This is a genomic window from Streptomyces sp. NPDC059875, assembly GCF_042731085.1.
GTDB lineage: Bacteria > Actinomycetota > Actinomycetes > Streptomycetales > Streptomycetaceae > Streptomyces.
Window position 1 is genome coordinate 1 of record NZ_JBHWJZ010000036.1, and the last position, 57,671, is coordinate 57,671.

General features: G+C 71.2%; 44 protein-coding genes, 2 tRNA genes and 1 pseudogene. 8 read left to right on the forward strand and 39 right to left on the reverse strand.

Features of this window, described 5'->3' with window-relative positions; genetic code table 11:
* Positions 1-142: 142 nt before the first annotated feature.
* The gene (locus ACFV9D_RS32135; RefSeq protein WP_385154102.1) at positions 143-625 is read left to right on the forward strand and encodes a pyridoxamine 5'-phosphate oxidase; all 483 of its coding nucleotides are present in this window, start codon (positions 143-145) and stop codon (positions 623-625) included.
* Here ACFV9D_RS32135 and ACFV9D_RS32140 read toward each other — a convergent pair.
* The 5 genes from ACFV9D_RS32140 to leuS form a co-directional block, all read right to left on the reverse strand.
* Positions 540-3,077, reverse strand: coding sequence for a ComEC/Rec2 family competence protein (locus ACFV9D_RS32140; RefSeq protein WP_385154105.1), 2,538 nt, complete (start codon positions 3,075-3,077; stop codon positions 540-542). The genes ACFV9D_RS32135 and ACFV9D_RS32140 overlap by 86 nt on opposite strands.
* On the reverse strand, positions 3,074-3,808 hold the full coding sequence (locus ACFV9D_RS32145; protein ID WP_385154108.1) for a helix-hairpin-helix domain-containing protein: 735 nt from the start codon (positions 3,806-3,808) through the stop codon (positions 3,074-3,076). The genes ACFV9D_RS32140 and ACFV9D_RS32145 overlap by 4 nt, the downstream gene beginning before the upstream one ends.
* A gap of 441 nt (positions 3,809-4,249) precedes the next feature.
* Positions 4,250-5,095 (reverse strand): DegV family protein, encoded by an 846-nt coding sequence (locus tag ACFV9D_RS32150; protein ID WP_385154111.1) that lies wholly within the window; start codon positions 5,093-5,095, stop codon positions 4,250-4,252.
* A gap of 81 nt (positions 5,096-5,176) precedes the next feature.
* A complete protein-coding gene (locus ACFV9D_RS32155; protein WP_385154114.1) occupies positions 5,177-5,968 on the reverse strand; it encodes a hypothetical protein in 792 nt (263 codons plus the stop codon).
* Positions 5,969-6,104: 136 nt separating this feature from the next.
* On the reverse strand, positions 6,105-8,972 hold the full coding sequence (gene leuS / locus ACFV9D_RS32160) for a leucine--tRNA ligase (protein WP_385154117.1): 2,868 nt from the start codon (positions 8,970-8,972) through the stop codon (positions 6,105-6,107).
* A gap of 440 nt (positions 8,973-9,412) precedes the next feature.
* On the opposite strand from leuS, the gene ACFV9D_RS32165 reads away from it, so the two are divergent.
* Positions 9,413-10,609 carry a hypothetical protein gene (locus ACFV9D_RS32165; protein WP_385154120.1) on the forward strand — a complete coding sequence of 399 codons (1,197 nt, stop codon included), beginning with the start codon at positions 9,413-9,415 and terminating at the stop codon, positions 10,607-10,609.
* On the forward strand, positions 10,606-12,186 hold the full coding sequence (locus ACFV9D_RS32170; protein ID WP_385154123.1) for an NADH-ubiquinone oxidoreductase-F iron-sulfur binding region domain-containing protein: 1,581 nt from the start codon (positions 10,606-10,608) through the stop codon (positions 12,184-12,186). Before ACFV9D_RS32165 ends, ACFV9D_RS32170 begins: the two co-directional genes overlap by 4 nt.
* 65 nt (positions 12,187-12,251) lie before the next feature.
* On the opposite strand, the gene ACFV9D_RS32175 is transcribed toward ACFV9D_RS32170, so the two are convergent.
* Positions 12,252-12,324: transfer RNA gene (locus tag ACFV9D_RS32175), tRNA-Ala, on the reverse strand.
* A 120-nt stretch (positions 12,325-12,444) separates the two neighbouring features.
* Here ACFV9D_RS32175 and ACFV9D_RS32180 point away from each other — a divergent pair.
* Entirely contained in the window at positions 12,445-13,671 is a 1,227-nt protein-coding gene (locus tag ACFV9D_RS32180; protein ID WP_385154125.1) for a glycosyltransferase 87 family protein, read from the forward strand.
* Here ACFV9D_RS32180 and ACFV9D_RS32185 read toward each other — a convergent pair.
* The 3 genes from ACFV9D_RS32185 to ACFV9D_RS32195 all read right to left on the reverse strand — a co-directional run bounded on the left by ACFV9D_RS32185 (position 13,650) and on the right by ACFV9D_RS32195 (position 15,582).
* Positions 13,650-13,883 (reverse strand): hypothetical protein, encoded by a 234-nt coding sequence (locus ACFV9D_RS32185; protein ID WP_137989347.1) that lies wholly within the window; start codon positions 13,881-13,883, stop codon positions 13,650-13,652. The genes ACFV9D_RS32180 and ACFV9D_RS32185 overlap by 22 nt on opposite strands.
* Before the next feature lie 3 nt (positions 13,884-13,886).
* Positions 13,887-14,078 carry a hypothetical protein gene (locus ACFV9D_RS32190; RefSeq protein ID WP_385154129.1) on the reverse strand — a complete coding sequence of 64 codons (192 nt, stop codon included), beginning with the start codon at positions 14,076-14,078 and terminating at the stop codon, positions 13,887-13,889.
* A 70-nt stretch (positions 14,079-14,148) separates the two neighbouring features.
* The gene (locus tag ACFV9D_RS32195) at positions 14,149-15,582 is read right to left on the reverse strand and encodes an MFS transporter (RefSeq protein WP_385154132.1); all 1,434 of its coding nucleotides are present in this window, start codon (positions 15,580-15,582) and stop codon (positions 14,149-14,151) included.
* Positions 15,583-15,684: 102 nt separating this feature from the next.
* Here ACFV9D_RS32195 and ACFV9D_RS32200 point away from each other — a divergent pair, with 102 nt between their 5' ends.
* Complete coding sequence (locus ACFV9D_RS32200; protein WP_385154135.1) at positions 15,685-16,551, forward strand: helix-turn-helix transcriptional regulator; 867 nt, start codon at positions 15,685-15,687, stop codon at positions 16,549-16,551.
* 48 nt (positions 16,552-16,599) lie between these two features.
* On the opposite strand, the gene ACFV9D_RS32205 is transcribed toward ACFV9D_RS32200, so the two are convergent.
* From ACFV9D_RS32205 to ACFV9D_RS32230, 6 genes are all read right to left on the reverse strand, one after another.
* Positions 16,600-16,672 (reverse strand) — tRNA-Ala (locus ACFV9D_RS32205).
* A gap of 85 nt (positions 16,673-16,757) precedes the next feature.
* Complete coding sequence (locus ACFV9D_RS32210; protein WP_385154227.1) at positions 16,758-17,411, reverse strand: histidine phosphatase family protein; 654 nt, start codon at positions 17,409-17,411, stop codon at positions 16,758-16,760.
* Positions 17,408-17,878, reverse strand: a complete 471-nt coding sequence (rsfS, locus tag ACFV9D_RS32215) for a ribosome silencing factor (RefSeq protein WP_385154138.1) — start codon at positions 17,876-17,878, stop codon at positions 17,408-17,410. Before rsfS ends, ACFV9D_RS32210 begins: the two co-directional genes overlap by 4 nt.
* Before the next feature lie 50 nt (positions 17,879-17,928).
* Positions 17,929-19,629 (reverse strand): LCP family protein, encoded by a 1,701-nt coding sequence (locus tag ACFV9D_RS32220; protein WP_385154141.1) that lies wholly within the window; start codon positions 19,627-19,629, stop codon positions 17,929-17,931.
* Between the two features lie 19 nt (positions 19,630-19,648).
* Positions 19,649-20,269, reverse strand: a complete 621-nt coding sequence (gene nadD, locus ACFV9D_RS32225) for a nicotinate-nucleotide adenylyltransferase (protein ID WP_329120643.1) — start codon at positions 20,267-20,269, stop codon at positions 19,649-19,651.
* A gap of 52 nt (positions 20,270-20,321) precedes the next feature.
* Positions 20,322-20,486 carry a hypothetical protein gene (locus ACFV9D_RS32230; protein ID WP_329120641.1) on the reverse strand — a complete coding sequence of 55 codons (165 nt, stop codon included), beginning with the start codon at positions 20,484-20,486 and terminating at the stop codon, positions 20,322-20,324.
* A 226-nt stretch (positions 20,487-20,712) separates the two neighbouring features.
* On the opposite strand from ACFV9D_RS32230, the gene ACFV9D_RS32235 reads away from it, so the two are divergent.
* Positions 20,713-21,819 carry a M48 family metallopeptidase gene (locus tag ACFV9D_RS32235; protein ID WP_385154144.1) on the forward strand — a complete coding sequence of 369 codons (1,107 nt, stop codon included), beginning with the start codon at positions 20,713-20,715 and terminating at the stop codon, positions 21,817-21,819.
* Here the strand turns inward: ACFV9D_RS32235 and ACFV9D_RS32240 are convergent.
* The 8 genes from ACFV9D_RS32240 to ACFV9D_RS32275 all read right to left on the reverse strand — a co-directional run bounded on the left by ACFV9D_RS32240 (position 21,804) and on the right by ACFV9D_RS32275 (position 31,029).
* The gene (locus ACFV9D_RS32240; protein ID WP_385154147.1) at positions 21,804-22,883 is read right to left on the reverse strand and encodes a hypothetical protein; all 1,080 of its coding nucleotides are present in this window, start codon (positions 22,881-22,883) and stop codon (positions 21,804-21,806) included. The genes ACFV9D_RS32235 and ACFV9D_RS32240 overlap by 16 nt on opposite strands.
* 98 nt (positions 22,884-22,981) lie before the next feature.
* The gene (locus tag ACFV9D_RS32245; RefSeq protein WP_385154149.1) at positions 22,982-23,587 is read right to left on the reverse strand and encodes a hypothetical protein; all 606 of its coding nucleotides are present in this window, start codon (positions 23,585-23,587) and stop codon (positions 22,982-22,984) included.
* 112 nt (positions 23,588-23,699) lie between these two features.
* Positions 23,700-24,983 (reverse strand): glutamate-5-semialdehyde dehydrogenase, encoded by a 1,284-nt coding sequence (locus tag ACFV9D_RS32250; RefSeq protein ID WP_385154152.1) that lies wholly within the window; start codon positions 24,981-24,983, stop codon positions 23,700-23,702.
* Between the two features lie 112 nt (positions 24,984-25,095).
* Positions 25,096-25,575, reverse strand: coding sequence for a hypothetical protein (locus ACFV9D_RS32255; RefSeq protein ID WP_385154155.1), 480 nt, complete (start codon positions 25,573-25,575; stop codon positions 25,096-25,098).
* Positions 25,576-25,846: 271 nt separating this feature from the next.
* A complete protein-coding gene (gene proB / locus ACFV9D_RS32260) occupies positions 25,847-26,974 on the reverse strand; it encodes a glutamate 5-kinase (protein WP_385154158.1) in 1,128 nt (375 codons plus the stop codon).
* Between the two features lie 122 nt (positions 26,975-27,096).
* Entirely contained in the window at positions 27,097-27,534 is a 438-nt protein-coding gene (locus ACFV9D_RS32265; protein WP_385154161.1) for a GtrA family protein, read from the reverse strand.
* Positions 27,535-27,541: 7 nt separating this feature from the next.
* A complete protein-coding gene (locus tag ACFV9D_RS32270) occupies positions 27,542-28,555 on the reverse strand; it encodes a glycosyltransferase family 2 protein (RefSeq protein ID WP_385154164.1) in 1,014 nt (337 codons plus the stop codon).
* Entirely contained in the window at positions 28,552-31,029 is a 2,478-nt protein-coding gene (locus ACFV9D_RS32275) for a YfhO family protein (protein ID WP_385154167.1), read from the reverse strand. The genes ACFV9D_RS32270 and ACFV9D_RS32275 overlap by 4 nt, the downstream gene beginning before the upstream one ends.
* Positions 31,030-31,499: 470 nt before the next feature.
* Between ACFV9D_RS32275 and ACFV9D_RS32280 the strand changes: the two genes are divergently transcribed.
* Positions 31,500-34,343, forward strand: coding sequence for a CDP-glycerol glycerophosphotransferase family protein (locus ACFV9D_RS32280; protein ID WP_385154170.1), 2,844 nt, complete (start codon positions 31,500-31,502; stop codon positions 34,341-34,343).
* Entirely contained in the window at positions 34,343-35,533 is a 1,191-nt protein-coding gene (locus ACFV9D_RS32285) for a glycosyltransferase (RefSeq protein ID WP_385154173.1), read from the forward strand. The genes ACFV9D_RS32280 and ACFV9D_RS32285 overlap by 1 nt, the downstream gene beginning before the upstream one ends.
* Before the next feature lie 90 nt (positions 35,534-35,623).
* Here the strand turns inward: ACFV9D_RS32285 and galE are convergent, their stop codons facing one another.
* From galE to ndk, 16 genes and pseudogenes are all read right to left on the reverse strand, one after another.
* Entirely contained in the window at positions 35,624-36,610 is a 987-nt protein-coding gene (gene galE, locus ACFV9D_RS32290; protein ID WP_385154176.1) for a UDP-glucose 4-epimerase GalE, read from the reverse strand.
* Between the two features lie 20 nt (positions 36,611-36,630).
* Positions 36,631-38,256, reverse strand: coding sequence for a glycosyltransferase family 2 protein (locus tag ACFV9D_RS32295; RefSeq protein ID WP_385154179.1), 1,626 nt, complete (start codon positions 38,254-38,256; stop codon positions 36,631-36,633).
* A gap of 302 nt (positions 38,257-38,558) precedes the next feature.
* Complete coding sequence (obgE, locus tag ACFV9D_RS32300; protein WP_385154182.1) at positions 38,559-39,998, reverse strand: GTPase ObgE; 1,440 nt, start codon at positions 39,996-39,998, stop codon at positions 38,559-38,561.
* A 115-nt stretch (positions 39,999-40,113) separates the two neighbouring features.
* Positions 40,114-40,368 (reverse strand): 50S ribosomal protein L27, encoded by a 255-nt coding sequence (gene rpmA / locus ACFV9D_RS32305; protein ID WP_003990207.1) that lies wholly within the window; start codon positions 40,366-40,368, stop codon positions 40,114-40,116.
* A 14-nt stretch (positions 40,369-40,382) separates the two neighbouring features.
* A complete protein-coding gene (gene rplU / locus ACFV9D_RS32310; protein WP_114036861.1) occupies positions 40,383-40,703 on the reverse strand; it encodes a 50S ribosomal protein L21 in 321 nt (106 codons plus the stop codon).
* 1,230 nt (positions 40,704-41,933) lie between these two features.
* Positions 41,934-44,660, reverse strand: a pseudogene (locus tag ACFV9D_RS32315) (Rne/Rng family ribonuclease); the annotation flags it as partial.
* A 234-nt stretch (positions 44,661-44,894) separates the two neighbouring features.
* A complete protein-coding gene (locus ACFV9D_RS32320) occupies positions 44,895-45,686 on the reverse strand; it encodes a TIGR03936 family radical SAM-associated protein (RefSeq protein WP_385154187.1) in 792 nt (263 codons plus the stop codon).
* A 123-nt stretch (positions 45,687-45,809) separates the two neighbouring features.
* Positions 45,810-47,003 (reverse strand): hypothetical protein, encoded by a 1,194-nt coding sequence (locus tag ACFV9D_RS32325; protein ID WP_385154230.1) that lies wholly within the window; start codon positions 47,001-47,003, stop codon positions 45,810-45,812.
* A gap of 94 nt (positions 47,004-47,097) precedes the next feature.
* Positions 47,098-49,026, reverse strand: coding sequence for a TIGR03960 family B12-binding radical SAM protein (locus ACFV9D_RS32330; RefSeq protein WP_385154190.1), 1,929 nt, complete (start codon positions 49,024-49,026; stop codon positions 47,098-47,100).
* 50 nt (positions 49,027-49,076) lie between these two features.
* Positions 49,077-50,594, reverse strand: a complete 1,518-nt coding sequence (locus ACFV9D_RS32335) for a CHAD domain-containing protein (protein WP_385154193.1) — start codon at positions 50,592-50,594, stop codon at positions 49,077-49,079.
* 42 nt (positions 50,595-50,636) lie between these two features.
* Complete coding sequence (rodA, locus tag ACFV9D_RS32340; protein ID WP_385154196.1) at positions 50,637-51,833, reverse strand: rod shape-determining protein RodA; 1,197 nt, start codon at positions 51,831-51,833, stop codon at positions 50,637-50,639.
* Positions 51,834-51,837: 4 nt separating this feature from the next.
* Complete coding sequence (gene mrdA, locus ACFV9D_RS32345; RefSeq protein ID WP_385154199.1) at positions 51,838-54,027, reverse strand: penicillin-binding protein 2; 2,190 nt, start codon at positions 54,025-54,027, stop codon at positions 51,838-51,840.
* 32 nt (positions 54,028-54,059) lie between these two features.
* Positions 54,060-54,725 carry a rod shape-determining protein MreD gene (mreD, locus tag ACFV9D_RS32350; protein ID WP_385154202.1) on the reverse strand — a complete coding sequence of 222 codons (666 nt, stop codon included), beginning with the start codon at positions 54,723-54,725 and terminating at the stop codon, positions 54,060-54,062.
* Positions 54,726-54,728: 3 nt separating this feature from the next.
* Positions 54,729-55,754 (reverse strand): rod shape-determining protein MreC, encoded by a 1,026-nt coding sequence (gene mreC, locus ACFV9D_RS32355; protein WP_385154205.1) that lies wholly within the window; start codon positions 55,752-55,754, stop codon positions 54,729-54,731.
* Positions 55,755-55,889: 135 nt separating this feature from the next.
* Positions 55,890-56,909, reverse strand: coding sequence for a rod shape-determining protein (locus ACFV9D_RS32360; RefSeq protein ID WP_017239313.1), 1,020 nt, complete (start codon positions 56,907-56,909; stop codon positions 55,890-55,892).
* A gap of 281 nt (positions 56,910-57,190) precedes the next feature.
* Positions 57,191-57,604, reverse strand: coding sequence for a nucleoside-diphosphate kinase (gene ndk / locus ACFV9D_RS32365; protein ID WP_385154208.1), 414 nt, complete (start codon positions 57,602-57,604; stop codon positions 57,191-57,193).
* Positions 57,605-57,671: the final 67 nt, after the last annotated feature.

The window sequence follows — 57,671 nt, forward strand, 5'->3', positions numbered from 1 at the left end:
AACGGAGCGATCAACGCCCACGACTCATCCGTCAGTTCATGTCGACGCACCACGAATAGAGCAACGAGCCGACGACTTTACGGACATGGCCTAGGCCCGTTGCCCGAGGCGCCGCCCGAACCACCCCAGTACCGTGCGGGCCATGAGTGATCATGAACTGCCCCCGCCCCGCCCCCGTACCCAGCGCAAGCAGGACGTCCTCACCCGGCTCCAGCAGGACGAGGACCTCTGGGTGGCGACCGCGGCCGGCTCCGACGAACCGTGTCTGGTGCCGCTGTCCTTCGTCTGGGACGTCCAGGACGGCCACATGGAACGCGGGACACTGCTGCTGTGCACGAAGCGGACCAACCCCACGGCTCGCAATCTCACCCCGAAGGGCGAGGTCCGGCTGAGCCTCGGCCACACCCGTGACGTGGTGCTGATCGACGGCACGGCCGAGAAGGTGGAGGGCGCCGACCTGCCGACGGCCTCCGCCGACGCCTTCACGGCCAAGCTGGCCTGGGATCCGCGCGATCGGCCCGCCTGGGTCTACCTCCGGATCACCCCCAGGTCGGTGAGGGCGTGGCGCGAGGAGAACGAACTGGCCGAGCGGCTGCTGATGCGCGACGGCGAGTGGCTGATCTGACCACCGACCCCGACGTCACGGCCAGAAGGTCACGGCCGACGCCGGTCACGGCGATCGCTCCGTCCCGGTCCGTCCGGAGCACCTGCGCTCCCCCGGCCCGCAGCGCATCCACCGTCCGGGGTGACGGGTGACCGTACGGGTTGCCGCGCCCCGTCGACACCAGCGCCAGTCGCGGCCGGACCGCCCGTATCAGCCCGGGGTCCTGGTGCGCGGAGCCGTGGTGGGCGACCTTGAGGACATCCACCGGCGCCAGTGCGGGGTACGCCCTCAACAGGCCCTGCTGGGCGGGCGGTTCGAGGTCCCCGAGGAGGAGCAGACTCAGCCCCGCCGCGGTCCGCACGAGCAGCGTGACACTGGCGTCGTTCGATTCGGACGCCTCCGGCTCCACCGCACCGGGAGCTCCACGCGGCCACAACACCTGCCACTCCAGCGGCCCGAGACGTCGCCGCTCCCCGGGACCGGCCCGGACCACCGGAACCCCGGCCGCCGCCGCGATCCTCCGCACGAACTCGGCCTGCCCCTGCGGCTCTTCGAGCCCCGTCGTCTGGATCGCTCCCACCGACCGCCCGCGCAACACCCCGGGCAGGCCCGCAACGTGGTCCGCGTGGAAGTGCGTGAGCACCACGAGCGGGATCCGCCGGACCCCGAGGTCGTGGAGGCACCGGTCCACCAGCGCCGGATCGGGCCCGGCGTCCACGACCACGGCCGCGTCCCCGCCGGCCGCGAGCACCGCCGCGTCGCCCTGCCCGACCTGGCACATCGCGAACACCCACCCCGGCGGCGGCCATCCGGTGACCAGCCGGGCCAGCGGCGGCGGCCTGACCACAGCACAGAGCAGCAGCACGGCGCAGCCCACGGCGATCCGCCGCCGGTACGGCAACCTCCACGCCCCCAGCACCACCACGCCGGAGAAACCGGCCAGCATCAGCCCGCCCCGCCAGCCGCCCGGCCAGTCCGTCTCCGCGCCCGGCAGCGCCGCTCCGGTGCGGGCCACCCCGGCGATCCACCCGGCGGGCCAGGCGGCGATCTCCGCGACCAGCTCGGCGGCCGGCAACCAGACCGGGGCGAGGGCGAGCGCGGCGAAGCCGAGGACTGTGGCCGGGGCGACGGCCAACTCCGCCAGCAGGTTGCAGGGGATCGCGACCAGACTCACCCGGGCGGCGAAGACCGCCACGACGGGCGCGCACACCGCCTGCGCCGCCAGAGCCGCGGCCAGCGCCTCCGCGAGCCTGCCCGGCACCCTGCGCCGCCGCAGCGCCTCGCTCCACCGCGGTGCGACGGTGAGCAGCGCCCCGGTGGCCAGGACCGAGAGGAGGAAGCCGTAACTCCGCGCCAACCACGGGTCGTAGAGCACGAGCATCAGCACCGCCGCGGCCAGGGCGGGGATCAGCGATCTGCGGCGCCCGGTGCCGATGGCGAGCAGGGCGACCAGACCACAGGCCGCGGCCCGCAGCACGCTCGGATCCGGTCGGCAGACGATGACGAAGGCGAGTGTGAGCCCGCCTCCGATCAGGGCGGTGGACCGCAGCGGGATGCCCAGCCGGGGGGCGAGCCCGCCGCGCTCGCTCCGCATGGCGGCTCCCGGTCGGCCGACGAGCAGCAGCAACACGACTGTGAGGTTGGAACCGGACACGGCCAGGAGGTGCGTGAGGTCGGTCGCCTCGAAGGCGTCACTCAGCTCCGGCTCGATCCGTGAGGTGTCTCCGACGACCAGTCCGGGCAGCAGCGCCCGGGCGTCCGGTTCGAGGTCCTCCGTGGCGCGCCGCAGCCCCGCCCGCAACTCCCCGGCCGTGCGCTGCACGGTGCTCGCGGGCCCCGTGATCCGTGGCGGCCCGACCCCCTCGACCCGTAGTACCGCCGCGAACCTGTCTCCCGTACGCATCGGGGGCGCGAGCCGCCCCGTCACCCGCAGCCCGGTCGAGGGCAGCAGCCGCAGCCACTCCCGCTGGGCGTCACCCGCCGGCACGATCACCAGGACCGGTGTCCTGGTCCGGTGGACCGCTCCTCCGGGCGCCTCGATCCGGGTCGCCTCCCCGTTCAGGACGACGGAGACGGGTGCCGTCCGGTCGCCTCGGATCCGGGGCCGGGTCAGTCGCGGATCGGAGGTGACCGTCACCTCCGCACCCACCCGGGCGTACTCCCCCGCGAGGCCCGGTACCGGCCCGCGCCTCAGGTCCGCCGCATGGAGCCCGCCCGATGCGGCACCGGCCGCGGCGCAGAGCAGCACCGCCGCCACCGCGGCGGCTCTCAGCCGCCGGCCGGGCCGCCCTCGAACCGCGGCCGGCAGGGTCGCCGCCCCTGCCAGGCAGGCGAGCACTCCGACGACCACCCACCACCCCGTCGCGCCCACCGCCAGCGCGGCGGCTCCCCAGGCCGCCAACGCCGGTGGCACGAGCCGGAGGTCAGCGGGGCCTTCCTCGCGCCCTCCGCAGGGCGCGGGGGACGCACTCACGGCCGGACCAGCGGAGCGAGTTCGGCGAACCGCCGCTCACCGATCCCGTTGACCTCGCGCAGCTCCCCGACGGACCGGAACCCGCCGTGCTCCAGGCGGTGGTCGACGATGTGCTGGGCGAGCACGGGCCCGACCCCGGGCAGCGTGTCCAGCTGCTCCACGGTCGCCGAGTTCAGGCTCAGCGGCCCCGCCCGGACACCGGCCGTGGCCCCGGCCCCCGTACCCCCACCCGCACCGTTCGGCGCCGGCGGCAGACCGACCACGACCTGTTCGCCGTCCATGAGAACGCGGGCCCGGTTGAGTCCGGTGACATCCGTGCCCGGCCTGACCCCTCCGGCCGCGCGCAGGGCGTCGGCGACCCTCGATCCGGCAGGCAGGGTCAGCACCCCGGGCCGTCGCACCTTGCCGCTCACGTCGACCACGACCGCCGGCGGTGGCGAACCTGCCGTCGGCTCCGCGGACGCCGCCGAAGACGCCCCGCTCTCCGGCAGCGGCGCCGCACGCACGATCTCCGGCGCACGGACGGCTTCCGGCCGTCCCGCCCAGAAGTACCGGCCGGCGAAGCCCGCGGCCACGACCAGGACCACGGCCAGCGCGGCCAGCGTCCTCGGTTCGAGGCCGCACCTGGACTGCACCCACACCGGCAGCCGATCACTCAGCGCGAGCCTCAGCCGTTCCCACCGCCCGGGCCCCGCATGCTCCTCCCGCTCCTCCGTCCGGGGTGGGGCCACGATCTCCGACGCGCCCCACTCCGCGGTCGGCTCGCGTACGGCGGGCGCCGCCGCGGAAGGGAAGAGCGCCTCCCCTCGACGTCGTACGGCGGCGTGGCTCGCCGCGACCGCGTGTCTCCCCCGCGCCCGCCCTCGTGCCCGTGCGGGAGGCGAACCCCGCCCGCCGACGCGGGTCCGCCCGTCCGAGCCGGGCGTGCGGCCCGGCCCGCTGGTCGCACCCGCCCTCCTCACCGAGGGCGCGGCCGCGGTCGTCGTCGCGCTACGACTCGCGTCACGTGTGCGGGTGCCTGTGCGTGTGGTGGTTCCTGCTGCGGTATCCGTGTGAAGAGCCATGGACAGGACGGTAGGCACATCTGTCCGAACCTGCTGAAACGGCTCAAATTCCGTGGACAGACGCCCAGTTGTGGATAAACCCGTCACTCACACGAGGGATCCCGCTCGTCAGCGGGGCGAGATGACCACGGCCAACAGCCCGGGGCCCGTGTGCGCTCCGATCACCGCGCCCACCTCGCTGACCTGCAACTCCTCGACGCCCGCGACCCGTTCCCGCAAGCGGTCGGCCAGTACTGCGGCCCGTTCGGGCGCGGCGAGATGGTGCACCGCGATGTCCACCGGCCCGGAACCCGCCCGTTCCACGGCGATCTCCTCGAGGCGGGCGATCGCCTTCGACGCCGTCCGCACCTTCTCGCGCAGCTCGATCCGCCCTCCGTCGAGCTGGAGCAGCGGCTTCACCGCGAGAGCGGAGCCGAGCAGCGCCTGTGCGGCTCCGATCCGCCCGCCCCTGCGGAGGTAGTCCAGCGTGTCGACGTAGAAGAACGCGGAGGTCCCGGCGGCCCGCTTCTCCGCGGCGGCGACCGCCTCGTCGAGGGAGCCTCCCGCGTCCACGGCCTCGGCCGCAGCGAGCGCGCAGAAGCCGAGCGCCATCCCCACCATCCGGGTGTCGACCACCCGGACCGGCACGGGGGCGTCCTTGGCCGCCAGCACGGCGGCGTCGTACGTACCGGAGAGCTCGGCGGAGAGATGGAGCGAGACGACGCCCCGCGCACCGGCCTGGGCGGCCGCGCGATAGGTCGCCGCGAAGACGTCGGGGCTCGGCCGCGAGGTGGTCACCGGCCGCCGCTTCTGGAGCGCCTGGGCCAGCGAGCGGGCCGAGACCTCGCTCCCCTCATCGAGGGCCTGGTCACCGATGACGACGGTGAGCGGTACCGCGGTGATGCTGTGCCGCTCCATCGCCTGGGGTGGCAGGTAGGCCGTGGAATCGGTGACGATCGCGACATGCCGGGACATGAGCGGGAGGTTACCCGCCGGGGCCGCCGCATGGCAGCCCGGCCCTCGCTCGGTGATCATCCGCGGGGCGGATCCGCGGCGTCAGTTGGTGGTCTCGGGCCGCGCCGACTTCTCCCACGGATAGGCGGCCTGGCGCGGATCGCGCGCCGTGATCGCCGGCGGCGGCTGCTGTCCCTGGGCGTCGGCGGCCTGCGTGCCCGGGCGCGGGCGGGCTTCCGCTTCCGCCGCGTCCGCCTCCGCGGGCCACACCTGGCCCCGCTCGGCGCCCGGCGCGGCGGCGCCCGCGTCCGGCCACGAGAAGTCGTCCGACGCGGGGTCCTGGTTGTCAGGCGTCGACCAGTGCCGCAGTGCACCCGCCTCCATGTCGATCTGCGCGCTCAGCGAGGTCAGGTCGTCCTCGGCGAACTTCCGCGCCCGGTCCCTGGCCGCCCAGCGGAGCGAGTCCGCGGACTGCGTGATCTGCTCCGTACGCCTGCGGAGGTCGGACAGCTGTCCGGCCACCCTCGACCGGTCCGGCTCCCGCTCCAGCCGCTTGAGGTCCTCGTCCAGCTCCTGGCCGTGGCCGCTCAGACGGCGGAAGAGGTCGAGGGACTCCTTCAGCGAAGCGTCCTCGGCGACACCCGCACTCAGGGCGTCCTGCGTCGCACGCATCGAGGTGCGCAGCGAGAGCCGCAGCTGCGCCAGTTCACCGGCGACCCCGCCCTGCCCGTAGCTCTTGGCGCGCAGCGTGGTGTCCTCGACCGTGCGCCGGGCCTGGGTGATCGTGCGGTCGACGCCGCGCTTGGCGGCCTTGACCACCTTCACGGTCGCGTAGACCCCAAGCGCCACGAAGGCGAAGAAGAGCAGCGCCATGATCACAATCGCGGCTTCCATGTGCGCCCCTCCGGCGTGGGTCGAGTTCCCTCGGTTGTCGTTCTTCCACGGTAAACGGAACGGGCAGGCCGAGGGTTCCATCGGAACCCCCAACCTGCCCGTAGGGGAAAGCCCCCATGCCCGGTTGCCGGAACCGTCAGGCGACGATGTTGACCAGCTTCGGGGCGCGCACGATCACCTTGCGGATCTCCGCGCCGCCCAGCGCCGCGACCACGTTCGCGTCGCCCAGCGCCAGCGCCTCCAGCTCCGCGTCCGTGATGGACGGGGAGACCTCCAGGCGCGCCTTGACCTTGCCCTTGATCTGCACGACGCAGGTCACGGTCTCGTCCACGACGTACGCCGGGTCGGCGACCGGGAAGTCCTGGTGGACGACCGAGTCGGTGTGGCCCAGCTTGCGCCACAGCTCCTCGGCGATGTGCGGGGCCAGCGGGGCGACCAGCAGCACCAGCCGCTCGGCGACCGAGCGGGAGACCGCGCCGCCCACCTTGGTCAGGTGGTTGTTCAGCTCGGTCACCTTGGCGATGGCGGTGTTGAAGCGCATGGCCGCCATGTCCTGCGAGACACCGTCGATCGCCTTGTGCAGGGCGCGCAGCGCGTCCTCGTCGGGCTCGGTGTCCACGACCGTGACCTCGCCCGTCGACTCGTCGACGATGTTGCGCCACAGCCGCTGCAGCAGCCGGTACTGGCCGACCACCGCGCGCGTGTCCCACGGGCGGGAGACGTCCAGCGGGCCCATGGCCATTTCGTACAGGCGCAGGGTGTCGGCACCGAACTCGGCGCAGATCTCGTCCGGGGTGACCGCGTTCTTCAGGGACTTGCCCATCTTGCCCAGGACGCGGCTGACCTTCTCGCCCTGGTACCAGTAGCCGCCGTCGCGCTCTTCGACCTCGGCCGCCGGCACGGCGATGCCGCGCGCGTCGCGGTAGACGAACGCCTGGATCATGCCCTGGTTGTACAGCTTGTGGAACGGCTCGGCCGAGGAGACGTGACCCAGGTCGAACAGCACCTTGGACCAGAACCGCGCGTACAGCAGGTGCAGTACGGCGTGCTCGGCACCGCCCACGTACAGGTCGACGCCGCCGGTCGGCATGCCCTCGCGCGGACCCATCCAGTACTGCTCGATCGCCGGGTCGACCAGCTTCTCGGAGTTGTTCGGGTCCAGGTAGCGCAGCTCGTACCAGCAGGAACCGGCCCAGTTGGGCATGGTGTTGGTCTCGCGGCGGTACTTCTTGGGGCCGTCGCCCAGGTCCAGGGTGACGTTGACCCAGTCCTCGTTGCGGGACAGCGGCGTCTCGGGCTGGGTGTCGGCGTCGTCCGCGTCGAAGGTGCGCGGCGAGTAGTCGTCGACCTCCGGCAGCTCCAGCGGCAGCATCGACTCGGGCAGCGCGTGCGCGACACCCTCCTCGTCGTAGACGATCGGGAAGGGCTCGCCCCAGTAGCGCTGACGGCTGAACAGCCAGTCGCGCAGCCGGAAGTTGACGGTGCCCTCGCCGATGCCGCGGTCGGCCAGCCAGGAGGTGATCTTCTCCTTGGCCTCGACGACGCCCAGGCCGTCCAGGGAGATCTCGTCGTTGGCCGAGTTGATCAGCTTCGCCTCGTACGAGCCGAAGGCGTTGTCCCACGTCGACGTGTCCGTGCCCCGGCCGTCGGTCGGCTCGACGATGCAGCGGATCGGCAGCTCGAAGGCGCGCGCGAACTCGAAGTCGCGCTGGTCGCCGCACGGTACTGCCATGATCGCGCCGGTGCCGTAGCCCATCAGGACGTAGTCGGCGATGAAGACCGGGACCTGCTCGCCGCTGACCGGGTTGGTCGCGTACGCGCCGGTGAAGACGCCGGTCTTGTCCTTGGCCTCGGCCTGCCGCTCGACGTCGGACTTGGAGGCGGCCTGCTTGCGGTACGCGGCGACGGCGTTGGCCGGGGTCGCGTGACCGCCGGTCCACACGTCGTGGGTGCCCGCGGGCCACGCGTCCGGGACGATCTTCTCGACCAGGTCGTGCTCCGGGGCCAGCACCATGTAGGTGGCACCGAACAGGGTGTCCTGGCGGGTGGTGAAGACGGTGATCGCGCCGGCCTCGCCGACCTGGAAGTCGACGCGGGCGCCCTCGGAGCGGCCGATCCAGTTCCGCTGCTGCAGCTTGATGGCCTCGGGCCAGTCCAGCGCGTCCAGGTCGTCCAGCAGGCGGTCCGCGTAGGCGGTGATGCGCATGTTCCACTGGCGCAGCTTGGCCTTGAAGACGGGGAAGTTGCCGCGCTCGGAACGGCCGTCGGAGGTGACCTCCTCGTTGGCCAGGACGGTGCCCAGGCCGGGGCACCAGTTGACCGGCGCGTCGGAGGCGTAGGCCAGGCGGTACTCGCCCAGGACGTCGGCGCGCTCCGCGGCGGTCAGCTCGGACCACGCGCGCGTGGAGCCGGGAACCTCACGGGTGCCGCTCTCGAACTGCTCGACCAGCTCGGCGATCGGGCGGGCCTTCTTGGCCTCGTCGTCGTACCAGGAGTTGTAGATCTGCAGGAAGATCCACTGGGTCCACTTGTAGTACTCCGGGTCGATCGTGGCGAACGACCGGCGCTTGTCGTGGCCCAGGCCCAGCCGGCGCAGCTGGACCTTCATGTTCTCCATGTTGGCCTCGGTGGACACGCGCGGGTGCGTGCCCGTCTGCACGGCGTACTGCTCAGCCGGCAGGCCGAACGCGTCGAAGCCCAGGGTGTGCAGCACGTTGTGGCCGGTCATGCGCTGGTGACGGGCGAAGACATCCGTGGCGATGTAGCCCAGCGGGTGGCCGACGTGCAGGCCCGCGCCCGAGGGGTACGGGAACATGTCCATGATGAACTTCTTGGGCCGGGCGGCGATCGCCGGATCGCCCGCCAGGTCACCCGTGGGGTTCGGCGCCTCGTAGGTGCCCTCGGCGTCCCAGAAGTCCTGCCAGCGTGCCTCGATGTCGGCGGCCATGGCCGCCGTATAACGATGCGGGGCCGCCGTCTCGGCAGCCGAATTCATCTCGCTCATGATCCTTGAAGCTCCATCGATCGTCTCTGCCCACTGCCCGCGAACTGCACTGCCACGAAATGAAAAATCCCCTCGCACAGGAGGGGACGCCGCGCCGATTCCGACCGGATCTGTCATCCGTCGGGACTGATCAGCGCGGCTCGCTAAGCAGAAGGCGTACGGCACGCATGGCGCCAGGGTACCGCAGGGCCCGAGCGGGCCGCACCGACGTTCCGCCCCGTGGCCCACGCCCCCGGACGGGTGCCCACCGCCGGCGCGTCACGGTTCCGGAGCCGCCCGAGGCGCCCGGGTTACTCCGCGTATCGCCCCTATCCGGGGCAACCCCAGAGTCAGTTACCGAGCGCAGCCCTTGTAAACGTGCAAACCACCTACCGGCTGGTATGGAGCGACTTAGCATGCGGCAACGGGACCGCTTATCCGCACCATTCGGAGTCGCCCCCATGAACCCTCATCGCAAGATCCGCTCTTCTCCCGTCCTGCGAACCGGTATGAGCCGGCCGGTTCAGGGCGGGCTTTCGGTCGCGGCGCTGGTGATCATTCCGCTGCTCGCCATCGGCGGCAGCGACGGTTTCCGAGCCGCGCTCGACTTCACCAGCGGCGTCCTGTCGCTGGTGTCCCTCACGGCCTCGGTCGCCTGGGGCCTGATCGCCACCGACCGACTGCTCCTCTCCCCCCGCCACCGGCTGCTCGCCCAGGGAATCCACCGCGCCACCGCGGTCGCCTCCCTCGGTTTCCTGCTGCTGCACGGCACCGTCAAGGTGTCCCTCGGCCATGTCGAGCCGATCGGCGCCCTGATCCCCTTCGGCCTCGGCATCACGGGTACGTCGGCCCTTATCGGCTTCGGCTCGCTCGCCGGTCTGCTGATGGTCGTCGCCGCCTCGACGGGCGCTCTGCGGAGCACTCTGGCGGGCCGGAGCCGGTTCGCCGCCCGCTGGCGACCCCTGCACATGCTGGCGTACCCCGCCTGGTGCTTCGCCCTGGTCCACGGGCTGTACGCGGGCCGGCCCGCCGCCACCTGGGTCGTCGTCATGTACTGCCTGGCACTGACCGCCGTCGCCTCGGCGGTCTCGCTCCGGCTGCTGCCCGCCGCGAACCAGCGGGCGCTCGCCGACCGGTTCGTCGGGCTCCTGGCATCCCTGGAAGGCCGTACCCGGCCCGAGGAACCCGACCCGGCCGACCCGGCCGAGGACACCGCCGCCGAGGACGAAGGTGGCGGCCACGAGCCCCCCACCGTGTCCGCCGAGTGGCTGGACCGGACCACAGGCCGCCCCTCCCTGCCTCCCCCCGTACCCGCCCCGCTCTCGCCCCCCGTACCGAGCAGCCGGCTGTACGAGTCCCCTCCCCCGCTGTACGAGACGGCTCCCCCGGCCACGACCGCCGGCCCCGGCTCCTCCGCGGGCTTCTCGGCCGCCTACCGCGCGGTGTCCCGCGCCGCTCCGGCGCCCGACCCCGCCCCGTACACCTCCGGCGGCGCACCGCTCGCCGAACGCATCCCCATGACAGAGGAGCTCCCCGTCGTCCCCGACCCCTCCCTCCGCCCCGGCTTCTGGCCCACGCCCTCGCCGCCGATGCCGACCTACTCCAGCCCGCCGCCCGCGGGTGAACCCTGGACCGCACCCGCAGGAGACCGCCCGTGAACGCCCCGCTCCCCGACGTCCCCGAGGTCCGCGTGGTCGGTCTGCCGCAGCTCACCCAGGGGTTCGACCTGGTCGAGCGGCTCGGTCTGGCGATGCATCTGAAGGTGCACGGGCCGCTGGATCCGATGAGCGGCGAGCCGCTCGCCCAGCTCGCGGACGAGATATCCCTCCACGGGCGCGGTGGCGCCGGTTTTCCCTTCGGCCGCAAGCTGAGGGCCGTCGCCCAGGCGGCGATCCGCCGTGGGGTGCGCCCCGTGGTGGTGGTGAACGGCAGTGAGGGCGAGCCCGCCTGCCGAAAGGACACGGTGCTGCTCAACCGGGCCCCGCACCTCATCCTGGACGGGGCCCTGCTGGCTGCCGAGGCACTCGGTGCCCGCACGCTGATCGTGGCCGTCACCCGTAACTCCACGGAGATCTCCATCCGGTCGGCACTCGCCGAACGGGGCCTCTCCGACCGCCGTGGACAGGCGCTACGCGCGCGTGTCGTCCGGACCCCCGAACGGATGGTCTCCGGGGAGGCCTCGGCGGTGATCCGCGCGATCGGCGGCGGCCCCGCGCTGCCACCCGGCCGCCGGGAGCGCGCGGCGGAGTCAGGGGTGGGCGGTGCGCCCACACTGCTCTCCAACGCCGAGACGTTCGCGCAGCTGGCCGTCGCCGCCCGGGTCGGACCGCGCCGCTACGGCCACAGCGGTCTGGACTCGGAGCCCGGCACGGTCCTGCTGACCATCTCCGGGGCGGTCGCGCGCCCCATGGTGGTCGAGGTGCCGACGGGCGTCCCGCTGCGGTACGTGCTCCAGCTGGCCGGGGCCCCGCCGCTGCCCCAGGGCGTCCTCACAGGCGGGTACCACGGCAACTGGATCGACTCGACGGCCGTCGACAACGCCGTCGTCTCGCGGGCCTCCCTGGCCGCCGTCGGCGGCGCCCTGGGCGCCGGGGCGATCCTGCCGATCGGCCCCGAGACATGTCCGCTCGGCGAGTCGCTGCGGGTCGCGAACTGGCTCGCCGCGGAGACCGCGGGCCAGTGCGGGCCGTGCCGGCTCGGTCTGCCGGCGGCGGCCGGTGGGCTCTCGGACGTGCTGAACGGCGGAGGTCCGGCGGCGCTGGAGGCGCTGCGGGAGGTCACCCAGGCGGTGAAGGGCCGCGGTGCGTGCAAGCACCCGGACGGCTCGGCCCGCTTCTTCGCCTCGACGCTCTCGGCCTTCACGGACGATCTGGCCGCCCATGTCCTCGGCGGCGGCTGCGGCCGCCCGACCGTCGGGGTGCTCCCGCTCCCCGCCGCCGGCTACCAGGACGCGGAGGAGTCGATCCCGAGCGGCGAGAAGCTGGCCGTGGACTGGACGCTGTGCCAGGGGCACGGGCTCTGCGCGGACATCGTCCCGGAGCTGATCAGGCTGGGTCCGGACGGCTACCCGGCGCTCGCCGACGCCTCCGTGCCGATGCATCTGCAGGGGCGGGCGCAGCGCGCCGTACGACGCTGCCCCGCGCTGGCGCTCCGGATCGAGCAGCCGGAGCGGGAGCGGCCGGCCCTGCCGCCGGGCGGCGCGGGCCGTAAGGCACTGGGCAGCGGGAGGGGTTGACACCCGGGATCCCGTACACGAAGAAGCGGATCATCCGATTCGGATGATCCGCTTCTTCTTTACTGTGGAGCTAAGGAGAATTGAACTCCTGACCTCCTGCATGCCATGCAGGCGCTCTACCAACTGAGCTATAGCCCCTTGCTGTCCGCCCCGTTCCGGGTTTCCCCCGCGGCGACAGACAGAACATTAACCGGCTCCCCGGGGGATCACCAAATCGTTTACCTGGCGGCCCATGAGCGACGGGTAGGGTCCCCGTCTGTGACCGTGTCCGTGCTTGATCGAACCCGTGCCCGCCAGTGGCCCCTCGCCACTGCCGCGGCAGCCTGTCTCGTCTCGTTCATAGCCTTCTGGGTGGCGCAACGGGTCGCCCACGTGAACATGCTCGACGTGATGGTCTACCGGGCGGAGGGGGAGACCGTCCGGGCCGGCGGCGACCTCTACGCGATGCGCGCCACCTCGGCGAACCTCGCCATGACGTATCCGCCCTTCGCGGGGCTGCTGTTCGTCCCGCTGACGTTCGTCGGCGTTCCGCTGATGCGGACGCTGGCGACCGCCGGGAACCTGCTCCTCGTGGTCGCGCTGGTCCAGCTCTCCCTGCAGCTCGTCCGCCCCTCCCTGTCCCGCGAGCGACTCTGGCAGGCCACGTTCCTGGTGGCGGCGGTCGTGGTCTGGTGCGAGCCGGTGTGGACGACGCTGCGGTACGGGCAGATCAATCTGCTCGTCGCGGTGGCGGTGCTGTGGGACTTCACACGTCGCGAAGGCAACCGCTGGGCGGGCCTGGGCATCGGTCTGGCGACTGCGGTGAAGCTCACACCCGGCCTGTTCGTCGTCCTCCTCCTGGCCGCCGGCCTGCTCCTGTGGCGCCGCGAGAAGGGCTGGAACCAGTGGCTGCGCACGGCGGCCACGGCGACCGCGGTCTTCCTCGGGGCGACCCTGCTGAGCGCCCTGATCCTGCCCCAGGACTCCAAGCGCTTCTGGACCGGGACGCTCTTCGAGACCGGCCGGGTCGGCTTCGCGGAGGAGACCGCCAACCAGTCGCTGCGCGGGGTGCTGGCGCGGCTGATGCACACCGACGACCCGGGCATGTGGTGGGCGGTGGTCGCGGCCGTGCTCGGTGGAGCGGCCATGGTGCTCGCGGCGCGGGCCGCGCTGCGCGGGGACAAGGCCCTGGCCGTGATCGTCTGTGCCGTGACGGCGCTGATGATCAGCCCGATCTCCTGGTCCCACCACTGGGTGTGGTGCGTCCCGCTGCTCGTCCTGCTCGTGGACCGTCGCGACCGCGTACGGCCGGGGTGGACGGTGGCCGCGGTCGCGCTGGCGTTCGCCTCGTTCGCGCTGTGGTGGGTGCCGCACGACCCGGGGCGCCCCGAACTGGACCAGAACCCCGGTCAGATGCTGCTCTCGGCGGTCTATCCGCTGACCGCGACCGCGTTGTTCCTGGGGTACGGCCTCAGCCGGTGGCGTCAGGCCGTGGCGAAGGAGTAGAAGCGCTTGAGGGTGCAGTGCTCGTCGAGCAGCCGCCCGTAGATCGGCTCCCCCTCGAGCTCGCGGTAGGTCTCGATGGGGTCGCCCTTTATGATCAGCGCCCGCGCGCACTCCTCGCACCAGTACTGGTACTCGGTGTTGACCGGGTCCATGTCCCGGACAATGGGCGTACCGCTGCCGCACCAGTCGCACTTCCGCCTGTGTGCACCCATCAATCAGCTCCAGCTGTGGCCGCAGGACGTGCACACAAAGGACACTCCGCCGTTGTCGCCGAGCACTTGGGCGACGTGGGAGGAACCGCACGAGGGACAGCCGAGGCGGGCTCCTGCCCCACGGACAGCGGCGCGGTCCTCGGCGGGCTCGGCGACGGCATCGGTCTCGGCACCCTCGGCACCGCTCGCGGCCATCGCACACTCCCTCCCGTCCGCAGCTCGTCCCCCTCCGGCCGTCCGATTCTGCCATGGCCCCGCAAGGGGGTCAGCGCGCTCGGCGGACCAGGGCGGCCGACGCGCCCAAGATCGAAGCGGCGCCCAGCGCGAGGGCGCACGCCCAGAGCGCATCGGCGGAGGCATGCGCCCCCGGCGTATGCAGGCGACCGAGGAAGAGTGTGCCGAAGCTCGCGACACCGATCAGCTGGCCGAGCTGGGTGACGGTGGCCAGCAGACCGCTGGCGTCGGCGGCGTCCTCGGGTCGTACGCGGGCCAGGGCGCCGGTCAGGGCCGGGCTGAAGGCCAGCGCGAGCCCCCCGCCCATGGCGGCGAGTGCCGGGTAGAGCCCCCAGCCGCCCGTGTCGCCGCCCCTGAGGAGGCCGCCCATGGCCACCGCGGCGATCGCGGCCAGCAGGAAGCCGCCGGGGATCAGGAAGCGCTGCCCCCGGGCCGGCCAGCGACGCCAGGTCAGTCCGATCGCTCCGAAGACCGCGGCGGCCGGCGCGAAGGTCAGCCCGGCGCGCAGTGCGCTCTGTCCGAGTCCTCCCTGCAGATGCAGGGTGATGGTGAAGAGGAATCCGGCGTTGACGGCCATCGCGACGCCGATCTCGAACGCGGCCCGTCCGATGCCGGGGATCCGCAGGACACGCGGGGCGATGAGCGGAGCACCGCCCCGGCGGGCGAGCCGGGACTCGTACGCGCCGAAGGCGGCGAAGACCGCGACGGCGCCCACGAGCGAGATCCAGGCCCACACCGGCCAGTCCTGCTCCTGCCCGAGGACCAGGGGGACGGTGAGGAGCGAGACGGCGGCGGCGAGCAGGACGAGTCCGGGCAGGTCGAGGGGGCGCGCGCGTTCGGGCTCGGTGCGTGCGTCGCGCGGCAGCACCCGGGCGCCCAGGGCCAGCAGGACCAGGCCGATGGGCACGTTGACGAGGAAGATCGGCCGCCAGCCGCTGCCGAACAGGTCCGCGCTGACGAGGACGCCGCCGACGACCTGTCCGGCGGCGGCGCCGGTGGCGAGCACCGCGGAGTACGCGCCGAGTGCGCGGACGCGGCCCTCTCCGGTGAAGTTCCGCTGGATGAGGCTCAGCACCTGAGGGATCATCAGGGCGGCCCCGGCGCCCTGGACGAGGCGAAAGGCGATCAGCTGGCCCGTGTCCGCGGCCAGTCCGCAGGCGAGCGAGGCCGCCGTGAAGACGGCGAGTCCGCCGAGGTACGTCCGCCGGTGACCGAGCCGGTCGCCGAGGCGTGCGCCGGTGATCAGCAGGACCGCGTAGGCGATGGTGTATCCGGCGATGACGAGCTGAAGTCCCGCCCCGGAGGCGGACAGTTCGGTGCGGATGGTGGGAGCGGCGACGTTGACGATGAAGACGTCGAGCAGTGCCATGAACTGGGCCGCGAGCACCACCCCGAGCAGCAGCCGGGGCCGGTTGTCGGTGCCACCGTTTTTACTGAGTACGGGACGTGTTGTGGTCGTCGTCATGCAACGCAGCCTGACGACGGTTCGATACGGGTAACGAGAGCCCGCTGATGCTGGTACTGACACCACCTGGCAACGGCGGCACGGGGACTCGACCATGGGGGTGTGACGACCTTGGCAGCACCGACACAGCAGCGCCGCCGACCGGAACTGGCAGCGTTCCTGCGCAGCCGCCGCGCCCGGGTGACTCCGGAGGACGTGGGCATGCCGCCCGGCCTGCGCCGCCGTACACCCGGCCTGCGCCGCGAGGAGGTCGCCCAGCTCTCCGGCGTCGGCGTCACCTGGTACACCTGGCTGGAGCAGGGCCGCCCGATCAACGCCTCCGCCCAGGTGCTCGACGCCGTCGCCCGCACGCTCCGGCTCGACCGGCCCGAGCGGGAGCACCTGTACCACCTGGCGGAGGTGCCGTTCACGCCGGAGCGGGGCGCCAAGGCCGCCGAGACGGTCAGCCCCGAGATCCAGGGGATCCTGGACGCCCTGGTCCCGCATCCGGCGGTGGTCTACAACAGCCGGTACGACGTGCTGGCGACCAACTCGATGTACCGGACGCTGTTCTCCGCTCCCGAGAGCACGTCCCTCGGCGTCCGCAACGTGCTGTGGACGCTCTTCACGATCGCCGACAACGACTGCCCGGTCGTCAACAAGGAGCGGGAGCTTCCGCTGATGGTCGCGCAGATGCGCGGCGCGTACGGCCGGCACGTGGGCGAGCCTGCCTGGGAGTCGTTCGTGCGCAGGCTCTCGGCGGCCAGCCCCGAGTTCGCCCGCCTGTGGCGGAGCGGCGATGTCGTCCCGCCGGGAAGCCAGGTCAAGACCTTCCGTCACGACACCGTCGGGGAGCTTCGGATGACGTCGGTGTCGCTCTCCATCAACGGGATGCCGGAGTGTCGCATCGTGGCCTACACCCCGACCGACGAGGAGAGCCGTCGCGCGATCGCGACACTGCGGGCCGAGGCGGTGGACGACTGGCGGTGACGGAAACGACGAATCCCGCCCCCTGATGGGGACGGGATTCGGTGACTGTGGAGCTAAGGAGAATTGAACTCCTGACCTCCTGCATGCCATGCAGGCGCTCTACCAACTGAGCTATAGCCCCTCGTGTTCTCTGCGCTCCGCGCTGCGAACAAGAAGAACTTTAGCCTGTGACCTGCCGGAAAGTGAAATCCGGGTCCGCGGGCGACTCAGTCGTCGTCGCCGAGGACCGGTTCCGGCAGCGTGCCGGCGTTGTGCTCCAGGAGCCGCCAGCCCCGGGCGCCCTCACCCAGGACGGACCAGCAGCAGTTCGAGAGCCCGCCGAGGCTCTCCCAGTGATGCGCCTCCATGCCGAGCAGCCGGCCGATGGTGGTGCGGATCGTGCCGCCGTGGCTCACGACGACGAGCGTGCCGTCCTCGGGCAGCTTGTCGGCGTGCTCGAGGACCACCGGAGCAGCCCGGTCGGCGACCTCGGTCTCCAGTTCGCCGCCGCCCCGGCGCACGGGCTCACCGCGCTTCCAGGCGGCGTATTGCTCGCCGTAGCGCGCCACGATCTCGTCGTGGGTCAGCCCCTGCCACTCCCCCGCGTACGTCTCGCGCAGGGCGGAGTCGTACGCGACGGGGTGACCGGTGAGCACGGCGAGCTCGCCGGCGGTGGCCGCCGCCCGCTTCAGGTCGGAGGCGATGATCGCGTCCGGCTTCAGCGAGGCGAGCAGCCGGGCGGACCGGCGGGCCTGGGCCACGCCGGTCTCGGTCAGCTCGATGTCCGTGGAGCCCTGGAAACGGCGCTCCAGGTTCCACGAGGTCTGGCCGTGGCGCCACAGGACGATACGGCGGCCGCTGCCGCCCTTGGTGGCGCTCAGCTCAGGTCACCGCCCGCCTCGTCGGCGGCACCCGTCAGCGCGGCGTGCTCGGCGGCCTTGCCGCGGGTCTTCAGGGCGTCCTCGGGCAGCGGCAGCTCGGGGCAGTCCTTCCAGAGCCGCTCCAGGGCGTAGAAGACCCGCTCCTCGCTGTGCTGGACGTGGACGACGATGTCGACGTAGTCCAGGAGGATCCAGCGGGCGTCGCGGTCGCCCTCACGGCGCACCGGCTTGGCGCCGAGCTCCTTGTTGAGCCGCTCCTCGATCTCGTCGACGATCGACTTGACCTGGCGGTCGTTGGGTGCGGAGGCGAGCAGGAAGGCGTCGGTGATCGACAGCACATCGCTGACGTCGTACGCAATGATGTCGTGCGCGAGCCGGTCGGCCGCCGCCTGGGCGGCGGCGTTGACGAGCTCGATGGAGCGATCCGTGGCGGTCACAAGCAGGCTTTCGTCGGCGGTCAGAGACATATCAAGGGTCTCACGTACCGCCGACCGCCCCGTAAACCATTACGAGCAGGTCACTGCTTGCTCCCGGGGATCTTGTAATCCTCGCCCAGGACCACCGTGACATCGCCGTTTCCGGCGGCCTTGCCCTTCTTGACCGCCTTCTCCGGCAGACCCAGGGTCTTCGCCACCTCAGCGGCGGCCGCCTTCCGGGCGTCGTCACCGTAGAGGACCTGCGAGGTCTCCTCGGTGTCCGCCTTGGCACCGCCCACGAAGGCGAAGCCTCCGTTGATCAGGACGACCCTGGCGGCCTCGGTCGCGTCCTTGCCGGTGGCGTCCCGGATCGAGACCCGAATGGCGCTGCCCTGGTCGGGCGCGCTGACCTTGCCGCCGAGGATGTCCTTGACCACACTGTCGGCCCCGGACTGCCCCAGCGAGCCGTCCTGCTCCACCGGGAGCAGCGCCGTCTTGTAGTCGCCGCCCTTGGCGTGCTCGGCCAGCTTGGCGAGCGAGGCCCCGAGGTCCTTCTCCGGCAGCGACGGGTCGAGGATCTGGGCGAGGGTCTCGACCGTGACCGTGGCGGCCTTGGGGTCGTCCGACATCTTGCGCAGCACCCCGTAGAGGACCTGTCCGAAGCGCTGGAGCTGCTTGGCCTCGGCCTCGCCGGGCCCTCGGTACGTCGCGTAGGCGACGGCCGCTCGACCGTTGAGGGTCTGGTTCTCGCCCTTGGTGACGAGCGGGGCCTCGCCCTTCTTGTCGCCGGGCACAGCGGTGTCGGTCGTGATGTCGATGTTGCTGACCAGCTCGACCAGGTTCTCCAGGTACGGGGTGTCGAGCCGCCAGGTGCCGGTGATGTCCGTACCGAGGAGGTTGCCGATGGCCTCGCGGGTGCCGCTGGAGCCGTCGTCCTCGACGGACTTGGCGAGGGTGGTCGCCGAGCCCTCGTCGTTGGCGACGGAGAGTGCGTTGGGGAGCAGGACGGTGGTGCCCTGCTTGGTGGTGGTGTTGTCCACGAGCAGGGCGGTGCTGGTGCCGCCGCCCTTGGTGTCGTGGAGATGGACGACGATCGTGTCCCGCTTCTGGGGTCCGGTCGCGGTGTTCTGCTTCTGCTCCTCGCCGGACACGCCGGGGAGCTTGCCCGCGGACCAGAGATAGCCGACACCGCCGACGGCGGCGAGGACGAGGGCCACGACCAGGGCGACGACCCGGTTGCGGCCGCGCCGCCTGGCCTCCTCGCGCCGCTCGGAGCGGCTCTCGGTGAACTTCAGCCAGTCGATGACGTCTTCGGAGTCCTCGTCGGGCTCCTCGATGAACGAGAACTGCTCGGTGCGGTAGGCCCGGTCGTCGCCGCGGTCGTCGCCGCGGTCGTCCGGCGCGGGGCGCTGACCGGGCACACCGGCGGGAGCGGCCACCGCGGCGGGCGGCGGTGCGGCGGGCGCGGGTTCCCCTTGCACGGCCCACTGCTGCCCGGTGTCGTACGAGGCGTACGGGTCGTAGCCGCGCTGCTGCCCGTACGGGTCGTACTGAGGCTGCTGGGGCTGCGGGGGCTGTTGCGCCTGCCGGGGCTGGACCGGCTGTCCGTAGGCGTCGTAGCCGTACCCCTGCTGCTGGACGGGCTGCTGCGGCGGCTGCTGGGCCTGCTGCTGCCGGCCGTACGGGTCGTAGGACTGCTGTGCCTGCGGTGGGACCTGCTGGTACACCGGCTGCCCGTACTCGTCGTAGCCGATGATCTGCGGCTGCGGGTAGTACGGGTCGTACGGGTTCTGATCGTTCACCGGTGCCCCTCTCCGAGGCTCACTCGCCGCGGTACAACTGGCGCTTGTCGATGTAGCGCACCACGCCGTCCGGCACCAAATACCAGACCGGGTCGCCCTGCGCGACCCTCGCCCGGCAGTCGGTGGAGGAGATCGCGAGCGCGGGAACCTCGACGAGCGAGACCCCGCCCTTGGGCAGTCCGTCGTCCGTGAGGTCGTGGCCCGGCCGGGTGACGCCGATGAAGTGGGCGAGCGAGAAGAGCTCCTCGGCATCGCGCCACGTGAGGATCTGCGACAGCGCGTCGGCCCCGGTGATGAAGAAGAGGTCCGAGTCGCTGTTGAGGGAGCGCAGGTCCCGCAGGGTGTCGATGGTGTACGTCGCACCGCCGCGGTCGATGTCGATGCGGCTGACCGAGAACTGCGGGTTGGACGCGGTGGCGATGACCGTCATCAGATAGCGGTCCTCGGCCGCCGAGACGGCCTTGTGGCTCTTCTGCCAGGGCTGCCCGGTCGGAACGAACACCACCTCGTCGAGGTGGAACAGGGCGGCCACCTCGCTGGCGGCCACCAGGTGTCCGTGGTGGATCGGGTCGAACGTTCCGCCCATCACGCCGAGTCGGCGCTTGCCGCGGCCGCCAGTAGGCACTTCCTGCTCTCCCATGCGTGCAGAGCCTACTGGCACGGCTTCGAACGTCCGATCCGCGGTCGCCGGCTCAGCGGTCGCGGTTGAAGCGGGTGGTGATCCACAGCAGCAGAAGCAGCGCACCGAGCGCGCCGAAACCGGTGAGGTACGGGTTGAGGCTGTCGTGGTTGCCACCGTGCTCGGCGGCACCCTCGGCGAGCGAGACCAGGTTGGCGGCGGTGCTGTGGAGGCTCATCGTCAGCAGGACCTATCGATCGGGGATGGGAGCGGAGACTTCGCGCACATCGTATGCGGGCCGTCCGGGCACGCTCACGCCGACTCAGTCGTTGTCATGGCGGTCGTACTCCGCGGTTGTCCGCTGTGCCCGAGTTATCCACAGGCTCCGGCGCTCGGTGGCCCCAGCGCCTAGGCTGGGATTCGTCAGGGGGACGAGCAAGGACTCGTACGAACAGGGGGCATCCATGACCGAGAAGACCGACAACGGAAACGAGAACGTGCCGAGCAGGCAGCGCAAGCGCTTCCCCGGCATCTCCTCGCGGGCCTACGAGCATCCGGCCGACCGCTCGGCGCTCGTCGCCCTGCGCAAGCTCACCGGCTTCGACACGGTCTTCAAGGCGCTGAGCGGGCTGCTGCCCGAGCGCAGCCTTCGACTGCTGTTCCTCTCCGACTCCGTGCGGGTGAGCGAGGCGCAGTTCTCGCATCTCAACGACATGCTGAGGGACGCGTGTTACATCCTGGACCTGGAGAAGGTCCCGCCGATGTACGTCACCCAGGACCCGAAGCCGAACGCGATGTGCATCGGCCTTGACGAGCCGATCATCGTGGTCACCACCGGGCTGGTGGAGCTGCTCGACGAGGAGGAGATGCGGGCGGTCGTCGGCCACGAGGTGGGTCACGCCCTCTCCGGTCACTCCGTGTACCGCACGATCCTGCTGTTCCTCACCAGCCTGGCGGTCAAGATCGCCTGGATCCCGCTCGGGAACGTGGCGATCATGGCGATCGTGACGGCGCTGCGGGAGTGGTTCCGCAAGTCCGAGCTCTCGGCGGACCGGGCGGGGCTCCTCGTCGGTCAGGACCTCCAGGCCTCGATGCGCGGTCTGATGAAGATCGCCGGCGGCAACCACCTGCACGAGATGAACGTGGACGCGTTCCTCGCCCAGGCCGACGAGTACGAGAAGGGCGGCGACCTGCGCGACTCCGTCCTGAAGATCCTCAACGTGCTGCCGCGCACGCACCCCTTCACCGCGGTCCGCGCGGCCGAGCTGAAGAAGTGGTCCGAGACCCGCGACTACCAGCGGATCATGGACGGGCACTACCCGCGGCGGTCGGAGGACAAGGACACCTCCGTGACCGACTCGTTCCGGGAATCGGCCGGGCATTACGCCGAATCGGTGCGCACCAGCAAGGATCCGCTGATGAAGCTGGTCGGCGACATAGCCGGTGGCGCGGGCGATCTGGCGGGCGACCTGGGCGGGAAGCTGCGCAGCCGGTTCGGCGGCGGCCAGAACGGCAGCACGGGCAGCACCAGCAGCGATGGCGCCGGCGGCAGCGGTCAGAGCGAGGGCTGAGCGTTCGGGGCCAGGGTCCCGCAGAGCGAGGAGACGGCGGGCCGGCCCGTGGCGTACGGGTCGGTGACGGCCGGGTCGCCGGAGGAGGTCGTCCGCTCGCCCGCCAGGAGTGGGTGGAGAGTGCCGCTGGTGTCGGCTCCGCATGCCTGCGGGCCCGCCTGGACGGTGCTGGTCACCAGTTCCGCGCGGTGCATGCGCAGGTCCTCACGGTCGAAGCGGAAGTGCATCTCGCGGTGGACCGTGTACAGGGATGCCTGCCCCACCGGGCCGGTGCCCGAGGTGGCGGGGCGCAGGGCGTAGGTGAACGTGTGGTCCGCGGTGACCTCCAGCATGTCCGTGCCCGTCTCGGCGAAGCGGAGGGTGCCCTGGACGCGGACCATGGGGTCGGCGAGGGCGACCTTGGCCGGGTCGAACCGCACCAGCCAGCCGGACACCGCGTGGCGGCCGTCGTCGAGCGAGGACTCGACGCTCCGGTCGAACTGCGCCAGCTGGTCGGGGTCGAGCAGCAGCCGGGCGGGACGGACGGTCACGCCGGCCAGCACGTCGGGCTCCAGGGAGGAGGCGACGAGGTAGTCCTTGGCGATGGTCAGGGCGGTCACCACCTGGCTCTCCGAGAAGTGGGTGGTGCGTCCGGCGACCGGGAGGTTGATACCGGCGGCTCCGGTGCGGTACTCGGCCGCGGGACTGCGGGCGAACAGCTGGGCGGGCTGACCGCCCGCGACGGGGCCCTGTGGGGCCAGCGGGACCAGGGTGATCCGCAGCTGTTCGGCGCGCTGGTCCATCGGGGGCTGGTAGGGGTTGCGCACGCCGAGATAGATGGCCGTTCCGAAGGCGAGGAGGATCAGCAGCACCAGCAGGACGGCCTGGCGGGAGCCGCTTCTGGCCTCCCAGGTGGAGCGGGAGCGCACGGCCTGGGAATGCTCACCCATCCGCTCCTCGGCGGAGAACTCCTGGAGCCGGGCAGCACGGACGAACGACTCGTCGAAGACGACGGATCGGTACTCGTCCTCACCACCGCCGGGGTCGGGTGCCGGCCCCTCAGGCGGGTCGCCACGCCCTGCCATACCTTCAGAGTAGGTCCGCGGAAGCCCTGGTAAACGCCCAGGTACACGACAAGTTCGGAAGATTTCCGACGGATGGCTCTCCCCGGGGTCCGGCGGGCTCAGGGAGTGCGGGGAACGGCGGAGACGGGGGGCGCCGAGTACTCGGCGGAGGCCGAGGGGGCGGTGACCGCGGGAGGGACGGCGCGCGGCTTGTCGATGCCGGTGGTGGCGGGGGCCGGGACCTGGTCCTGGCGGTTGGCGGAGGCACCGCGGTAGACCGCGGTGAAGGCGAGGGCGACCATGCCGACGCCCATCACGAGGGCGAGCACCCAGGCGACCGGGCGGTGCCAGCGGGCGCTGCCCCGGTAGGGGCGCAGGGCACCGCCGTGGCGTCCGTACGGTCCGGAGTCGTCGTCGGGGTCGTAAGGGTCGTACCCGTCGGCGTACGGGCTGCTGAAGGGGTCCGAGGGGTCGTAGCCGTCCTCGTGGAGCTCGTCCTCGCCCGCTCCCCCGCCGGCCCTGGCGCGGGCGGCCTCCGCCTCGGCGCGGGCCTGTGCGGCCGCCAGGAGACGCTCCACGGCGGTGGGCTCATGGACCTCGGCTGCCCGTACGAAGTCCTCGTCGAACACCACGGTGGCGAAGTCCTCGTCCGCGCCCCCGCGGTTGTCAGAGTTCTCAGGGTCCCCGCCGTCCGGGAACGGCCTGCCCCCCACGTCGTCCGGCACCGTTTCAGAGTAGACCTGGGAGGTGGTTTTGGGCAGGGAGAGTGCGAACTATCCCTGCCCGTCCGGGGCCCCCGGGCCCCGCGGGAGCGGAGCCGAACGGGGGAATCGGGGGTTACCGCGTGTGACCGTCGCCGGTGACGATGTACTTCGTGGAGGTCAGCTCCGGCAGGCCCATGGGCCCGCGTGCGTGGAGTTTCTGCGTCGAGATGCCGATCTCGGCGCCGAAGCCGAACTGGCCGCCGTCGGTGAAACGGGTGGACGCGTTGACGGCGACCGTCGTGGAGTCGACCAGCTGGGTGAAGCGGCGGGCGGCGGCCTGCGAGGTGGTCACGATGGCCTCGGTGTGGCCGGAGGACCAGAGCCGGATGTGCTCGACGGCCTTGTCGAGCGAGTCGACGACGGCAGCGGCGATGTCGTAGGAGAGGTACTCGGTCTCCCAGTCCTCCGGGGTCGCGGGGACGACGGTGGCCTTGGAGCCCTCGGCGTGGGCGAGGATCCGCTCGTCGGCGTGGACGGTGACGCCGGCGTCGGCGAGGGCGGCGAGCGCCCGGGGCAGGAAGGCCTCGGCGATGTCCTTGTGGACGAGGAGGGTCTCGGCGGCGTTGCAGACGCTGGGCCGCTGGGCCTTGGAGTTGATCAGGATGTCGACGGCCATGTCCAGATCGGCCTGGGCGTCGACGTAGACGTGGCAGTTGCCGGTGCCGGTCTCGATGACGGGGACGGTGGACTCCTCGACGACCGTACGGATGAGGGAGGCACCGCCGCGCGGGATGAGGACGTCGACGAGGCCGCGGGCGCGCATCAGTTCCCGTACCGACTCGCGGGACTCGCCGGGGACGAGCTGGATCGCATCCGCGGGCAGGCCCGCGCCGCCGACGGCGTCGCGCAGGACCTTGACCAGGGCGGTGTTGGAGGCGTAGGCGGAGGACGAGCCGCGCAGCAGGACGGCGTTGCCGGACTTGAGGCAGAGGGCGGCCGCGTCCACGGTCACGTTCGGCCGGGCCTCGTAGATGATGCCGACGACGCCGAGCGGGACGCGGACCTGGCGCAGGTCGATGCCGTTCGGGAGGGTCGAGCCGCGGACGACCTCGCCGACCGGGTCGGGCAGGGCGGCCACGTCACGGACGTCGGCGGCGATGGCCCTCACCCGCTCCGGGGTGAGGGTGAGCCGGTCGATGATCGACTCGCTGGTGCCGGCCTCGCGGGCGCGGGCGACGTCCTCGGCGTTGGCCTCGACGATCTCGGCGGCACGGACCTCCAGCGCGTCCGCGATGGCGAGCAGGGCGTCGTCCTTCGCCGCGCGCGGAAGTGGCGCGATTTCGGCGGCGGCCCCGCGGGCCTGGTAGGCGGCCCGGGTGACCGGAGACAGGTTGTCGAGGGGCGTGAGCGAGGTCATGTCCGCAGGGTACTGGCACCCCTGCGGACATCCCGCACGTATCCCGTACGTATCCCGCACTGCGAGACGCCACCGAGACGCCATGAGACGCCCCCGGGGGACGAGGCGCCCGTCAGTACGGGTGGACCCCCACCGGGGCGGCCGGCGGCGGGCCGTAGCCCTCGGCGATGCGCTGGTGGTAGGTCTCGCGGTCGATGACCTCGAGGCCGACGATCTCCCAGGGCGGCAGCTTGGCCGTCTGCCGGTGCTCGCCCCACAGCCGCAGCGCGACGGCCGCGGCATCGTGCAGGTCACGGGCCTCTTCCCAGTAGCGGATCTCCGCGTGATCATTGGCGTAGCGACTGGTCAGCAGGAAGGGATGGTCGTGGGCCAGTTGCTCCAGGGCGCGCCTGACCTCCTTCAGTGGGGCCTCGGCCCCCGAGACGCTGAGGGTGATGTGCCAGAGCTTCGAGGCGACCACCGTCCGCTCCTCACCGCGTGCCTCAGCTGTCTCGGTGTCCTGTCCCTCGTCGAAGTCGGCTCCGGCCTCGACACTGGTCAGGGCGCGTTCGGCTGTCCCGCGGGGCGGTGCCCCTGGGCGCGCTCGTCTCACCGGCGGCCTCCTGTTTGATGCGTGTGGTGCTGTACCCCGCCTTGTCTTGCCCCCGAGACAAAGTTGACCAGCCCGAGGCGGTACGTGGGGCGGTTTTGGTAAAGGTCTCTACCGGATGGCCGGAGTTTCAGCCGTTTCCCCACACCCGGGCGCATCCCTCGACCGCCACCCCGGCAGCCACCCCCGGCGCCACCCCGCCGCCACCCCTCGGGGCAGGCCCGGACGAGAGACCCGAGCGCCGACCCCGGCCGACCCCGGACGACGAGCCGGGTCAGCCCCGGACGACGACCAGGTCGTCGCGGTGGACGACCTCCCGCTCGTACTCCGGGCCCAGCTCCTTGGCGAGCTCGGGCGTGGAACGGCCGAGCATTCGGGGGAGCTCCTTGGCGTCGAAGTTGACGAGACCGCGGGCGACGGCCCGGCCGTCGGTGTCGCGGAGCTCGACCGGGTCGCCCGCCACGAACTCCCCCTCGACGGCGGCGATTCCGGCCGCGAGGAGCGACTTCTTGCCCTGGACGACGGCCCGCACCGCGCCCTCGTCCAGGGTCAGGTGGCCCTGCGGGGTGGAGGCGTGGGCGAGCCACAGCAGCCGGTCGGCGGAGCGCCGGCCGGTGCGGTGGAAGTACGTGCCGGTGTCGCGGCCGGTCAGGGCGTCGGCGGCGCGGCTGGCGGAGGTGAGGACCACGGGGATGCCCGCGGCGGCGGCGATCCGGGAGGCCTCGACCTTGGTGACCATGCCGCCGGTGCCGACTCCCGCCTTGCCCGCGGAGCCGATCTCGACATGGGCGATGTCCTCGGGGCCGGCCACTTCGGCGATCCGCGAGGTGCCGGGCTTGGCGGGGTCCCCGTCGTAGAGCCCGTCGACGTCCGAGAGCAGCACCAGCAGGTCGGCGCGGACGAGATGGGCGACGAGGGCGGCGAGCCGGTCGTTGTCGCCGAAGCGGATCTCGTCGGTGGCGACGGTGTCGTTCTCGTTGACGACCGGCAGGGCGCCCATGGCGAGGAGCTGGTCGAGGGTCCGGTAGGCGTTGCGGTAGTGCGCGCGCCGACTGGTGTCGTCGGTGGTGAGCAGCACCTGTCCGACGCGTACGCCGTACCGCGCGAAGGAGGCGGTGTAGCGGGCGACCAGGAGGCCTTGGCCGACGCTGGCGGCGGCCTGCTGGCGGGCGAGGTCCTTGGGGCGGCGGGTGAGGCCGAGCGGGGCGAGGCCGGCGGCGATGGCACCGGAGGAGACGAGCACGATCTCCTTCTCGCCGCCGCTGCGGACCTTGGCGAGGACGTCGACGAGGGCGTCGACCCGGTCGGCGTCGAGGCCGCCGGACGCGGTGGTCAGTGAGGACGAGCCGACCTTGACGACGATCCTGCGGGCTTCCGTCACGTACTGCCTTGCCACTGTCACCTGTACCGCCGTCACCTGCGTCGCCTCACTCGGATGTCACGCGCAATCTACGCGAGCCGGGACGGCCGCCGCCCGCCCATTTCGGTGGATGAAACGGGCGGGCGGCGCCGAGGCGTGTTCCGTCAGCGGGTGGCGACGGTGTCCGACGCGACTTCGGTGTCGTCGGCGGGGCCGGTCTCCGCCGTCCTGCCGCCGGGCACGAGGATCTTCCGCGACAGCAGGTAGGTGAAGGGGATGGCCACGACCGCCGCGACCAGCGGGGCGATCCGGTCGTCCATCCCGGCCCAGGTCACCAGGGCGTAGAGGCCGACGCTCTGCACCAGGTAGTTGGTGACGTTGGTGAGCGGGAAGAGCGCGAACTTCTTCCAGGTCGGCCGGGTGCGGTAGGTGAAGTAGGTGTTGAGGAAGAACGAGCCGATCATGCTGAGCACGAAGGCGATGGAGTAGGCGGCGAAGTACGGCATCCACGGGTGCAGGAGCAGGTAGCAGCCGTAGAACGTGCCGGTGTTGATCCCGCCCACGACACCGAAGCGGACGATCTGTCCGAGCTGACCGCGCATCAGGGCGTCACATCTCCCGTTCGGTGGCCACGACGCGGGCGCGGCCGTCGCTGCGGCCGGCGGCGTAGGCGCTGCCGGCGATCGGGCGGGTCGCCTGGGAGCGGTGGGTCTCCCTCACCAGGAAGTGCGGTCGGCGCTTGGTCTCGTAGTAGATGCGGCCGATGTACTCGCCGATCAGGCCCAGCATGACCATCTGGACGCCGCCGAGTCCGACGATGATCGCCACGAGGGTCACGTAACCGGGGGCGCTGACGCCCTGGGTGATCGCGGCCACCGTGATCCAGACGGCGTACAGCGCGGCCACCCCGACCAGCGTGAGACCGAGCCAGATCGCGATGCGCAGCGGCCGGTTGTTGAAGGAGATCAGCCCGTCCATGCCGTAGTTGAGCAGGGAGCCGAACTTCCACTTCGTCTCGCCCGCCTCGCGCGCGGCGTTCTGGTAGTCGAAGGTGACCGTGTCGAAGCCGATCCAGGAGAAGAGTCCCTTGGAGAAGCGGTTGTATTCGGGCAGCGACAGCAGCGCGTCGACGGCCGGGCGGGAGAGCATACGGAAGTCTCCCACGCCGTCGGTGAGTTCGACGTCCACCCATTTGTTGACCGCGCGGTAGTAGAGCCTGCTCAGGGCGGAGCGGACCTTTTTGTCGCCTTCGCGGGTGCGCCGGGCGATGATCTGGTCGTGGCCCCGCTCGTAGAGGTCGAGCATCCGCGCGATGAGCTCCGGCGGGTGCTGGAGATCCGCGTCCATGATCACGACGGCGTCGCCGGTGGCCTCGCGCAGCCCGGCGAGCATCGCGGCCTCCTTGCCGAAGTTCCGGCTGAAGGAGACGTAGCGGGTCTCCTTCCCGAACTCGGCGGCGATGGCGCGCAGCCGGAGGGCCGTGCCGTCCTCGCTGCCGTCGTCGACGTAGCAGAGCTCGTACTCGACGGGCAGGGCGGCGAGGACCTCACGGATCCGGGCGTCGAACCGGTCGATCACCGCTTCTTCGTTGAAGCAGGGGACAACGACGGAGATCTTGGTCATGAGCGTCGGCTCCTGGGCGATGAGCGAGCAGTACGAGTGCGAAGGGTGTGGCCCACGGCCACGACGAGGAGCAGTGCCACGGCGGCGCCGCTCGCCGCGAGGCCGGGCCTCAGCCCGGGGGTGCGGAAGGAACAGGACAGCCGCGAGGCGCCGTCTCCCAGCTCCACGGCCATCAGCCCGCCGAGCGTCCGGGGCGGGCGCGGCTCGCCGCCGTCGACCGAGCAGCGCCAGCCGGCGCCGGCCGGCACGGAGACGACCGCGGTGCCCTTGGTTCCGGGCGCGAACGTGGCGCTGATGCTGTGGCCGGCGGCTTCGATCCGGTCGGGTCCGGTGTCGCGCAGATGGCGCACGGTGCGGTCCAGCGCGGCCCGGTCGAGGCAGCCGACGGGGCTCTTCGGGATGAACTGACCGCGGGTCGAGTGGATCTTGACCGTGATCCTGCCGTCGGCGGGGACGGTCCCGAGGCGGATCAGCGGGTTGCTGGTCATCGTGTCCCTGCCGGTCGCCTTGACGGTCGTGCCGAGCGCCTGGACCCGTCCGCCCAGCCAGGGCGCGTACAGGTAGGCCTCCGTGCCCGCGGTGCAGGTCGCGGTGAACGTCGCGCCGGCGCCGCGCGGACGGTCCGCCTTCAGCGGCCACCCGCGGCCCGGGACGAACGCGGTGTCCGCACCGCCCGGCGCTATGGCTCCGGCACGGACGAACGCGGGCACCTCGTAGAGCTTCGCGCCCAGCACCCGCTCCTGGCGGGCGAAGACGGAGGCGTCGCCGGTGGCCCCGTCGAGGGGCGTGCCCGGGGGACGCAGCGTGACGACGGGCGGGGCGGCGGCGGAGCGCTGGACGAACCTGGCCGGTCCGCGCTTCCGGTCGAGGTAGCTGCTCACACCCATGATCGCGCGGCCGGCCGGGTCCTCGAAGCTGAGCGTGTGGCGTCCCTGGATGTACCAGCCGGCACCGAGCCGTTGCAGGGCGTCGGCGGTCGTCGCGGGCAGATAGCTGCTGTAGTACGAGCCGCCCTGACCGGCGAGCAGCATGGGGTCGTTGTTGGCGAACTCGTGCGGGCCGGGGTCGGTACGGCTCATGGGCCACGCGTCCGCGGCCTTCAGCTGGTCGTACGCGGCCAGGGACCGGCTGTCGTACGTGCGCTTGGGCTGCCACCAGGCCATGGAGTCGCGGAGCCGCGTCGTGGTCAGGACGGCGCACGTCGCGGAGAGGAAGACGGTTCCGGCCAGGGCGACGGTCAGCCCCTGCCGTACCCGGCGGTCGTCCCGGTAGCGGTGCAGCGCGAGGAGCAGGGCGAGGAAGACCAGTCCGCCGGCGGCGAGGAGCCAGGGTCCGCGGGTCATGTACGTGGTGGTGCTCACGCAGGCGGTCAGGACCAGGACCACGGCGGCGCCGCGGAGCAGCTCGGCGGGGCGGGGCCGGCGGGCGAGCGCCAGCCAGGCGACGCAGACGAGTACGGCGGTGAGGGCGATCGCGGCGCGGTAGGGGCTGCCATTGGGTATGGCCAGTCCGTGCCAGAGCAGGATCGTGGGCCGCCAGACCAGCGAGGCGCCCATGACCGCGATCAGGCCCAGCCACATGATCCGCTCCTTGCGCGGCGCCCGGCCGATGAACGGGTACGTGGCGATCAGGAGCAGTGCGAGCATGCCGACGGAGATGTGAGGTGCCCGGCCGATCAGCCCGCCGGGGATGAGGTGCGCCAGGTACTCGGTGAGGGCCGGCGGTCCCTTGTAGGTGGCGTCGGGCGCGGGCTGGGCCAGCTTGCTCGCCTTGAGGCTCACCGTGAGCACGGGGGCGGCCAGCAGTACTCCGGTGACGGTCATGGAGGCGGCGCGCGCGAGGACGCGGAGGCGCTCCGCGACGGGCCGCCCGTCCAGCAGCACGCGTACCAGCAGGACGAGCCCCATGCCGAGGGTGGCCATGGCCGCGGTGTAGAAGTTGCCCGCCCAGCAGGCGGTCACGAGCAGCGCGCCCAGCACCCAGCGCCGGCGGTTCAGGCACCAGTCGTAGGCGATGCCCAGGACCGGGAAGGCGACCAGGCCCCACATCCACATGGGGTCGGAGAAGCCGTCCGTGACCATCCAGGCGCTCAGTCCGAAGCCGACGGAGAGCAGGGCGCGCAGCCAGGGGCTGCCGGCGTGGATCCGGCCCAGGAAAACGGTCATCAGCCCGGCGGCGAGTCCGACGCTGAGGAGGGTGACAAGGAACACGGGGAACTCGACGCTGCCTCGGGGGAAGACCCCGACCAGCCACGAGAACGGGTTCATCAAGTACGTGAAGAAGTCCGCAAGAAACGGTGTGCCGTAACCGCTTGCCCAGTTGAAGAAGAGGTCGCCGCTGGTGTCGCCGTGCATCAGGTCGCGGAGGCGGGCATGGAACGGCACGAACTGGTTGCCGAGGTCGTTCACCGCGCGGGACCGGCCACCGAAGGGATAGGTGCCCTGCACGGCCATGGCCAGGCAGTACGCGCCCATGGACGCCAGCGCGGCGAACCAGGGAGCGGCGAGCCGCGATCTTCGGTTCCGGCGGGGTTCCCGGGTGCCCGGTGATGGCGATGTCGCAGGTGAGGTGGGGTCCGCGGCACCCCGCCGAGGGGAGACCGTGCCAGGTGAGGGATTCAGCATGGGGGCCGTCCATGGGTCTCGCATTCCTGAAGGCCCCCCGCCCCCTGAATGTCCCACCTGGTTCGCATTTGTACCGTCCGTAACCCTCTGTCAGGAAATGGTTGCACAAATAAGCTAAGGCCTCATCTGCACGCATCTGCTAGACGGGAACGGAGCCGAATGGGTTGCCCCTTAAAATCGACGAATCCGATCGGGGAGAGTCACCGATCGCACAGGCCCGGGCTCCCGGCCCGGACGCCTCCCAGAGCATCGGACCGTCGGAAAGTGAACGCGAGGTACCGTTGAGGCAGCCTGCGCAAGACAAGTGGATCGAGGTGCCAGTGCCTGACGTCTCAGTGATCGTCATCGCCTACAACGACGCAGAGCGTCTTCCTACGGCCGTGCGATCGGTGTTGGACCAGACACTGCAGAGCGTCGAAGTCGTGATCGTCGACGACTGCAGCAAGGACCGCACCTTCGAAGTCGCCCAGGAACTGGCAGCCGCCCACCCGGAGCAGGTCCGGGCCTACCAGCTGCCCGAGAACAGCGGCGCGGGCGGTGAGCCCCGTAACGTCGGCATCGGCCACGCGCGGGGCCGGTACGTCATGTTCCTCGACAGCGACGACGTCCTGGAGCTCAACGCCTGCCGCAACATGGTCTCGGCCGCCGAGGAGACGCAGGCCGACCTGGTGTCCGGCCTCTGCGTACGCCTCACCAAGGACACGCGCACCGAGAAGCGCAACGAGTGGTACCCGTGGCTCTACTCGACGACGCGCACCCTGGACTCGGTCGCCGAGCTCCCCGACCTGTTCGTCTGGGACACGCTCTCCACGAACAAGTGCTACCGCCGCGACTTCCTCGTCGACAACGCGCTCCGCTTCCCCAAGGGGATGTTCTACGAGGACCTGATGTTCATCGCCGAGGCCTACCTCGCCGCGAAGAAGATCACCCTCATCCCGAACCAGGTCTACTTCTGGCACGTCTACGAGCAGGCCAAGGTGAAGTCGGTCACCAACAGCCGGCACGACATGCGGAACTACCAGCACCGGCTGGAGATCCACCGCCGCATCGACGCGCTCCTCGACCAGCACGGCATGGAGGAGATGCGGACGGCCAAGGACGTCAAGTTCCTCAAGCACGACCTCGTCCTCCATCTGCGTGATCTTCCGTTCCGGGACGAGGCGTACCGCCGCGAGTTCGCCGAGCTCTCCCTCGCGTACCTCGAGGGACTGGACCGCGAGGCGTACGGCAAGGCCGCCAAGATCCAGGCGATCTGCGCGTACCTCCTGGAGAAGGGCGACTGGGACAACCTGCTGCCCGCCGTGGACACCCTGATCCACCGCAACAAGCTCTCCTCGCCGCTCGTCGAGCGCGACGGTCGTATCTACTGGTGCGCCGAGCACCTCGACGACGAGCGCGGCCGCGAGGTGCTGGACGTCACAGAGCTCGGTTACCACCAGAAGCCGATCAACCAGCTGTTCCTGCGCAACGAGCTCACCGAGTACACGGAGTCCGACGGCACCGCTCGGCTCGCCGGCCGGATCACCAACCCGCTGGAGATCGTCAAGCCCGGAGACACGCTCACGGCGGAGCTGGAGTTCCAGGCCCGTCGTCGCAGCCTGCAGACGTTCGTCTTCCCCGTCACGACCCTGCGTCACGACGGCGAGACCATCCACTGGGCGACCCAGGCCGACATCAGCGCCAAGCTGCGCCCCCTCGGCATCATCGACTCGGTGTGGGACGTCCGCGTCAACCTCACGGTGAACGGGGTACGCACCCAGACCCGCCTCACCGTCGAGCAGAACGACCTGGGCGGCGGCGCGCTCCCCGTGAAGCCGCGACTGACGCGCCTGGTGGGCGACCGCATAGAGCCCCACCCCACCGCCAAGGGACACCTCGCCTTCCACCTGTCCGCCAAGGGCGACAGCGACCGGATCGAGGAGCTGCTCCAGCGCGGTCTGCAGGGCAAGCCCGGGCAGCTCGTCAAGTCCGGGTACCGCCGCGCCAAGGAGCTGCGCAAGACGCTCACCTCCGGTGAGACCAAGCTGCGGCTCTACCACGAGGTCTACAGCCGGATGCCCGTCAAGAAGCGGACGGTCGTCTTCGAGAGCCAGCTGGGCAAGCAGTACAGCGACAGCCCGCGCGCGATCTACGAAGAGATGCGCAGGCAGGGCCTGGACTTCCAGGCCGTCTGGTCGTACGCGGGGAGCCCGAAGGACTTCCCCAAGGACGCCCAGCTGGTACGCCGCTGGTCGCTGCCGTATCTGAAGGCCCTGGCCCGCGCCGAGTTCTGGGTGGACAACCAGAGCTATCCGCTGCGTCTGGCCAAGCGTCCCGAGACGACGTACATCCAGACCTGGCACGGCTCCGCGCTCAAGAAGATGGGCTTCGACCAGCCCAACCTCAAGGCGAAGACCCGCCAGCAGCAGGCGGCCCAGCAGACCCACCTCGACCGCTTCGACCACTTCCTGGTGCGTTCGGAGCACGACGTGCGGACGCTGGCCAAGGCCTTCCGGCTGAAGGACCGGACGCTGCTGCGGGCCGGTTACCCGCGCAACGACGTGCTGGTCCAGGCCAGGCAGCGGGAAGAGGAGGCGGGCACCCGCGTGCGCGGACCGCTCGCCGAGAAGCTCGGGATCCCGGCGGACAAGACCGTGCTGCTGTACGCGCCGACGTTCCGCACGTCGGGCAAGGAGAGCCAGTTCGCCCTCCCCTTCGACGTGGAGCGTTTCGCGGAGGAGTTCGGCGACCGCTTCGTCCTGCTGGTGCGCGCGCACTACTTCAACCACGTGGTGCTCCCGCCCAACGTGGCCGGCAAGATCATCGACGTCTCGTCGGAGCACGACGTGATGCCGCTGATGGAGCTCGCCGACGCGCTGATCACGGACTACTCCTCCGTGATGTTCGACTACGCGCTGCTCGACCGGCCGATGCTGTTCTTCACGTACGACTACGAGAACTACGTCCACGAGGACCGTGGCACGTACTTCGACCTGCTCGAGCACGCGCCCGGCCCGGTCTTCCGGACGGAGGAGGAGCTGCACGCCGCGTTGCGGAACCTCGAGTCCGAGGGCCGGGAGTTCTGCGACGCCCGCAAGCGCTTCGTGGCCGAGTTCGGCGAGTACGACCAGGGCAACGCCGCGCGGTCCATCGTGCAGCAGTTCTTCTCCCGGTGGAGCCGTTGATGACCCAGATGATGACCACGACGACGACCGATGAGCAGACCACCGGGTCCCGCGACATCATCCTCGTCTCCAACAGCGTCGACGAGCTCGGCGGAATCACCAGCTGGTCGCACCAGATGGCCCGGCTCTTCACGGAGCAGGGACACGCGGTGCACGTGGTCGGCGTCGTTCCCGCCCCGGAGGGCCGCCGCGCCGACCTCGGTGACGTGCCCTACCGGACCACGACGCTGTACGACGTCCACCCGCCGTCCTTGAAGCCGCTGCGCGGCATCAAGGGCAAGCTCGACCTCGTCGAGCGCCGGCGCAGGGCCGCCCGCCAGGCCGGCATGCGCCGGGAGGCCGCCAAGCTCAGCGCCATCTTCCGCTCCGCCCGGCCGGGATCCGTCGTCATCGTGACGCAGGTCTGGGCCATGGAGTGGGTCGCCCTCGCGGACACCGCGGGGCTGCGTGTGATCGGCATGAGCCACGAGTCCTTCGAGACGTGCCGCAACTCGTCCCGCTTCCAGCGGGTCAAGCAGTACTACCAGGACGTCGACCGGATGCTGACGCTGACCCGCGAGGACGCGGACCTCTGGATCCGGCAGCGCTTCGACCATGTCGGGTCGATGCCGAACCCGCTCCCGTTCTTCCCCGACGAGCCGTCACCGCGGTCGGCCAAGGTCGTGGTCAGCATCGGCCGTCTGCACGAGGAGAAGGGCGTCGACCTGCTCCTCGAGGCCTGGTCCGAGGTGGCGCCCCGGCACCCCGACTGGACCCTGCGCCTCTACGGCTCCGGCGAGGAGGAGGCGGCGCTGAAGAAGCAGAGCGAGCAGCTGGGACTGACCTCCTCGGTCGAGTGGATGGGGCGTACCAGTGACGTACCCGGCGCTCTGAAGGAGAGCTCGGTGTTCGCCCTGTCGTCCCGTGGCGAGGGCTTCCCGCTGGCCCTCATGGAGGCCATGGCCACGGCCGTGCCGTGTGTCGCCTTCGATGTCGCCCCCGGTGTCCGCGAGATCATCACGGACGGCGAGAACGGCATCATCGTGCCGCCCGGCAACACCGCCGAGTTCGCCCGCAAGCTCGAGCAGCTGATCTCGGACCAGGAACTGCGCGACCGCATGGGCGAGCGGGCCCGGGTCGACATCCAGCGCTACTCGACGGACGAGATCGTGGCCCGCTGGGAGAACCTCTTCACGCTGCTGGACCGCTAGGGCCTGTCCGGGCCGCGCGTTCGGAGACGGAGAAAGGGAGGACCGCCCGTGCCGGGCGGTCCTCCCTTTCGTGCGTTCGGGTGGCAGGCGTCAGGCGGACACGCCACGACGGGCGACCCAGCCGGCCCACGCCGAGCTGATCATGTCGCGGACCTCGTGACGGGCCTTCCAGCCCAGCTCCGAGGCGATACGGTCCGCGGCGGCGACGACCCGGGCCGGGTCGCCGGGGCGGCGCGGGGTGACGGCGGGGGCGACCGAGTGGCCGGTGATCTCGTTGATCAGGTCGATCATCTCGCGGACGGAGACGCCCTCACCGCGGCCGATGTTGACGGTCAGATCGCGCGGCTCGCCGGCGTCCGCCCACTCCGCGAGCTTCCGGGCGGCGACGAGGTGGGCGTCGGCGAGGTCCTCGACGTGGATGTAGTCGCGGACGCACGTGCCGTCGGGGGTGGCGTAGTCGTCACCGAAGATCCGCGGGGCCTCGTCGGCGTCGAGCCGCTCGAAGACCATCGGGACCAGGTTGAAGACACCCGTGTCGGCCAGCTCGGGGGTCGCGGCGCCGGCCACGTTGAAGTAGCGCAGGCAGGCCGTGGAGATGCCGTGCGCCTTGCCGGCGGCGCGGACCAGCCACTCGCCGGCGAGCTTCGTCTCGCCGTACGGGCTCATCGGCAGGCACGGCGTGTCCTCGGTGACGAGGTCCACGTCCGGCATGCCGTAGACGGCGGCCGAGGAGGAGAAGAGGAAGTTGCGCACGCCGGCCGCGGCCACCGCCTCCAGGAGCACGGTCAGGCCCTGGACGTTCTCGCGGTAGTAGTGCAGCGGCTGCTCGACGGACTCGCCGACCTGCTTCTTCGCCGCCAGGTGGACCACACCCGTGACGCCGTGCTCGGCGATGGTCCGGTCCAGGACCTCGCGGTCCAGCGTCGAACCGACCACCAGGGGCACGCCCTCCGGGATCCGCTGCGCATAGCCGGTCGACAGGTCGTCGAGGACGACGACCCGCTCACCCGCCTGCGTCATGGCGCGGACCACGTGCGAGCCGATGTACCCGGCCCCTCCGGTGATCAGGTAAGTCATTACGCCCCACATCCCTTTCGCTAGGAACTGCGGGAGAGCCGACGGAGCCTGGCCCTCACCGCCCGGAGCCCGTCACGGGCTCCTGGTGCCAGCCGCAACGCGAGCGACCCGCCGGCCGTCGTGTACTGCTGCACCAGCAATACACCGTACCGGCTGCTCGGCACGACCGAACGCCGCTGGCACCCCTCCGGCAGCCGGAGCGCCGTCGCGACGGACCCGCCGTCCGCACAGGTCACGGTGGCGCGGATGTCCCACAGCTGTATGCCGCGGCTTCCCCCGGAGCGGCCGGCCCTGGCCAGCGCGGTGAGACCGGCCGGGACGCGGGCGGTCCAGCCGCCCTCTCCCTCGGCGAGCTCGGCCCGCTCGGTGTGGGCGGGCTCCTCGGAGCCCCGGGGCAGGAACGCGACCTCGACCGTGCGGGGGCCGGCCGCACGCAGCCTGCCGTACAGATCACGGACCGTGAGGCGCAGCTCGCCGCCCCCGCCGGTCTGCAGACCGGCGTCGACGACCACCGGGAGCTCGGCGAGGGGCAGCGTGTCCATGCCGTCCAGCTCCGCGCCGGGGAGGTCCAGGGACCAGACGGCGACGTCCTCGCTCCGCGTGTACGGCGGGAGCAGACGGGCCGGCTCGGCGGCCAGCCGGGCCAGCCGGAGCAGGTCCCGCGGCTCCTTGGACGCCAGCACGAACCGGGCCGCCCAGCGGGCGGGCGCGGCGGCGGCGGCGATCTCGCTCTCCTGGAACGCCCCGATGTGGTCCCGCGTCGCCGCCCACCAATCGGCTTGGTATTCGGCGTCGCGCAGCCTCAACTCGCGGGCGTACAGGCGCAGATCGTGTTCGAGGAACTTGGTGCGGCAGGCGGCGGCGAGTTCGGTGCGGCCGGCCTCCGTGAACGTCTCCACGGCCTTGCGGTGGGCGGCGATACGGGCCTGCCAGTTGCCGACGCCCTCCCGGTCCAGGGAGATCGACAGCTGCTCGGCGGCGCGGCGCACGTGCCACACGTACACCGTGTCGGGGATCACCGCGACGCGCGGCGCGGCGGCCAGGACACGGGCGGTGAAGAGGAAGTCCTCGTAGACGAAACGGCCGTCGGGGAACCGGATGTCGTGCTCGGCGAGGAAGGCCCGGGCGTAGATCTTGTTGACGCAGAGCGTGTCGTGGACCAGCGGCGTGAGGTCCGCGGCGCTCTCGAGAAGGGCCGGCTCCTGGTAGAGCCCGGGCTGCCAGCTCACATCGCGGCCCTCGGGCAGCTCGCGCCGCACGCAGACGCCGACCGCGACGGGGGTCCGGTGCCGCTCGGCCGCCGTGACCAGGGCCTCGGCGGCGCCCTCGGGGAGGACGTCGTCGCTGTCCAGGAACATCACGTAGGGGGCGGTGGCCGCCTGGACCCCGTCGTTGCGGGGGGTGCCGCAGCCGCCGCTGTTCTCCGTGCGGTGCACGACGCGCACCCGGGGGTGGAGCGCGGCCAGCTCGTCCAGGACTCTCGCCGTACCGTCGCTCGATGCGTCGTTGACGGCCACGACCTCCGCGACCACGGGTCCCTGGTCGAGAGCGGACCGGATCGCGTCGCCGACCAGCGCCTCGTCGTTGTAGGCGATGACCACGACACCGAGTGTGCCTTCGAGCGTAGGTGGGGGGGCGCTACTCACACCGAAGATCCTACGGGAGCGGCCGCCGTCGCCGACCGGCCGCTCCCAGGACCTTCACCCACGACCTTCGGACGACTGCGCCGCGTGACATCAGCCGCTTCGCGGCGGGCGTCCGTCGACCCCGGCGCACCGCCACTACCTAGAACGGGTTGAACTCGTCGAACTCGCGCTGCACGTCGTCGCGCTCCGCCTCGCGGGCCCACCCCTATGGCCGCCCTCGCACGGATCGGCCCCAGGGGGCCTCACCGGCTTCGGACGACTGCGCCGGACTCCGTCCGTCGACCCCGGCGCACCGCCACTACCTAGAACGGGTTGAACTCGTCGAACTCGCGCTGCGCGTCGTCGCGCTCCGCCTCGCGGTCGCGGCGGCGCTGGGCGGCCGGGCGCGGGGCTTCGAGGCGGTGGTCCTCGCCTCGGCGGCCGAGCATCTCGGCGCCGGCCATCATCGTGGGCTCCCAGTCGAAGACGACCGCGTTGTCCTCGGAGCCGATCGCGACGCCGTCGCCCGCGCGGGCGCCCGCCTTCATCAGCGCGTCCTCGACGCCGAGGCGGTTGAGGCGGTCGGCCAGGTAGCCGACGGCCTCGTCGTTGTTGAAGTCGGTCTGGCGGACCCAGCGCTCCGGCTTCTCGCCGCGCACCCGGTACACGTCCTCGGCCTCGTCGTAGACGACGGTGAAGCCGGCGTCGTCGACCGCCTTCGGGCGGAGGACGATCCGCGTCGACTCCTCCTTCGGCTTGGCCGCGCGCGCCTTGGCGACGATGTCGGCCAGCGCGAAGGACAGCTCCTTCAGACCCGTACGGGCCACGGCCGAGGCCTCGAAGACCTGGTAGCCGCGGGCCTCCAGGTCCGGGCGGATCATGTCCGCCAGGTCCTGGCCGTCCGGGATGTCGATCTTGTTGAGGACGACGATGCGGGGGCGGTCGTCGAGGCCGCCGTACTGCTTCAGCTCCTCCTCGATGACATCGAGGTCGGTGACCGGGTCGCGGTCGGACTCCAGCGTCGCCGTGTCGAGGACGTGCACGAGGACCGAGCAGCGCTCCACGTGGCGCAGGAACTCCAGGCCCAGGCCGCGGCCCTGGCTGGCGCCGGGGATCAGACCCGGCACGTCGGCGATCGTGTAGACCGTCGAGCCGGCGGTGACGACGCCCAGGTTCGGTACGAGCGTGGTGAACGGGTAGTCCGCGATCTTCGGCTTGGCGGCCGACAGGACGGAGATGAGCGAGGACTTGCCGGCGCTCGGGTAGCCCACCAGCGCCACGTCGGCGACGGTCTTCAGCTCCAGGACGATGTCCCGCGCCTCGCCCGGCTCGCCGAGCAGCGCGAAGCCCGGGGCCTTGCGGCGGGCGGAGGACAGCGCGGCGTTGCCGAGGCCGCCGCGGCCGCCCTGGCCCGCGATGAAGGTGGTGCCCTCGCCGACCAGGTCGGCGAGCACGTTGCCCTGCTTGTCGAGGACGACGGTGCCGTCGGGCACGGTCAGGACGAGGTCCTGGCCGTCCTTGCCGGAGCGGTTGTCGCCGGCGCCGGGCTGACCGTTGGTCGCCTTGCGGTGCGGCGAGTGGTGGTATTCGAGGAGTGTAGTGATGGCCTGGTCGACGACCAGGATCACATCGCCGCCACGGCCGCCGTTGCCGCCGTCGGGGCCGCCGAGCGGCTTGAACTTCTCCCGGTGAACGGAGGCGCAGCCGTGGCCTCCGTTACCCGCGGCGACATGCAGCTCGACGCGGTCCACGAAGGTGGTCATGGTTGTGCCTCCAATTACAAGGGGTACTACGGGGTGGAATGTCTATCTAGTAACACGCGAAAGGCGGACCCGCTTCCCTGCCGGGAAGTGAGGTCCGCCTCCGCAAAAGAACCGATCAGGCGACCGGAACGATGTTCACGACCTTGCGGCCACGGTGGGTGCCGAACTGCACCGAACCGGCCTCGAGGGCGAACAGCGTGTCGTCGCCGCCGCGGCCGACGCCCGCGCCCGGGTGGAAGTGGGTGCCGCGCTGGCGGACCAGGATCTCACCGGCGTTGACGACCTGACCGCCGAAGCGCTTCACGCCGAGCCGCTGAGCGTTGGAATCGCGACCGTTCCGAGTGGACGATGCGCCCTTCTTGTGTGCCATCTCTCCTCAGTCCCTTACTTCGCAGCCGTGGGGATGCCGGTGACCTTGATCGCCGTGTACTGCTGGCGGTGGCCCTGGCGACGGCGGTAGCCGGTCTTGTTCTTGTAGCGAAGGATGTCGATCTTCGCGCCCTTGTGGTGGTCCACGACCTCGGCCGTGACCTTGATACCGGCCAGCACCCACGGGTCGCTGGTCACGGCGTCGCCGTCGACAACGAGCAGCGTAGAGAGCTCTACGGTGTCGCCAACCTTGGCAGTGGAAATCTTGTCAACCTCAACGATGTCGCCGACAGCAACCTTGTGCTGGCGACCACCGCTGCGCACGATGGCGTACACGCGGATCTCTCTCTCACTCGGGAACGGACCCCTGATGCCAGCCGCTCACACGGGCCGAAGCCTGCGGTGATCCGGAAGTGGACGAGCGGCCTCTCCCGGCAGACCGGGAGGAGGGTGCTCAGGGGTTAGGCGGGTCATACGACACGCCGACGGTCAAGGTTACGGGCCGGTGCCGCAAGGGGTCAAATTCGGTGACTTCACCTCTGCGGCGGTGCGGGCCGTCCGGAGGGGGCCGCGCGGGCCCCCCGCCCGGGAGGCCCCCCGGGGGGGGGTGCGGCCCCGCGGCGGCGCGGCCCCCCCCCGGCGGCAACCTCAGTCCTGCGCGGGGGCGGCCGTCTTCTTGGTGGCCGCCTTCTTCGCAGTCGTCTTCTTCGCCGCGGTCTTCTTGGCCGTCGCCGTCTTCTTGGTGGCGGCCTTCTTCGCGGTGGCCTTCTTGGCCGTCTTGCGGGCGGCCGTCTTCTTGGCCGGGGCGGGAGCCTCGGCCTCCGGCTCGGCCTCCGCGGCGGGCGCCTCGACGGGGGCCGGGGTCTCGACCACCACGACGGCGGCCTCCTCGGCGCCCGCGGGCGATCCGGCGGGGGCGGTCACCTTGCGGACGACCCGGCGACGGGCCCTCGGCGGGGCGGCCACGGGGGCCTCCTCGACGACCGGCTCGGGCTCGGGCTCGACGACCGGCTCCGGGGCGGCGACCGGCTCGACGACCGGCTCCGCGGCGGCCGGCGAACCGGCCGGGGCCGTCGCCTTGCGCGTGGCACGGCGGCGCGTACGGGGGGCCGGGGCGGCCTCCTCGACGACCGGGGCCTCGACGACGGGCTCGGGCTCGACGACGGGCTCCGGCTCCTCGACCACGACCGGGGCGGGGGCCGCGGCGACCGGAGGACCGGCCGGCGCGGACACCTTGCGGGTCGCCCGACGGCGGCCACGACCACGGGTCGCGGCGGCCTCGGCCTCGGCGGCGCTGCTGTACAGCTCCTCGTCGGCGCGGAAGGGCTCCTCCACGGCCACCGGGGCGGCGATCTCCGCGGCCACCTCGGCCTCGGTCTCGACCGTCTCGGTCTCGGCCTCCGTCTCCACGACCTCGACGTGCTCGTGCTCGTGCTGCTCGGCACCGCCACGGCCGCGCTTCTTCGCGCGCTTGCCGCCGCCACCGCCGCCCGGAGCGGTCGGCTGCTCCATGTGCACGATCACGCCGCGCCCGTTGCAGTGGACACAGGTCTCGGAGAAGGACTCCAGCAGACCCTGGCCGACCCGCTTACGGGTCATCTGGACCAGACCCAGCGAGGTGACCTCGGCCACCTGGTGCTTGGTCCGGTCACGGCCCAGGCACTCCAGGAGGCGGCGCAGCACCAGGTCGCGGTTGGACTCCAGGACCATGTCGATGAAGTCGATGACGACGATGCCGCCCAGGTCGCGCAGGCGCAGCTGGCGCACGATCTCCTCGGCCGCTTCGAGGTTGTTCCTCGTCACGGTCTCTTCGAGGTTGCCGCCCTGACCGGTGAACTTGCCGGTGTTGACGTCGACGACGATCATCGCCTCGGTCTTGTCGATCACCAGCGAGCCACCGCTCGGCAGCCAGACCTTGCGGTCCAGCGCCTTCATCAGCTGCTCGTCGATCCGGTACGTCGCGAAGACGTCGACCTCGCTCGTCCACTTCGACAGGCGGTCGGTCAGGTCCGGGGCGACGTGGTTCACGTACCCGTGGATGGTCTCCCACGCGTCGTCGCCGCTGACGATGACCTTCGAGAAGTCCTCGTTGAAGATGTCGCGGACGACGCGGACGGTCATGTCCGGCTCGCCGTAGAGAAGGGTCGGAGCGTTGCCGTTCTTCGCCTTCTTCTGGATGTCCTCCCACTGCGCCTGCAGACGCTCGACGTCGCGGCGCAGCTCGTCCTCGCTCGCGCCCTCGGCGGCGGTGCGCACGATGACGCCCGCGTCCTCGGGGACGATCTTCTTGAGGATGGTCTTCAGACGGGCGCGCTCGGTGTCCGGGAGCTTGCGGCTGATGCCGGTCATCGAGCCCTCGGGGACGTACACGAGGTAACGGCCCGGCAGGGAGACCTGGCTGGTCAGACGGGCGCCCTTGTGGCCGATCGGGTCCTTCGTCACCTGGACGAGGACCGACTGGCCGGACTTGAGGGCGGTCTCGATGCGGCGCGGCCCGTTGGCCATGCCGAGCGCCTCGAAGTTGACCTCACCGGCGTACAGGACGGCGTTGCGGCCCTTGCCGATGTCGACGAAGGCGGCCTCCATCGACGGCAGCACGTTCTGGACCTTGCCCAGGTAGACGTTGCCGACGTACGAGGTGGCCTGCTCCTTGTTGACGTAGTGCTCGACGAGCACGTTGTCTTCCATGACGCCGATCTGGGTGCGCTCGCCGTTCTGGCGGACGACCATGACGCGCTCGACGGCCTCACGACGGGCCAGGAACTCGGCCTCGGTGATGATCGGGACGCGGCGGCGGCCCTGCTCGCGGCCCTCGCGGCGGCGCTGCTTCTTCGCCTCGAGGCGGGTCGAGCCCTTGATGGACTGGACCTCGTCGGACGGCTCGGCCTTCTCGCGGGCCGGGCGGGGCTCGCGGACCTTGACGACCGTACGGACGCCGTCCTCCTCGGCACCGCCCTCGGTGTCGGCGGACGCGTCACCGCTGCGGCGGCGACGACGGCGACGACGGCGGGAGCTGCTGGTGCCGGCGGCGGACGGCGTGCCCTCGTACTCGTCGGACTCCTCGCCCTCCTCCTCGGACTCCTCGTCCTCGGCGCGGGCCTCCTCCGCCTCTTCGCTCTCCTCGGTCTCCTCCGCCTCGGCGAGCTCGCCGCGACGGCGGCGTCGGCCGCCACGGCGGCGACGGCGGGACGGACGGTCCTCGTACTCGTCGGACTCCTCGGCCTCCGCCTCGGGCTCCTCGGCCTCGACCTCGGGCTCGTCGGCGACGGTGGCCGGGACCGGCTCGACGGCGACCGGCTCGGGGGCGGGCTCGCCGCGACGGCGGCGACGACGGCGACCGGCGGGCTCGGGGCGCTCGACCGTCTCGACCGCTTCGGCGGTCTCGGCCGTCTCCTCCTCTTCCTCCTCCGGCTCCACGGCCTCGGCGGCAGCCATGGCGGCCGCGGTCTCCGGGGTCTGGAACATCGGCTCGGTGAAGACCGGGGCCTGGAAGACGGCGACGGCGGGACGCGCGGCGCGGCGGCCGCGGGGGGTCTCCTCCTCGGCCTTCGGGGCGGCGACCGGCTCGGCGGTGAACTGCGGCGAGGTGGCGCGGCGGCGGGTGCGGCCACGAGTGGCGGCCTTCTCGGCTGCGGCGACCTCGGGCTCGGTCTCCTCGGCGGTGATCTGCGCGACGGTCTCCTGCGGGAGGCTCTCGCCGGCCGCCGGGACGGTGACCTCGGGGGAGGTGGCCTTACGGGTGGCGCGGCGACGGGTGCGCGCGGGGGCGGCGGGCTCCTCGACGGGGGCCTCCTTGACCACCGGCGCGGCCGCGGCCTCGGTCTCGGTCTCGACGACCGGCTCCGGGGTGGTGGCCTTACGGGTCGCACGGCGACGCGTACGAGCCGGGGCGGGCTCCTCGACAGGGGCCTCCTCCACGACCTCGACGGTCTCGGCCTCGACGACCGGCTCCGGGGTGGTGGCCTTACGGGTCGCGCGGCGACGCGTGCGAGCCGGGGCGGATTCCTCGACGGGAGCCTCTTCGACCACCGGCGCGACCTCGGTCTCCGCGACCGGCTCGGGGGCGGCGACCTTACGGGTCGCACGGCGGCGCGTACGCGCGGGTGCGGGCTCCTCGGCGGGCTCCGGCGTGGCGGCCGGCGTCTCCACGACGACCTCGGCCGCGGTCTCGGTGACCTCCGCCGTCACCGGCGGACCGGCGGGGCGGGAGGCGGCGCGGCGCCTGCGGCGCGGCGGCAGCTTGTCACCAGGTGCGTTGTTGTTGTCCGTGTTTTCTTCGTGCTGCTCGAGCATGCGGGCGGTTCTCCCGTCACGCCCCCGGGCGCCGCGCCTTGTTCCGGTCCGGCGGCACGATCGCGCGAAATGCGCGGTGCCGCCGTCCGGGGCGCGGGCGCCGCACGGGAGCTGATGTCTGGCTCGCCGGTTCCGTACGCGTTCTGCGTACGGCCTGGCGAAAGTCTCCTGGTCAGTGCGCTGCCCGACCCAGGTGGCTCCCGAGTACCAGGGCTGCGCTACAACGACCGCTCCCTACGCGGTACCGGCACCCGGCGCCGTCGCTGAGGCGGTCGCGGCGGCCGTGGGTGGAGCGGCCGTGACTGCCTCGCGGTCGGGCGCGAGCGGGTCGGTCACCGTGCCGGACTCCTCGTCGAAGAGCCCCTGCGCCAGCCTGGTCACCGCTGCGGGGACCGGCGGCGCCAGGTCGGCCACAGCTCGGAGACCGGACAGGACGTCGTCGGGTCGCACGGCAGGTGTCACGTGCCGAACAACCAGCCGCAGTATCGCACAGGCATTGTCCAGCGGCCTATCAGGCTGTGGACGTGCCTGGGGATGCTCCGCGACGAGGTCGGCGACGGCCGAGCGGGCGTCGAAGGTGCGGATGCCGTTCTTCGTCTTGCGTTGTACTTCCACGGTCTCGGCCGCGAGGAAGGCCGCGACGGCCTTCTCGGCGTCCTCGACGGTGACGCCGTCGAGCCGCAGCTCCCACACGGAGGCGGTGAGCCGGTCGGCGAGTCCCGAGGTCCGGGCCTCGACGGCATCGGTGATGTCGAGGCCGTCCGGGAGCGACTCGTCGAGCAGGGCCCGCAGCGTCTCCGGATCCCGCGCCTCGGTGAGCGCGATCTCCAGGAACTCTGCCTCGGAGCCCGTACCCGTGGGGGCGGCGTTGGCGTACGACACCTTGGGGTGCGGGGTGAAACCGGCCGAGTACGCCATGGGCACCTCGGCTCGGCGCAGCGCACGCTCGAAGGCGCGCTGGAAGTCACGGTGGCTGGTGAACCGGAGGCGGCCGCGCTTGGTGTAGCGCAGTCGGATGCGCTGCACCGCCGGTGCGGGCGGCGGGCCTTCGGGCTGTCGCTTGCCCAGTGGTTCTTCTCCTCGGTGCGGGGCGGGCGCGGTGGCGCGCCGCCCACGAAATGCGGGTGGCCTCTGGGGGTCCCGGCCGGCTCACCCCCGCTTTCGCAGGGAGATCTCGGGGGCGGGCGCCGCGCCGGAGGCGGTTGTTGTACTACCCAGAGTACGCGTAGAGGCCACCACCGGTTCCACAGGCTCGGTCACCCGGGGTCCACCGACCAGGGCGTGCCAGGCGTCGCGGCGGGCCTGCCGTACGGTCGCGCGCGCGGCGGCGAGCGCGCCCCGGGCGGCCCGCCCCGCCTCGACGGCCGCCCTCCGGGCCGGTGCCCAGATCTGGTCGCGGACCCAGTGCCCGACGGGGGTGCAGACGCCGCGGTAGAACCAGGTGACGGGCCGCCCGACCAGGTTCCAGGCCACCCACTTGAGTGCCCGGCCGACGGCCCGGGAGATGTACCCGGCGACCCGCCAGCAGACCTGGATCGCGTCGGCGATCTCCCGGCCGAGGGGCGCGAGGACGCGCCGCCAGAGCCATCCGAGGGGGACGACGATCCCGTACCGGACGACGGGCACGAGCACGTACCGCCACAGCGCGACCCAGGGCCAGAAGAAGAGCGCCTTGCCGAGCCAGGCGAGAGCGCGGCCGATCCCGGTGAAGAGCCAGGCCAGGCCTCGGCCGAGGCCGGTGAGCGCCCAGCTCAGACCGTGTCCGATCGGGGTGAGGATCCGTGTGTACAGCCAGACGAGGGGAAGCGCGATCCCGTAGCGGGCGACCGGGACGACGAGGTACCGCCACAGCCCGAGAACCAGGAAGCCGACGCCGGCGCCGAGCGGTGCGAGGATCCACCGGTACGCCCAGACGGCGGGCACGCCGATCCCGTAGCGGGCGACCGGGACGAGCACGTACCGCCACAGCGCGACCCACGGCCAGACGAACAGGGCCTTGGCGAGCCATGTGAAGAGTCGGACCAGCCCGTGGCCCAGCGGAGTCAGGACCTGCCGGTACAGCCACACGGCGGGCACCACGAGCACGTAGTGGACGACCGGCACCACCACCCGCCGCCACAGCCAGACCCACGGCCGGACGAAGAGGGCCCTGCCCAGCCAGGCCAGCGCGCGGCCGGCCGGCCGGAGCAGGACCCGGTCGACGGCTCGGGCGCAGACCACCAGCGCGTCCCACACCATCCGGACGGGGACGACGACCAGCAGCACCACGATGCGTACCGGAATCCTGACGAAGGCCGTCAGGCAGCCCTCGGGCTCGGCCGGGCGGTGCTGGGGTTTCTCCATGCTCATGCCGTACATGACGCGACGGCCCGGCGGAGGGTTTCCCCTCGCACCGGGCCGTCGCCGGAGTGTTACCGCCAATGGGCTACTCGACGGGCTACTTGACGACCGTCAGCGGCAGCAGCTTCTTGCCCGTCGGGCCGATCTGGATGTGGGTGTCCATCTGCGGGCACACGCCGCAGTCGAAGCACGGCGTCCAGCGGCAGTCCTCGACCTCGGTCTCGTCCAGCGCGTCCTGCCAGTCCTCCCAGAGCCAGTCCTTGTCGAGACCGGAGTCCAGGTGGTCCCAGGGCAGGACCTCCTCGTAGGTGCGCTCGCGCGTGGTGTACCAGTCGACGTCGACGCCCATCTGCGGCAGCGTCTTGTCGGCGCACTGCATCCAGCGGTCGTACGAGAAGTGCTCGCGCCAGCCGTCGAAGCGGCCGCCGTCCTCGTACACCGCGCGGATGACGGCGCCGATCCGCCGGTCGCCGCGCGAGAGCAGGCCCTCGACGATGCCGGGCTTGCCGTCGTGGTAGCGGAAGCCGATCGAGCGGCCGTACTTCTTGTCGCCGCGGATCTTGTCCCGGAGCTTCTCCAGGCGCGCGTCCGTCTCCTCCGCCGACAGCTGCGGGGCCCACTGGAAGGGGGTGTGGGGCTTCGGGACGAAGCCGCCGATGGAGACCGTGCAGCGGATGTCGTTCTGCCCGGAGACCTCACGGCCCTTGGCGATGACGTTGACCGCCATGTCACCGATCTGGAGGACGTCCTCGTCGGTCTCGGTGGGCAGACCGCACATGAAGTACAGCTTGACCTGGCGCCAGCCGTTTCCGTAGGCCGTCGCGACCGTACGGATCAGGTCCTCCTCCGAGACCATCTTGTTGATGACCTTGCGCATGCGCTCGGAGCCGCCCTCGGGGGCGAAGGTCAGACCGGAGCGACGGCCGTTGCGGGTCAGCTCGTTGGCCAGGTCGACGTTGAAGGCGTCCACGCGGGTCGACGGCAGCGACAGGCCGATCTTGTCCTCGGTGTAGCGGTCCGCCAGGCCCTTCGCGATGTCACCGATCTCGGTGTGGTCCGCGGAGGACAGCGAGAGGAGGCCGACCTCCTCGAAGCCGGTCGCCTTGAGACCCTTCTCGACCATCTCGCCGATGCCGGTGATGCTTCGCTCCCGCACGGGGCGCGTGATCATGCCGGCCTGGCAGAAACGGCAGCCGCGGGTACAGCCGCGGAAGATCTCGACGGACATCCGCTCGTGGACCGTCTCGGCAAGCGGGACCAGCGGCTGCTTGGGGTAGGGCCACTCGTCGAGGTCCATGACGGTGTGCTTGGACACGCGCCACGGCACGCCGGAGCGGTTGGGCACGACGCGGGCGATCCGGCCGTCGGCCAGGTACTCGACGTCGTAGAAGCCCGGGATGTAGACCGAGCCGGTCTTGGCGAGCCGGAGGAGGACCTCCTCGCGGCCGCCGGGGCGGCCCTCGGCCTTCCAGCCCCGGATGATCTCGGTCATGTCGAGGACGGCCTGCTCGCCGTCGCCGATGATCGCCGCGTCGATGAAGTCCGCGATCGGCTCGGGGTTGAAGGCCGCGTGGCCGCCGGCGAGCACGATCGGGTGGTCGACGGTGCGGTCCTTCGACTCCAGCGGGATGCCCGCCAGGTCGAGGGCCGTGAGCATGTTGGTGTAGCCGAGCTCGGTGGAGAAGCTCAGGCCGAAGACGTCGAACGCGCCGACGGGACGGTGGCTGTCGACCGTGAACTGCGGGACGCCGTGCTCGCGCATCAGCTCCTCGAGGTCCGGCCACACGCTGTACGTGCGCTCGGCGAGGACGCCCTCGCGCTCGTTCAGTACCTCGTAGAGGATCATGACGCCCTGGTTGGGCAGACCGACCTCGTACGCGTCCGGGTACATGAGCGCCCAGCGGACGTCGGCGGACTCCCACGGCTTGACCGTGGAGTTCAGCTCTCCACCGACGTACTGAATCGGCTTCTGCACGTGCGGGAGCAGAGCTTCGAGCTGCGGGAAGACAGACTCGGCAGCAGACATCTCGAACCTTCGTGAGCTGGCAGGGGGCGACTCTCAAGCGTACCCGGTGCTCAGTGGCTCAGTTTCGCCCTCGATTTCGGGGCCGACGCCTTGGCCCAGGCCTTGGGGAACGCGCGCTCCCCGGCCGCTCCGGCCGCTTCCTCCTGGCCGTACAGAAGTCCCCAGGTGAACGCGGACTCCCCCGCCGCGTGGGCCTGGATGGCGAGGGTGCGCAGAGCGTCGCGGGCGACGACGCTGTCCTGGTGGTCGCCGAGGACGGTCTGGACGGCCTTCACCCGTTTCGCGAGGCGCTTGGCGGGCTTGCCGAGGGTCGGGGTGGCGGCCTCCGCCGCGTAGCGGGCGCGCTTGGCCGCCTTGCGGGCCTCGTGCATCGCGAGGTCGCGGTCGTGTCCCGAGGGCAGGGCGAGGGCGTGGTCGACGCGGCCGGCGAGGCGGTCGTGGTCCTTGAGGACGGCCTGGGCGAGGACCGGTGCCGCGTCCTTCGCGGCGGCCTTCAGGAGGGGCGGGTCGGCGAGCAGTGCGTCCAGGGTGGCCAGGAGCGCGAGGTGGCGCGCGGAGTCGAGTGCGGCGAGGGCGGTGCGCCGGGCTCCCCCGCCGTGGGCTGCGTTCCAGATGCGGAGCCGGGAGCGGACGGGGCCGAGGACGAGGGTGCGGGGCAGCGCGTCGATCCGGTCGGTCAGCCGGGCGAGGAGCACCTCTTGGTCGCGGGCGACGCCGAGTTCGCCGGCGAGCCATTTGAGTTCCTCGCCGACGGGGTCGGTGACGGTGCGGTCGAGGACCTTGCGGTACGTCTTGAACGCGCTGCGGAGGCGGCGAGTGGCGACGCGCATCTGGTGGACGGAGTCGGGGAGGTCGCGGCGGACGGCGGGGTCGAGGGCGACGATCGCGTCGACCTGCTCCCGTACGTAGGCGAGGACGCGGCCGCCGGCGGTGTCGTCACCCGGCGGGGCGACGGGTTCCGGGGCTCCGCCGCCGCCCGTCTCGTCGAGGGCCCTGGACAGTTTCGAGGGGGACGACGACGGGCGGATGCCCGCCTTCTTCAGGCGCTTCTCGACCGCGTCGAGGACGGCGGGGTCCGCGTCGTCCGCCAGTTCGACCTCGATCTCGGTCCAGGAGGTGTCGGGGCCCTTCGGAAGGCGCTCGGCGTGGACCGCGTCCACCGACACCTCCGCCAGGAGCGCGCCCGCCTCGTCCACGAGGTGCTGGACGTTCCGGGAGGAGCGGAGGCGGACGACGGGGACGACGTCCTCGTCGCGGACGCGGGAGCGCAGGAGCTTCGCCAGGGATGTCGGGAGCGTGTCGGCGAGCGGGGCCCTGATCTCGTCGCGGATCCCGGACGCGACCGGGAACTTGAGGTGCCAGCCCGCGTCCTCGCCGCCCGTGCGACGGCGCAGGGTGAGCGAGTCGGCGGCCAGCCGCAGGCCGGGTGTGTCGTAGTACACCGCGTCGAGTTCGGCGACTCCCCGGTCCCGTACGGACGCGACCCCGGCCGCCCGCGTCAGGTCCGGCAGCTCCGTCCGGCCCGTGGCTTCGTACTTCCGCTCGATCTCGCGCTTCGTCTCCGCCATGAATCGAATCTAGACGGGAAGTGAACGGAAGGGCAGAGGACGTCAGGCTGTCATCGGCCGCTGCACCCTGATCGACTGGAGCAGTCCGATCGCCACCCACACCGCGAACATCGACGAACCGCCGTACGAGACGAACGGCAGCGGGAGGCCCGCCACCGGCATGATCCCGAGCGTCATCCCGATGTTCTCGAAGGACTGGAAGGCGAACCAGGCGATGATCCCGGCGGCGACGATCGTGCCGTACAGCTCCGTGGTCTCGCGGGCGATCCGGCAGGCACGCCACAGGATCACGCCGACGAGCGCGATGATCAGTCCGCCGCCGAGGAAGCCGAGCTCCTCGCCCGCGACGCTGAAGATGAAGTCGGTCTGCTGTTCGGGCACGAACTGGCCGCTGGTCTGGTGGCCGTTGAAGAGTCCCGCGCCGTACAGGCCGCCGGAGCCGATCGCGATGCGCGCCTGGTTGGTGTTGTAGCCGACACCTGCCGGGTCGAGCTCGGGGTTGGCGAAGGCGGCGAAGCGGTTGATCTGGTACTCGTCGAGCACTCCGAGCGCGGCGACGAGGGCGGCGCCGACGGCCCCCGCGCCGATGAGCCCGAGGACCCATCGGTTGGAGGCGCCGGAGGCGAGCAGTACGCCGAGGACGATGACCGCCATCACCATGACCGAGCCGAGGTCCGGCATCAGCATGACGATCGCCATGGGCAGGGCGGCGAGGGCCAGCGCCTTGGCGACGGTCCGGTGGTCGGGGTGCACCTGGTCGCCCGCGTCGACCTTGGCGGCCAGCAGCACCGCCATGATCAGGATGATCGTGATCTTGACGAACTCGCTGGGCTGGAGCGAGAACCCGCCGCCGATGACGATCCACGCGTGGGCGCCGTTGATGGTCGCGCCGAGCGGGGTGAGGACCGCGAGGATCAGCAGGATCGAGATGCCGTAGAGGATCGGCACCGCGCCGCGCAGGGTGCGGTGGCCGAGCCAGATCGTGCCGATCATCAGGGCGAGCCCGATGCCGGTGTTGAGCGAGTGCCGGAACAGGAACGCGTACGGGTCGCCGCCGTTGAGCTCGGTGCGGCCGCGGGTGGCGGACCAGACGAGCAGCGCGCCGAGGAAGGACAGGGCGAGCGCGGAGAGCAGCATCGGCCAGTCGAGCCGGCGCAGCACCGAGTCGCGGGCGGCGAGCTTGGCCAGCGTGCCGCGCTCGGGGGCGTACCGGGAGACGGAGAAGCCGTGAGGTGTCATCGGTTCAGTCCCTCTGCCAGGCGGGCGAGCCCGCGAGCGGCTGCTGTCCGTCGCCCTGCTTGTCCGGGTCGACCAGCTGCGAGTCGGGGTCGTACGGCTTGACCTCCGGGGCGTCGATGGAGCCGTCCGCCTGGACCTTCGGCAGCGTCTGCTGCGGCTGGGGCAGCAGAGCGCGCTTGAGGTCCTGGTTGCCCGCGTCGTCGAGGCCGTAGAGGGCGTCGTAGATGTTGCGCACGGCGGGGCCGGAGGCGCCGGAGCCCGTACCACCCTGGGAGATCGTCATGACGATCGTGTAGTCGTCGGTGTAGGTCGCGAACCAGGAGGTGGTCTGCTTGCCGTAGACCTGGGCGGTACCGGTCTTGGCATGCATCGGGATCTTGTCCTGCGGCCAGCCGCCGAAGCGCCAGGCGGCCGTGCCGCCGGGCTCGACGACGGAGCGCAGGCCCTTGTCGATGTCGCTGATCGTCTGGGCGTCGACCGGGAGCTTGCCGTGGGGCTTGGGCTTGATCTCCTCGACCTTCTTGCCGTCGGGGCTGATCACGGCCTTGCCGATGGTGGGGTTGAAAAGCGTGCCGCCGTTGCTGATGGCGCTGTAGGCGGTGGCCAACTGGATGGGGGTGATGAGGACGTCGCCCTGGCCGATGGCGAAGTTGATGCTGTCGAAGGCCTTCAGCTGGTTGCCTTCGAGGCAGCTCTCATAGGCGATCTGCTCGACGTAGGTGCCGCCTTTCTTGCCCTGCTTGCACCAGGCGTCCTTGTTCGCCTCCCAGAAGCTCTTCTTCCACTGACGGTCCGGGATGCGGCCCTTGACCTCGTTCGGCAGGTCGATGCTCGTCTCGGAGCCGAATCCGAAGTCGTGGGCGGTGCGGTAGAACCAGTCGTTGGCGTCCTTCTTGGGGCTGAGGCCGCCGTCGCGCTGCCACTCCTGGTGGCCGAGACGGTAGAAGACGGTGTTGCAGGAGAACTTGAGCGCGTCGCCGAGGGTGATGGGGCCGTGGCCCTGGGACTCGAAGTTCGCAAAGCTCCGGCCGCCCATGCTGTAGGAGCTGCTGCAGTTGTAGCGGTCGTTGAAGTCGTAGCCGGCGCGCACGGCCGCGCTCGCCGACACCACCTTGAAGACGGAGCCGGCGGGCGCCTGGCCCTGGATGGCCCGGTTGAGCAGCGGGTAGTTGGAGTTCTTGTCGGTGAGCTGCGCGTAGTCCTTGGCGGAGATGCCGCCGATCCAGGCGTTGGGGTCGTAGTCGGGCTGGGAGGCCATCGCGACGACGCGGCCGGTCTTGGACTCCATGACGACGACGGCGCCCGCGTCGGCCTCGTACTTGCGCCCGGTGATCTTGTCGGTCTCCCCCCGGACGGTCTTCATCGCCTGGTGGAGCTCGTACTCGGCGACGGCCTGGACCCGGGCGTCGATGCTGGTGACGACGTTGGAGCCGGGCACGCCCGGGTCGGACTCGGTCTGGCCCATGACGCGGCCGAGCTTGTCGACCTCGTACGAGGTGACGCCCGCCTTGCCGCGCAGCTGCTTGTCGTACGTGCGCTCCAGGCCCGAACGGCCGACCTGGTCGGAGCGCAGATGCGGCGAGTCGGTCTCCTTGGCCTTCTGGATCTCCTCGTCGGTGACCGGCGAGAGGTAGCCGAGCACCTGCGCGGTACGGGCGTTGCCGGGTGCGGCGTAGCGGCGTACGGCGGCGAGTTCGGCAGTGATGCCGGGGAAGTCCTCGGTGCTCTCCCGGATCCGCAGGGCCTGCTGTGTGGTGGCCTCGTCGGTGATCGGGATCGGCTGGTAGGGGGAACCGTTCCAGCAGGGCTGCGGGGTCTCGGAGTCGCAGAGCCGGACCTTGTCCATGACGTCCTTGGGCTTCATGCCCAGGACGCCGGCGAGACGGGTGAGGACGGCCTTGCCGTCGTCCTTCATCTTCATCAGGTCGGTGCGGGACGCGGAGACCACGAGGCGGGTCTCGTTGTCGGCGAGGGGGACCCCGCGAGCGTCGAGGATGGAGCCGCGGACGGCGGGCTGGACGACCCGCTGGACGTGGTTGCTCTTGGCCTCGTCGGTGTACTCCTTGCCGTTGCGGATCTGGAGGTACCAGAGGCGTCCGCCGAGGGTGAGCAGGAGGGAGAAGACGAGGATCTGGATGACGACGAGCCGGATCTGGACCCTGGGTGTCCGCCCGGTCTCCGGGATGTTGCTCATACTGCCGGTGCCCCCTGGCTACGGTCGCTCGGTCACAGTCGCTTGACTCCCTTGATGCGTCCGGCACGTGACGCTCTGGTACGGGCCGCCTTGACGCGCAGTCCGCCGCGCTGGCTGCCGATCCGCAGGCCGGTGCCGGAGGAGAGCCAGCCGGAGGCGACGTCGGTGCCGCCTCCGCCGGCGTCGGCGAGCGGGTCGTTCTCGGCACGCCTGGCCAGAGCCATGATCAGCGGCACGGTGAAGGGCGCGAGGAGCAGGTCGTAGACGGCCGCGGTGAACAGCAGGAAGCCGAGGCCGACGTGGCGGGCGGCGGTGTCGCCGACGAGGGCGCCGACGCCCGCGTACAGCAGGGTGGTGCCGATCGCGGCGGCGACGACCACGGCCATCGGGCCGGTGGCGGACTTCAGCTTGCCGTTCTCCGGGCGGGCGAGACCGGCGAGATAGCCGATGACGCAGAGGACCAGGGCGTAGCGCCCTGCGGCGTGGTCGGCGGGCGGGGCGAGGTCGGCGAGGAGGCCGGCCCCGAAGCCGATGAGGGAGCCGCTGACCGGCCCGTACACGAGCGCGAGGCCGAGGACGGTCAGCAGGACGAGGTCGGGTACGGCGCCGGGGAGCTGGAGGCGGGCGAGGACGGAGACCTGGATGACCATGGCCACCACCACGAGGGTGGCGGAGAGGAGGATCCGGTTGAACTTCATGGACTACTCCCCCTGCTGGTTCTGTCCGTCGGCCTGCTGCTCGTCCTCGGGTTTCTGGCCCTGCTCCGGCTTCCGTGCGGACTGCTCACCCTGCTCCGTCTGCTGTCCGGCCTGCTCGCCGTCCGGTGGCGGTGGGGTGACCGTGACGGTAACGGTCGGTGCGGGCTTGGGCTTGGGCGGCAGGACCGTGTCGCGGGGGTTGGTGCGCGGTGCCTGGACGACGACGCCGACGATGTCGAGCTTGGAGAAGCCGACGTACGGGCGGACGTAGATGTTGCGGGTGAGGCCGCCGCCCAGCGGGTCGACGCGGACGACCTCGCCGACCGGGACGCCGGGCACGAAGGGCTTGTTCGCCTGCGAGCCGAAGGTGACGAGCCGGTCGCCGGGCTTGACCTTCGCCTTGCCGTTGAGGAGCTGGACGAGGAGCGGCCCGTTGCCCTGGCCGGTGGCGAAGCCGAGTTCGTCCGAGTTCTCCATGCGGGTGCCGACGGTGAAGTCGGGGTCGCTGGCGAGGAGGACGGTCGAGGTGGAGGGCCCGACGGTGGTCACGCGGCCGACGAGGCCGGAGCCGTTCAGTACCGTCATGTCCCGCTCGATGCCGTCGTTGGCACCGGCGTCGATGGTGACGGTCCAGGAGAAGCCCTGGGCCGCTCCTATGGCGATGACCTCGGCGCCCTTGATGCCGTACTGGCCGGCGCCGGCCGTCTTGAGCAGGGTGTCGAGCTCGCGGACGCGGCTGCGATTGCGGTCGTCGCTGCCGAGCTTCGCCTTGAGGGCGGCGTTCTCGCGCTCCAGCGCGGCGATCCGGGTGTGCCGCTCGCCGGAGTCGCGTACGGCTCCTATGGCGTTGCCGATGGGATCGACGGCTGCCGCGACGCCGTTCTCGACCGGGCCGAAGACCGCGGCGGCTGCCTGCCGGGCACCGTCGACGGGTGACTCCTCGCCGCCGCGGATGTCCACCGTGATCAGTGCGAACGCGATGGCGACCAGCAGTACCAGGAGCAGCCGGCTCTCTCGTGTGTCCCTCACGTGCGGCGGCCGTGCCTTTCCTCTTGGTTCGGTTGTTCTGTGCGGTTCTTACCGTTTGCCGGTTTTTGCCGTTATATCAACGATCGGCTGTACGGGGGTTCTTGCCACCCGTACAGCCGATTCGTCCTCGATCCGTTATCGGCGGGGCTGCGCGTCGAGGACCTGCTGAAGGGCCTCGAACTCCTCCACGCACTTGCCGGAGCCCAGCGCCACCGAGTCCAGCGGATCCTCGGCGATGTGGATCGGCATCCCGGTCTCGCGGCGCAGCCGCTCGTCCAGGCCGCGCAACAGGGCGCCACCACCCGTGAGAACGATGCCGCGGTCCATCACGTCACCGGAGAGCTCGGGCGGGCACTTGTCGAGCGTCGTCTTCACGGCGTCGACGATCGCGTTGACCGGCTCCTCGATGGCCTTGCGGACCTCGGCGGCCGAGATGACCACGGTCTTGGGCAGACCGGAGACGAGGTCACGGCCGCGGATCTCGGTGTGCTCGTCCTTGTCGAGGTCGTACGCCGAGCCGATGGTGATCTTGATCTGCTCGGCGGTGCGCTCGCCGAGGAGGAGCGAGTACTCCTTCTTGATGTGCTGGATGATCGCGTTGTCGAGCTCGTCGCCGGCGACGCGGATGGACTGTGCCGTGACGATTCCGCCCAGCGAGATCACGGCGACCTCGGTGGTGCCACCGCCGATGTCGACGACCATGTTGCCGGTCGCCTCGTGAACCGGGAGGCCCGAGCCGATGGCCGCGGCCATGGGCTCCTCGATGATGTGCACCTGTCGGGCGCCGGCCTGGGTGGACGCCTCGATGACGGCGCGGCGCTCCACTCCGGTGATACCGGAGGGCACACACACGACGACCCGGGGGCGGGCCAGGTAGCGGCGCTTGTGGATCTTGAGGATGAAGTAGCGGAGCATGCGCTCGGTGATCTCGAAGTCGGCGATCACACCGTCCTTCAGTGGCCGGACGGCGACGATGTTGCCGGGTGTCCGGCCGATCATCTTCTTCGCCTCGGCGCCGACCGCGAGGATGCCGCCGGTGTTGGTGTTGATCGCGACGACGGACGGCTCGTTCAGAACGATGCCTCGACCCCTGACGTACACCAGCGTGTTGGCGGTCCCGAGGTCGACAGCCATGTCACGGCCGATGAACGACATTGAGTTCCCCTTGTTTCCCATGAGGATGCGTCGGGCCTTCCCAATTGGAGCGTTGACGGCTTCTCAGGTCGGCGAGGTGGTGTTTCCGGTGCTGCGGCGTGGAGTTTTCCATCGTAGTGCCGCCCACCCGGATACCGCGCGGCGGTCCACCTCTGTATAGGTGACGGTAGGACGCTGCGATGCGTTCCCGGTCAAAGCGTTCATATGCCTGGGGGCGACCGAAATTCCTTCGGTCGCCCCAGGTGGTTGCGGTGGATGGCTGACAGCGGGTCAGCCCCCGGTCACGCCAGGCCGGGGAAGAAAATCTTCAGTTCCCGAATGGCGGACTCCTCGGAGTCCGAGGCGTGGATGAGGTTCTCCCGGACGATGGTGCCGAAGTCCCCGCGGATGGAGCCGGGGGCGGCGGCGATCGGGTCGGTCGGGCCGGCGAGGGTCCGCAGACCCTCGATGACGCGCTCGCCGTCGACGACCAGGGCGACGACGGGGCCGGACTGCATGAAGCCCATGAGCGGCTCGTAGAAGGGCTTGCCCTTGTGCTCGCCGTAGTGCTGCTCCAGCGTGTCCTGGCTCAGCTCACGCAGTTCGAGCGCGGAGATGGTCCAGCCCGCCTTGCGCTCGATACGGCCGATGATCTCGCCGATCAGGCCACGGCGGACGGCGTCGGGCTTGAGCAGGACGAGCGTGCGCTGGCTCACGGTAGAGACTCCTTCACATGCGGGGTGCGGGATTCAGAGGCTACAGGGCGCTCACCGCTGTCGATTA

Coding starts and splice junctions, on each gene's coding strand:
- ACFV9D_RS32195 (WP_385154132.1), bottom strand. CDS start 15,582: ATGACGACGACCACAACACGTCCCGTACTCAGTAAAAACGGTGGCACC.
- leuS (WP_385154117.1), bottom strand. CDS start 8,972: ATGAGCGAGATGAATTCGGCTGCCGAGACGGCGGCCCCGCATCGTTAT.
- mrdA (WP_385154199.1), bottom strand. CDS start 54,027: ATGAGCAACATCCCGGAGACCGGGCGGACACCCAGGGTCCAGATCCGG.
- ACFV9D_RS32265 (WP_385154161.1), bottom strand. CDS start 27,534: ATGCGCGGTCAGCTCGGACAGATCGTCCGCTTCGGTGTCGTGGGCGGG.
- ACFV9D_RS32230 (WP_329120641.1), bottom strand. CDS start 20,486: ATGAGCCTCCACAGCACCGCCGCCAACCTGGTCTCGCTCGCCGAGGGT.
- galE (WP_385154176.1), bottom strand. CDS start 36,610: ATGACTTACCTGATCACCGGAGGGGCCGGGTACATCGGCTCGCACGTG.
- ACFV9D_RS32135 (WP_385154102.1), top strand. CDS start 143: ATGAGTGATCATGAACTGCCCCCGCCCCGCCCCCGTACCCAGCGCAAG.
- ACFV9D_RS32335 (WP_385154193.1), bottom strand. CDS start 50,594: ATGGCGGAGACGAAGCGCGAGATCGAGCGGAAGTACGAAGCCACGGGC.
- nadD (WP_329120643.1), bottom strand. CDS start 20,269: ATGGGAGAGCAGGAAGTGCCTACTGGCGGCCGCGGCAAGCGCCGACTC.
- ACFV9D_RS32270 (WP_385154164.1), bottom strand. CDS start 28,555: ATGACCAAGATCTCCGTCGTTGTCCCCTGCTTCAACGAAGAAGCGGTG.
- ACFV9D_RS32275 (WP_385154167.1), bottom strand. CDS start 31,029: ATGGGCGCGTACTGCCTGGCCATGGCCGTGCAGGGCACCTATCCCTTC.
- obgE (WP_385154182.1), bottom strand. CDS start 39,998: ATGACCACCTTCGTGGACCGCGTCGAGCTGCATGTCGCCGCGGGTAAC.
- ACFV9D_RS32235 (WP_385154144.1), top strand. CDS start 20,713: ATGACCGAGAAGACCGACAACGGAAACGAGAACGTGCCGAGCAGGCAG.
- ACFV9D_RS32250 (WP_385154152.1), bottom strand. CDS start 24,983: ATGACCTCGCTCACGCCCCTCGACAACCTGTCTCCGGTCACCCGGGCC.
- ACFV9D_RS32240 (WP_385154147.1), bottom strand. CDS start 22,883: ATGGCAGGGCGTGGCGACCCGCCTGAGGGGCCGGCACCCGACCCCGGC.
- ACFV9D_RS32190 (WP_385154129.1), bottom strand. CDS start 14,078: ATGGCCGCGAGCGGTGCCGAGGGTGCCGAGACCGATGCCGTCGCCGAG.
- mreD (WP_385154202.1), bottom strand. CDS start 54,725: ATGAAGTTCAACCGGATCCTCCTCTCCGCCACCCTCGTGGTGGTGGCC.
- ACFV9D_RS32325 (WP_385154230.1), bottom strand. CDS start 47,003: ATGGAGAAACCCCAGCACCGCCCGGCCGAGCCCGAGGGCTGCCTGACG.
- rodA (WP_385154196.1), bottom strand. CDS start 51,833: ATGACACCTCACGGCTTCTCCGTCTCCCGGTACGCCCCCGAGCGCGGC.
- ACFV9D_RS32285 (WP_385154173.1), top strand. CDS start 34,343: ATGACCCAGATGATGACCACGACGACGACCGATGAGCAGACCACCGGG.
- ACFV9D_RS32330 (WP_385154190.1), bottom strand. CDS start 49,026: ATGTCTGCTGCCGAGTCTGTCTTCCCGCAGCTCGAAGCTCTGCTCCCG.
- ACFV9D_RS32360 (WP_017239313.1), bottom strand. CDS start 56,909: ATGTCGTTCATCGGCCGTGACATGGCTGTCGACCTCGGGACCGCCAAC.
- ACFV9D_RS32150 (WP_385154111.1), bottom strand. CDS start 5,095: ATGTCCCGGCATGTCGCGATCGTCACCGATTCCACGGCCTACCTGCCA.
- ACFV9D_RS32165 (WP_385154120.1), top strand. CDS start 9,413: ATGAACCCTCATCGCAAGATCCGCTCTTCTCCCGTCCTGCGAACCGGT.
- rpmA (WP_003990207.1), bottom strand. CDS start 40,368: ATGGCACACAAGAAGGGCGCATCGTCCACTCGGAACGGTCGCGATTCC.
- rsfS (WP_385154138.1), bottom strand. CDS start 17,878: ATGTCTCTGACCGCCGACGAAAGCCTGCTTGTGACCGCCACGGATCGC.
- ACFV9D_RS32155 (WP_385154114.1), bottom strand. CDS start 5,968: ATGGAAGCCGCGATTGTGATCATGGCGCTGCTCTTCTTCGCCTTCGTG.
- ACFV9D_RS32185 (WP_137989347.1), bottom strand. CDS start 13,883: ATGGGTGCACACAGGCGGAAGTGCGACTGGTGCGGCAGCGGTACGCCC.